The organism is Enterococcus sp. AZ084 (genome assembly GCF_051714905.1).
Classification (GTDB): Bacteria; Bacillota; Bacilli; order Lactobacillales; family Enterococcaceae; genus Enterococcus_B; species Enterococcus_B pernyi.
This window is the reverse complement of sequence record NZ_JBIOSS010000001.1, coordinates 345,562-403,232: the sequence shown is the minus strand read 5'-3', so window position 1 is coordinate 403,232 and position 57,671 is coordinate 345,562. Positions and strand designations below refer to the sequence as shown.

Below are 57,671 nucleotides of genomic sequence, written 5' to 3'. Positions count from 1 at the left end.
ATTTCATCCGTATCTTTCCAATAACCAACTGCTAATCCTGCAAGAAAGGCAGCACCTAATGCAGTGGTCTCCAAGTTACCGGCACGTTGGATCGGTACATTCAAGATATCTGTTTGGAACTGCATCAAGTATTCATTATTGGCTGCACCTCCATCAACTTTTAACACAGGAATCTGGATGCCTGTATCATCTTGCATCGTATCGATGATATCTCGAACTTGGTAGGCAATGGATTGTAATGTCGCCTTGATGATATCCTCTTTCGTTGTTCCTCGAGTAAGACCAAACATAGAACCACGTGCTGCTTGATCCCAGTAAGGAGCGCCAAGTCCAACAAAAGCAGGTACAACGTAAACTTCGTCATCACTAGTTGAACGCTTCGCTGCATCTTCTGAATCACTCGCTTTTTGTAGCATTTGCAGACCGTCACGCAACCATTGGATGGAAGAACCGGCAACGAAGATACTCCCTTCTAGCGCATAGTAAACCTTTCCATTTATTCCGTAACCAATCGTCGTCAACAAATTGTTTTTAGATAATTGTGGTTTTTCACCCGTGTTCATCACAATAAATGAACCTGTACCATACGTATTTTTGACCATTCCTGGCTCAAAAGCCATTTGACCGAATAATGCTGCTTGTTGGTCTCCTGCCATACCAGAAATCGGCGCTTCACTACCATAGAAGTGATACCCTTGTGTATAACCGTAAACCTCTGAATTTGAGGTTACTTTCGGTAACATCACTCGTGGAATATTCAGTAGATCTAAGATTTCTTGATCCCAATCCAATTCATGGATATTGAACAACATTGTACGACTCGCATTCGAGTAATCGGTTACATGTGCTTGCCCATCTGTCAATTTCCAAACAAGCCAAGAATCGATCGTTCCAAACATCAATTCGCCTTTTTCTGCTCGCTCTTGTGCACCTTCTACATGGTCTAAGATCCAGCGAATCTTAGTAGCAGAGAAATACGCATCAATGACTAAACCAGTTTTTTCATGGAAAAACTCTTGGTGTCCGTCTTCTTTTAATTTGTTAGCAATACCAGCTGATTGACGCGATTGCCAAACTACAGCATGATAAATCGGACGTCCTGTATCTTTTTCCCAAATCACTGTTGTTTCACGTTGATTCGTGATACCAATACCGGCGATTTGTGTTGGCTTGATACCAGATTCAATGAATGCACCTGCGATAACTGATTGTACGGAGTTCCAGATTTCATTCGCATCATGTTCTACCCAGCTTTCCCGGGGAAAATATTGTGTGAATTCCTTTTGCGAACTACCGATGTGTCTTCCTTTTTTATCAAAGATAATCGCTCGTGAGCTTGTTGTCCCTTGGTCAATCGCCATGATATACGTAGATTCTGTCATTATGATCTCCTCCATTTTTCTGCAAACGCTTTCTTTAACTACTTTTATGGTACACCCATTTATGGAATAGAAACTGCCAAAAAAATAGCAATTCACTTTTTTTTTGACAGTTTTTTAATTTTTGGCTTTTTTTTCTTGCTCGATTTTTTGCTTTAACCTTAAAATATCATAACTTGAAGCAAACTCCGATAGATAATAGTACTCTTGACCTTTTTTATCCTGATTGAAGGTGATCACAAAATCATAACTTTTTTCTGGTTGGACTTCTTCGATCACGATCCCGCTGATCCCCTTTAACTCTCGAATCAAGAACTGTTGGAAAGCAACCCGATAGATCGGTAAGGATTGTAGATCGATGCCAATAACCACAGATTTTTCAATATAGAAATCGATCATCATCAAAATATTCGCGTATTGACTCATCAGATTATCCAAAACTTGATTGGTCAGTTTTTTCATAGGAAGCTGTTCGACTGTCGTTTTTTTCAATCGTTCAAGTAATTGCGTCAACGAATCACCCAACATGCGTTGTTGTTGGATGAGTAAGTGTGGCGGATCATAGATGGTTAAATAGCCAGAAAAAAAGTATAACTCATTATTGATTTGTGCCAAGTGATACCCAATTGTTTTCTCTTCCTTGATTTTTAGACGCCTTGGTCGATAATGCCACAGCATCGTTTCTCGAATATACGTATCCAACACCGCTGTAGGTAACTTTTTGCTACGAGTCAACTCGTATTGATAAAATGTCTCTTCCTCCAGTACCGAGAAAGTAACGAGAAAACTATAAAACATCATCGACTCATACGCCGTCACATCAGCTGCTGTTCGACTAAGATATAAGGAAATCACCGGATGGATGGTCTGGTACAGTTGATCTTCTTGATATATTTCTTTTTTCTCTTTTGTACCAGAAAACTTCATCTTATCTGACAGTAACCTTTTCCGTGTAATACCGATCCATGTCGCAATTTTTGTCGATGATTGTGGGGAAAAAGTTGTATTCAACACATGCGCCAATCCTACTATCAACGGACGTTTATCTGGAGTATCTTGTAAATACTGTGGTCTTTGTGACTCTGGGAAAAATTGAAATAAGGAATAATAAAAATAACGGATCTGGAGCTCTTCTCCTTGGATTTGTCCATTCTTTATCTGTAGAGAGAACTCTTTCAATAGCTGATTCAATTCTTTGGTTTTTCTAAAGACAGAGGATTCACTGATCGTAAAAGCTGTTGCCAAACGAACACTTGAAGCTTGTTGGTGTTCAAGAAGATACGTCAAGATCTGATATTTCACGCTTTGTTGTACCAAAAAAAGCATGATTTTTTCTAAACTCGTATGCTCATCTAATTCAAGGACGACTTGAAATTCATTTTTTCGGACAGAAATCTTTGTTTTCATCATACGACCGATCAATCCAAGGTCTTCGATATATTGGTCGAAGGCAGATTTTGATAATTTCACAGAGGAGCGCAACTCATTGATTGAAGCGGAACCACCTTCTAATACAAGCATTCGTAAAATCTCAATTTGGATTTGCTCTTTTTTTTCTAAAAATTCTTCAATCTTCATCGAAAGAATCAACCACCTTTACAAGAGCTGTTGGCGCTCGATACTCTGGTTGAAAGAAGAATTCGCGCGCTTCCAGATCTGCGAGTGTCCATCCTTCCTCAACTGCTAAAGTCAGTCGGTCTAAAAGATAGAAAATCACTGCTTGGCTATGACATTGCGCGCCAATCAGTTTTCCTTCTTCCGTCAATAGCACTTTTATTTGGATCAACTCCTGATTCGCAGCAGAAGCTCTGGTGGTTAAATATTGTGTGTTGATTTCTCCAGCATAAAAGATACTTTCGCTTTCTGTCAAACCGACACTCCCAAAATAATGTCCAAACCAGTGATTACCAATTGGACGATACGTACCTAAATCCTTCTTTTGTTGCCCACTGATATTTTTACTGGCGATCTTCGCCGTTCGAATCGCATTATTGACTAAAGACACGTACATCTTTTCTTGCGTTGGTCGATAGGTTACTTGGATGGCATCGCCGATCGCATAAATATTTTCCTGGGATGTTTGCAGGTAGTCATTTACCCAGATCGTCCCATCATCATTCAGTCGCAAGGATTCTTCCCATAATTGATTATCTGGTCGGGTGTAATTTGCTAACAAGACTAAATCATACGTCTCACTTCTTTTTTCCGTGAAGATCTTTGTTTGTTCTGCTTCAATGATTTCTTGTACTTGTTCATTCAAGAAATATCGAATACCTCGATTGTTCAGCTCGCGATACAACGGCTTGATCATCTCTGGATCAAAATATCGGAATAAAACTGTCGATTGGCTTTCGTACAGATGAAGTTCTTTTCCTAGGTTCGCTAATCCTTCGATGAGTTCCAAGCCAACTTGCCCTGCACCGACCACTGCGATTTTTTTTGCATTTCCAATACGTTGTTGGAATTGTTGCGAAGTTTTAGGATCTTTGATTGTCCAAATCGTGTCGTTTTCTTGTGTACTAAAACGGAAGCGTTGTTGTGAGCCTGTCGCAATCACAAGATAATCGAAAGACAATATTTCCCCATCATTTAATTGGATTTGGTTTTTATCGCTGTTTAGCGCAGTCACTTCTGTTTCTACCCATACTTCTATCTGATGTTCTTGAGTCAATTGCTCTTTAGTGATCCAATAATGATGGGCTTCTTCATGAAATTCCCCTTTTAAGATCAAATTGACACTATTCGGAATAAAGCCTATCCGCGCTTGCTTCTCAATAATGATTATCTCACTTTCTGGACAGTCGTTGCGCAAAGAAATAGCTGTCTGAATGCCCGCAAATGAGCCACCGACGATTACGATCCTCATATGTTATTCTCCTCTTTTTCATCTGTTATCCTTAGAGTATCATTTCTTAGAAAACGTTTCAATCAGTAAAGGAAACAGCGAGTATAAACAGCGTGTCAATTGCTTTATTCATATTCTGCTGATTGCTTCTACCTACTATAGATTTTATTCTTTCTTTAATTGCGTATAAAGTCTGTGGCTCTTCCTAAATTCGATATCTGCTAGTTTCATCACCTTTTTTATTACTTCATCTGAAGAGTCAAACTGATACTGTCTCCTTTCAAACCCATCTTCGACAATACTATATCGTGCTTGATCATACGTGATGCGTATCGAGCGATCTTTTTTGAAGGTAAGGATTTTTAAAGTGACACAGTCCTCTGACTTAACGTTTCTTTTCAAAAATTGTTTTAATTGCTTTTTATAGATCATGTTCATTTTACTATTTCTCTACCTTTATCATAGATTTAGTCACTCAGTGTTTTTTGTTTGATCGAACAACTATTTTATTCACTTCTTGATCAAATCGTTCTTTTTTCAACGTTTGACTAATATAAAAAACCTGAACCTTCTTCTCATTTACCCTAAAAGCAATACGGAAATTTTCCTTTCCTAAATGGATTTTCATTTCATAAATCGATTCTTTTACAGACATCTCAACGGGTTTGATTCGATAAAAATCGTGCGTCAAATACTCATGTACTTTATAGATAATTATTTCTTGATACTTTTTTGATTGATTCGCCGTAAATACATTTCGAATTGCCTGGCTGACTTCAACCTCATATTCCATAGCTATTCCTTCTTTATTTGATTATTTATGTAGATAGAGACCTCTCTAAAAAGTAAATATGTAAGCATATATATAATACGCTTGCATTATAAACGATATTCATCCTATTTTTTATTCGTTTATTTTATATCAATTATTTTTATTTATTTTCGTTAATTCTACTAGAAGAATAGCCATCTGAAGGCGCTGGGTCAATCGTGTTTCCTCTCACTTATTATTATACTTTCTTTTGTGATATTCCCTAGCTCAGCTGCTTTAGTAGAAAAAATTCTGGGACATTAGTCACCTTGTATACCTTAAAACCGAATAAATGATGTTCCAAAAGTAGCTCCTACAGAAATAAACGTGAAACCCCAAAATTTGAAGAACAATTTTCGGGTTTCACGCTTATTTCTCGGAGTTGAGCACTTCTGTTACAACTTCTCGTTTTGTTGTAAGTTTTTGATGAATTCCATCAATCGAGCGCCATCTTCTTTCGTTAGCATACCTACCTTAGCGTATTTTATTTTTTCATTTCCTTTAGGTATTGCTCTTAATATACCAACGTCTATCCATGAAGCTTTATGTAGAACTGACTTTTTCCAATCTTTGATAGGAAAATATACTTGTTTTATCTTTTTTGACTTATGTTCATATTGACTAGTGATACTAAAAAATTCAATACAATCATTTTTATCTTATATAACCAATATAGGTCTTTTCTTTCCACCTTATTTGTCAGTGTAAGTCACATAAACTGTTACTATTTCATTCGTATTCATTTAGCCACTCATTTAGCTTTTCATCTGTATCAAGCAATTGAACAGGCATACTTTGTGTTAATTGGCGCAGCTTGATTGCTTGTCTTTCTTCTTCATTCAATTTTATTTCTATTGGAAACTCACCTCTTGATACAACTTGCTTATATAAAATGGTAATTGCTGTTGTCGCATTCAAACCAAGTTCTTCTAATATTTGTTCTGCGTTTTCTTTTAGCTCTTTATCAATTCCGACTTGTATTCTTCCTTTTTTTGCCTTCTCTTTTGTTTTCATATTATCTCCTCCTATTGAGTGAAACAAACTCAAAATATTTCAATATCATCATATATTTGATTATATAAAACTCATAAAAGAGAAATGATGCAAAAATCAGTAGTTGATTTTCTTAACTACCTCTTTGCTGTCTATCTTACTTTTTCAGATATAATTTGTTGAGTTTTTCTAATTTCAGTTTAGGTGACATGTTTATTTCTAAATTCAATAGTTTTTGGTGATTAATTTTTAGCAACTTTTTTGATCTATCCACTATTTAACTAAAATTACTTCTTGGAGTTGGAGATTTTAGAAAAGAGCTTAGACTTGCAAAAATCCGCTCCAGTAATTTCTAATATTCCGACTTATTTCCCTCAGAAGTTACTTTTATAATAGCGTTTTTCTCACTTGTAAAAATAGTACTTTTACTTGAGCAATAAGGTGAAAAATTGATTTTAGTTTGTTTTGCGTATATATATAATATACAAAAAGAAGACATTTTTTGACGAAGCAAAATAGAAAAAACGATTGCATGTTTACCATGTTTACATAGAAATAAATTTCATCTGTTGAGGAGCTATGGCATTAGTTTGTTCTCTCCGCCTTAAGTATTCCATAAGTACCTCCTATTACAGATCACTACTTTTAGCAGAGAAATCCACAAATATATGTATAAGAAAGAGTTGATTGCTTATGAATGAACTAGTGTATATCAAAGAAAATTTCAACATCGTAACCGTTGCTTTTTTAAAAAACGGGAAAGTCATGAAAAAAATTTATGATTGGTACCTCCCTTATTATTATCAGGATAGGCTCCATATCCATACGAATTCCTCTATTCATATCAATGGTCAAAAGAAAAAAGTTTTTATTGTGGGTACGTCTTATCATCCTGATGCACAAAAAATGTATAAACAATTTCCACTATTACACTCACAACCTAGCTGGCAGATACAACTTATTGCTCAAATACTTAACTCTAAGAATATTCAGTATTATCGAGAGCGAACGTTCAAAAATCTTACTACAGTCGAGAATCGTCCTTTAAGAATTGATCTTTCATTTCAACAAAATAATCAATGGTACTTTATTGAATATCATGGTGTTCATCACTACTTCAAGAAAAGAGCTACTACTAAACGTTTTCAAAATATACTAAGAAATATGGAAATAAAGAGACAGTGGTGTTTAGATAATAGGGTGCTGTACTTAGAAATTCCTTTTTTCAGACAAAGAGAAATTCAAAAGTTGGTGGAAACTTTTCTAAAATCTACGTTACTAGATCCACACTGATGAAAATCTTTTTAATCGTGCAAGGTAATCTATCCTCCTATTCTATGGATATCACACTTATACAAATCAAAGTTGGCTCCTCTATTTATTGTGAATAAACAAAGACCTGTAGTAAGGCCAAAAACTCTTTTGGATTACTACAAGTCTCTATTCACATCTTTATTCTCTTTCTATATCTGGCTTGCTCAATTGCTCTTTGATGCGATACGTACTCGCATCAAAATTTTTATTTTCTTGAATAGGTGCATGTAATGCCAGTTCTCTTTCTTTAGGTAATGGTAGTGTGTCTAACATACGTTCAAACGCTTTTTCTTCCTCTGTTGGTGTCTTTGCTTGGTAATAACGCATCAAATTCAATGTAAATTCCACTCGATCTAAATCATTGAAAGGAAGAGTGAGGTAATTTTCATTTTCAAATGTTCCATAGGCCGAGTTAGCTGCAATTAACGCAGTTCGCTTGTTACCATCTTGGAATGCTTGAAGTTTTGATAATCGTGCAAACACACGCCAAGCATCTATTTCTTCCTTTTTCGACTTCTTGAATGTTTCTACGATTTGATCAATATCGACTCGCGTAACGATCTCCGGTGGCAAATATGCTTCCTGACTTTGTTGATCGATAATAATAGCGATGCGATCTTCTTCATTATAATAAGCATTTCTCAAATGTCCGGGCAAACCCGGTTGTTCATTTGATGGTGAATCAAACTGTGTATTTACTGCAATGATCCCATCCGTAGAGAATCCTATTTTTTTTATTACATCGATTCCTTTTAACGCATCTGTAAAAATTGCGATATCGTCTTTGTTTTGTCGCAAAGGTTTCGTCGATTTTTGATCAAGTGCTTTTTTCGTTTGTAAAACCGTACTACCGTAATTATTTAGACTACCTAGTGAGGTAATAAACCTTGCAAGAGCTGTATTATCCATCGGTTCTCTCTCCTTGTTCTACCAATGTTTCTGTCTCTTAGTATACTATGAAAATCAAATCCATAGTAGAGAAAATCAACTTCACTCCATTTATCAAACTCACTTGGCAAACTACGAATTTTTTCACCTATTTCTTATGAGAAGTACCATCGTATCTATATGACTTATTGTCAATGGGTCCACGTATCCCTTATTGATCCGCTTGATCAATGGAGATATTATGCAGATTTTCAACTAAGGTTCGATGTTCACGAGGTCCGGTTGACTCTGGTGCTTGATCGAGCTGTTCAATCAAATTTAATTCTTCTTCTGTTAATCGGAAATCAAAAATGGCGATATTTTGCTTCATACGATCCACATGGACAGACTTAGGGATCGTGATGATCCCTAGTTGTGTTTGCCAACGTAGGATGATTTGTGGGACAGTTTTATGGTATTTTTCAGCTAATTCTTTTAAAACTGGTTCATCAAAGATCCCATCTTTTCCTTGGTTAAAGGGACTCCATGCTTCAGTCACGACATCAAAATGCGTGGCTGTTTCTCTTTGTTGTTTTTGTTGACGGTATGGATGTTGTTCGATTTGGTTAATCACTGGTTTGATCCGATGATTCAAAATCAAATCAGTCAAACGACCTGTTGAAAAATTGGAGACTCCGATCGCCTTTACTTTGCCTGCATCATAGAGTTCTTCCATGGCACGCCATGCACCATAATAATCATTGTAAGGTTGATGGATCAAGAAAATATCAATATAGTCTACCCCTAATTTTTGTAAAGAACGTTCATACGCTTTGTATGCGCCCTCGTAAGAAGCATCAGTGACCCATAACTTGGTTGTAATAGTGATCTCTTCTCTTGGAATCCCACTTTTTTTGATTGCTCGACCAACGGCTTCTTCATTGTAATAAACAGCCGCAGTATCAATCAGACGATAGCCAGCATTCAGCGCTTCTAAAACGACTTGCTCACATTCTTCTTGATCCCAGATTTGAAAGACACCAAATCCAAGTACAGGAATTGTCAATCCGTTGTTCAAGGTCCGTGTTTCCATCATTGATTTCCTCTCCAAACTCCACGTTATTTCGTCAATTCAGCAACGACTTTTTCTCCTAATAAATGTGCAGACTGTGGGTTTTGTCCTGTTAATAAACGCCCATCTGCATGAACAACTTCAGTAAAAGCTTTCCCTGCCTGATAATCGGCCCCTTTTTCCTTCAATGAATCTTCGGTCAGGAATGGTACGTTATTCGTTGTTCCGTTTAATTCCTCTTCTTCATTACTAAAGCCAGTCACTTTACGTCCAGCTAAAATGGACTGTCCATTTTCATCAACGACAGGTAATAAGCCTACGACACCATGACAAACCGCTGATACGATCCCATTATTTTTGTAGATCGCAGAACCAATCTCTGCTAATTTTTCTGATCCGGGGAAATCCCACATCGTTCCATGACCACCGGCATAATAAATCGCCGTATACTCTTTCGGTTCCACCTCATCAGGACGTAACGTTTGTCCTAATGCACGGTTACGAAAATCTTCATCTTGGTAATAGGTCCAATCCACTTGGTCCATATCTAATATACTTTTTGGTTCCAATGGTACGTATCCGCCATTCGGGCTAACAAAATCAGCTTCGATCTTGTTTTTGACTAATACATCATAAAAATGAGTCAATTCACTTAACCATAACCCTGTTGGACGCTCGATATTGTCGTATTTTTCTACATTTGTCAAAACAATCAAAACTTTCATTTTTTCAGCTTCTTTCTTAGATATTGATGGTTGATCCATAGCGTTGATCAAGAAAATTATACAACGGACTTGGTAAATACAAGTCTTTGTATGCTTCAGAAAAAGGTTTCGTCACAAATTCAGCATCTCGACCTTCTATTAATTTGACCGCCCATTCAGGATCTACCAACATTTGTTGACCTACTGCTACGAGTTCCGCATGAGCTAACACAGACTCGACATCTTTACGGTTACGGACATTCCCGACACCGACTAGCGGGATTTTTCCTTGAATCGCTTCATGGACGTATGCAAGAATTGATTTTTCATTATACATTTCAGAACGAGCCACACGATCATAGGTATTCAATGAAACATGCAGATAGTCTAATTTCGTTTCACGTAATTGTTCCATCAACCAAATCGTTTCTTCAAAACGGATACCTGGTGTTTCAAATTCTTCTGGTGAAAAACGATAGCCAACAATAAATGGTTTGGTTGCGTGTGTTTCAACTGCTTGGAAGACAGATTTCAATAATTCTTCAATAAAATGATAACGTTTCTCTAAAGAACCACCCCATTGATCTTCTCTACGGTTCGAATGAGGAGAAAAAAATTGTTGGATCAAGTAAGTATTCGCACCATGTAATTCTACTCCGTCAAATCCTGCTTCAATGGCTCTGCGTGTTGCTTCGCCAAATGCTTGGATCGTTTCACTAACTTCTTCATCACTTAATGCCCGAGGTGTTTCGGCATCTGGACGTTCTGCCGGAATCGCACTAGCAGATACTGTTTGTTCTCCTGATAATGTCGCACGGCTTGTCATACGACCGCCATGGAAGATCTGCACGATTGCCTTGGCGCCTTCGCCTTGAATGGCTTGTGCTAACTCGCTTAGACGAGGAAGCATTTCATCATGGGCGATACTCAATTCCCCTGGCCAACCTTTACCGATGTCTTGCACATTTGCTGCACCAGTGATCACTGCTCCTAATCCTTTTGAGCGTTGTGCATAATATTCGATCTCGTCTTTTGTGATTACCCCATTAAAAAAGCTAAGTTCTGTAGTCATTGGTGATAGCATCAACCGATTTTTCAGCTCACTACCTGATGGAAATGTGATTGATTCATTGAATTTTGCCATTCTTCTTCCTCCAATATGACGAATGTCACTTATTTTTTCTCGTATTTATTTAACCATACGATTAGTTGTACATGCAACTGTTATGTTTAAAAAATTTTATTTTTTTTGTAATTTATTGGTCGCTTCATTCAGCTCTTGAGAAAGCCGCTCGCTCTCGGCAGCACCTAAAACAACTTTATATGCGTGGTGCAACTCATCCCAACTACTGTCGATCTCTTTGACAAATTCACGACCTTCATCAGTTAAAAATACCAAAGATAACCGTCCTTCTGTAACCGTTTTGACATAGCCTTTATATTCTAATTTTTCTACGAAACGTGCAATCGTTGAAGGCGCTGAATACAACATCTGCGCGATATCTTTTTGAGGAATACCGTTTTTTTCTTTCAAAATCAGTAAGATAAATCCATAAGTAGGTGCAAGTCCCGTTTTCTTGAAAGCTTCATCAGCTAATTTGTTCAATACTCGATCGAGCTTCTTCACACTAAAAAAAAGACATTCTTCTAACGAACGTTCAATTGATTTCCCCATTTTTACACCTCCTGTTAGCGTACATATCATAGTATGATTTAGTTGATTTGTCAAAGAGGAGGATAGCATTCATATGTAGTTCAAATGATCACCTATAAAAATACAATGATATGTAGAAGCATCTATTCAGTTTTAGAATGTGTAAAATAACTAAGGGCAAATTTCCACTGTAGTGTCTAAACAGTCATATATCATGAAATGAGCAATTCAGTTTACGCACTTTAAAACAACCCACGCTCATAATGAGACCAGACGGAAAGAATTGTTACTATTTCCCTCTCAATGTCCACACTATAAACTAGTCTATGCTGAATGTTGATTCTTCTTGAGTAATACGGAATTCCTACTAGTTTTTCATACGGTGGCGGTGACTGAAAAGGATTCTTTCGAATGACCTTGAGTAATTCATCAAACTTTTTATGTAACCCTGCACTTTTAAGTTTAGTAAAATCTTTTTTTGCATTTTTTTTAATGTCTATAAGGTATCCCAATCAATCTCACCTAACTCTTCCGTTTCTTCCTCTTCGTAGTGCTTAATCTGATTAAGTACCCCTGTATTTTGTAAATACAGCGTTTCCTGAATTGCATTCCAATCTGCCTTACTAATAATTACTACACTTTCATCTTCACTTTTAGTATTGATAATTTCAACCGGTTGATTGTCCGCCACAACATGCTTAATCAAGCTATACAAATTATTTCGAGCCTTCGTTGGTGTAATTACTTCCATCTCTATTCACATCCTTCTTTATTATTATTAAGTATAACGTACATAAAAGCGTACGTCAACAAGCGTGAATTTATTGAATTTTGTCTTATACTTCTTGTTAATGTAGGCTTTATCCTTTGATTTAATTGACTGATCAAAAAGAAAGAAACATAGCTTTTTATACAATATTTTCCAGCCTATCTTAAAGAATGCAACAATAGGCTGGAAGATATTAGGAATCTTGCACACTTAAACCGAATGAACGATGTTCCAGAAATAACTACTAGTGAAATAAGCGTAAATCTCAAAAATTCCAAGAACAATTTCTGGTATTTCACGCTTATTTGTCGGAGCTAAGCACTTCTATCACTCATTATCTAATTTTCACCACAAACGCTTCATAAGGACGTAATTCAACTTCTCCCATAGGTACTTCTCGGTCATAGTTGGCAATGATCAGTTCCGTTGCTTCTTGTGGAATAGTCAATCCATGTGTTTGCTCGGATAGGTTACACACAACTAGCCAACGTTCTTCATTGAGTGTACGATAATAAGCAAAAACCTCAGCTGACGTTTCTGCCAACAATTCATATTCTCCCCAAACGATGATCTCATTGTGTTTGCGTAACTCAATCAAACGTTTGTACGTATGGAAAATCGAAGAGGGATCTGCGACTGCTTGTTTTGCATTGATCGTTTTGTAGTTTGGATTGACGGATAGCCAAGGCGTTCCTGTCGTAAATCCGCCCTGTGCTGTGTTATCCCATTGCATTGGTGTACGCGCATTGTCACGCCCTTTGGCATTGATAGACTGCAAGATCTCTTCTTTACGATAGCCAGATGCGAAACGCTCATGATACATATTGATTGTTTCGATGTCTTGGGCTTCTGAAATGTCCTGGATCGGAGCATTCGTCATACCTAGTTCTTCTCCTTGATAAATGTAAGGAGTCCCCTTCATCATGTGGAGTAAAATAGCAAACATCTTTGCACTTTCCACGCGGTATTCTTGATCATTCCCCCAACGTGAAACGATTCTCGGCAAATCATGATTATTCCAAAACAAGCTGTTCCATCCTTCATCACCTAACGCTGTCTGCCATTTTGACAAAACTTGTTTCAGTTCAGAAACATCTAAAGCTTTTAGATCCCATTTATCCTTGCCTGCTTGCTGGTCCAAAGTCATATGTTCAAATTGGAAGATCATGGATAGCTCATTTCGTTTGGGGTCAGAATAAAGCTTCGCGATTTCTGTCGTTGCGCCCCAAGTTTCTCCTACCGTCATCAAATCTTTATCTCCAAAAGTTGCTTGATTCATTTCTTGTAAATATTCATGGAGTCGAGGACCATTATTGGTAATTTCTTGATCCGGAAGTTTGCCGATCGTATCAATGACGTCCATACGGAATCCACCAATTCCTTTGTCGATCCAAAAATTCATCATATCATAAACTTCTTGTCTGACCAGCTCGTTCTCCCAATTCAAATCAGGTTGTTTCTTGCTGTATAGATGCAAATAATATTGACCTGTCGTTTCATCAAATTCCCAAGCCGGTCCACTAAAGATCGAACGTAGTGAATTAGGCACGTCACCATTTACTGGATCACGCCAGATATAATAATCTCGATATGGATTGTCTTTGCTTTTTCGTGATTCGATAAACCATGGATGTTCATCAGAAGTGTGATTGACGACTAGATCCAAAATGATTTTGATGCCTGATTTCTTCGCTTCCTCAATCAGTTCGTCCATTTCAGCCATCGTCCCAAATTCAGCCATGATTGCTTCATAATCGCTGATGTCATAGCCATTGTCATCATTTGGTGATTCATAGACTGGGGAAAGCCAAATCGTATCGATCCCTAAATAGGTTAAATAATCTAATCTTGAAATAATCCCTCTTAAATCACCGATTCCATCTCCATTCGTATCTTGAAAACTACGTGGATACACTTGATATACAACTGATTGATGCCACCATTTTTTCTCCATATGATCCTCCATTTGTTTTGTCCTATTCTTAAAGAATTGTAACGCTTACAAAAACAAGAGTAAACAGGTACAAACATGTTACCGATAACATTAAAATCTGGGGTTTAGAAATAAAAAAGAGCGTGGAGAAAGTTTCAATCAATGGATTAGCGCCTTAAAACAGAAACTATTGATTGAAATAAGTATAGATTGCTATCAACATGTCTGTTTAGGGTGTACCCTAGATAGACACTAGTATATCATTTGTAATTTTTATGGTTAATTGGCACAATTTTTTCTAATTATTTGTCACTTATCGCTGAAAATTCATTCTATTTATCTAGAAAAATGACACATAAGACCGGTGCAGGATTTGAAATGGAATCAATTATTATAACCACAAAACCCAACGAATCGGCTTCACCTGTCCATGATCGTATGCCGCTTATCATTTAGAAGCAGAACTCCATGAAACTAATAAACAATTAGCCCAGGAACAATCCAAAGAAAAGCAAAGTCAATTAGGGAAATATGGAATTTTATTTAGAGCATTGTAAATCAAATTCAGGTTTACAGAGTGAATATTTTTCTGATATAGATAAAAAGGATATTTATATCTTATAGTAAATAGATGAGAACATAGGCGTTCAAAGAAAGGAACTTTGAAATTTTTAATAGACAGTTATATCAGCCTCAATAGGGTAGTTGAGACAGTTCCCTGTTACTTGTTAGCCCCCTGTTAGAATATGGGGCTATATGTCATCAAAAAAAGGAATCCGTTTCTGTTTGGCTTCGCCACCGAAACGGATTCCTTTTTTTATGTCTTAGTTTAATTTCTGAATTTAGTTTTTTACCAATTTTTGTTATTCAGCGGTTTTATTTTTTCTTATTACTTTCATCACATCGCTAGGGACTGAATCATCTGTTATAAACGTTATTTTGTATACATAGCTTCCTTTATAACGAACTTTAACATAATTATGATTTTCTGGAGCTTGCCCACCTTTAAATGTTAATTTTTCAATTTTCATAGTAGTTGAATTTATTACTTCAATATTCTCATAATCATCTGGTATTTGACGCTTTCCATCATCAGCATATTCTTTTCCACCATTGTATGTCACTTTTTCAGGTACAATTGCGTATCCAACTTGCATTTTTACTAGAGGATTAAATTTATTTAGCGAATCAAATCGTGATGTTACATATAAAAAGGAAGAAATAACACCAACTACCAAAAGAATCAAAATCGATAGTTTCTTAAGTGTTCTATTTTGTAATTTCATTTGTAGCTCCTTCTTTTTTATACACCGAGTCCAATAGTATGATGACAACTCTCTGCTACTTTGTTATCATGTGTTACTATGATAATAGTTTTCCCACTTGCATTTAACTGGTTCAAGATTGCTAAAATTTCATCTCTATTTTTTGTATCCAGTGATCCAGTTGGTTCATCTGCGAGAATAACTTTACTTGGTTTTAAGAGGCAACGAGCAATAGCAACTCGCTGTTGTTCTCCACCTGAAATTTCAAATACTTTTAATTTTTGATAATTTTCTAATCCGACCATTCTTAGTGCATTATCTATTGACTCTTCTTTTTCTTTTTTTGTTTGTTTCACATACCTTAACGCCATCAGTAAATTTTCTTTTATAGTAAAATTGTCGACTAATGCGAAATTTTGGAACAAATATGAAATGTTTTCTCTAATCATTTTATTGGCTTGCTTCGAATTTATTTTTGGTGCTGCTTTCTGAAAAATATGGTATTCACCTTGTTCCACTGGCTCAATCAAGCCAATAGTATTAAGCAAAGTTGTTTTTCCACACCCACTAGGACCGGTTATTGCAACCATATCGCCATCATTGATTTCTAAATTAAAATCTTCAAAAACGACTTTATCACCGAAACTTTTATTGAAGTTTTTGATATTAATAATACTCATCATACGTCCCCCTTCAAACCTGCACTAAGTGTTCCTTTTTCATATCGAGTAACCATTAAGAAAATAATAAAAATATCTATTGATACTAGTAACAAGTAAGCAAGAATTGACAGTAGTTGCCTATTCAAAATGACTATTTCTATGAGTCCAAAAATATAGATGGAAAAGAAATAGAAAATTTCATTGCGATACCTAGCATAGAAAGTATAGCCTAAAAGTCTTGATACAATCATTTCTTTTCTCTTGGAAGCCAAAATAATCAATATAATGTAATAAGAAGCTAATACACTAACTGAAATCGTTAGACATAGGATAGTAATCCAAATCCCTACACTAGATTGTGAAATAAGCAATTCTTGTGCAAAGCCTGTGGAAAGAATATTTTCAAATTGTATAGAATTATTCTCAAGGCTGTTATTTATTATCGCCTCACTTATTGCAAGTTTATTTTCTTTAGTATTCTCAATTCTAAGTGGATTACTTAAAGGACTATTTTTCAAGAACATACTACTTGTGTTTATTGTATTGTTATTTATGCAAAAAATAATCGGATTTTTTATAAACGTCTTATTATTCCCTATCATTTCTATATTTTCAGAGATTATTTCGTTTTCATTGTTTGGATAAAAGATAAACCTAATTGGGATATCTTCAATATTTTCAAACGAGTTATCCGATAGAAGAGATGCGAGTTGAATTCTTATAAAAAATTCTGTTTTTTCAAAATCTTTTTTCAAATATTCAGGAACTAGGTAAGTCATTTCTGTTTCAGAAAATATTTTTGATGAAGGTGTTGGTAACTTGAATTGAATTCTTTTCAGATAGTTCTCATTAGCACTCATAATTAGGTAATCGTCCGAATCATCAAATTCTATATTTTTAAATTTGCTTGTATTTATTTTAGCTCCGTTAAATACGGTAGCATTTATATTACTTACTGAAACATATTGAATATCAGCTGAAGTATCTAACTCTTTATACAGATTAATTAATTTAGAATCTAATTTTCCTTTCCCTTGGAGAGACTCTTGGAATTCATCATCAACGTAGTTAAACTTTGATAGTGTAAGATAATGTTTCTGCTGTTCATACAAATCTTTTGCTTTTAAGTCCTTATGTAGAGTATTTAATTCTGTTACTAACAAAGGAATAACGGCAACAACGGCAACGAAAACGAAAAACTTCAATAGATAACTGAAATAAAGTGAAAATTTTAAATTAAAGAAATTTTTTAAAATATCCGAGAGATTATAGCGTCTAATAATGATTAACATTACTAAAGAAAATACCCAAGCTAATACAAAAACAACTAATTCAACTAACGTTAATTCCAAGAAATAAGATAGATTGCTATCTGGAATAATAAAGAATTGAATAGGCAGTGTACATATATAGAAAAGCGCAGGGATTAATAATATAATTTTATTAAGCTTTATCCAAATATCTATATCTTTAAAGCCAAGCAATTTCATCACACCGATTTCTTTTAACTTAGCAATTGGATAAAATGCACTCATCAGACAGAATATTGCCATGATAATGATTGATAACACTAACACTAACAAGTATATCGTTCCTTGGCCATATGCTTGCTCATAAGTAGCTTTTAACAGTTCATCTTTAGGTATTTTAAAAACTGTAGAAATCTGATTTAAAATATCAGCTGAATCTTTTGATTCTGATATAAGTGTATAGCTGCCATTTACACTCATTTTATTTTTAGTATAAAAATCCTGCAATGTTCCAAAAATCAACTTCTTATCAGAAAACATATTCGAAATACGGCCACTTTGATTGTTATCTTCAGTATTATAATTTGCAAGAAACTCATTATTAGAAGCAGGAATTTTTCCACTTGCTAGCTTGATACCCAATTGATCAAAATAATTAGTAGAATATATACCTGACTTATAAATATATGTTTTTCCATTTTCTGTTAAAATATCAGAACGAATAAATGTAGCGTTGTATTTTTTTGATAAAGAAGCAAACTCTGATAACTGATCATCAATTGATATATCCGAATCTTTTATGAAAAAATGAGTGGAATTACTAGTTAACTCAATATTATCATAATATTTATCTTCTTCTGATTTTTTATTTAGTGCAAATGCAACACTTATTAGAATTGTTATTATAGATAGGAATAAGATCATTGTTTTTTTCAAAGTAGTTCCCCCAAATTTTAAAGAAAAACGGAACGTAAAATACATACGCTCCGTTCCTATTATAGTTGAGAAAATATGTATACTCTCTCAAAGCCATTCTACCAATAATTATAATAGAAATTACATCCTGAATATGCGCCAAGACGAGCCTTAGCCCACACGCCAGCCCCTTGAGCTTGATAAGATTCGTCTGAACCTTTTTTTACAGTAGCGCTGTGGCGTTTAGTACCATGGAAATAATCAGAATATGAACCTGTGATACCGACACCATAATTCCATGTACCACCAGTAGCCAAGACAATTAAAGATAATGTACAAACAACTATTATTTCATAAATATCCTCCTTCTGATTTTAAAATTAAACGATGGCGTTTTTTATGCCTTAGGTGTCTAAGTTCATTATAAAATTCGCCATAATTAAATAGTTGAAAAAATAATAAATATAATCAAAAGTATAATTCCAATAAGTGGTTCAGTCCAAATTTTATCTGAATGTATAAATACATTCTTTTTATTTTTGAATATTCCCCCACCATACTCTTTTGGAAGGATTAGTTCCAAGAGAAAACCAAATAATAGTGGTATTAAAAATACATACTTAGGTCCTTTTATTAGTAAGTAGACAGACGAGAAACTAAGTAAGGACTGTATTATTTTTACTACTCTAATAGAACGAATCGTTTTTAATTTCAATATACTGTCACCTTTCGTTTATCCAAGGATCATAACTTTATCTTTCCTATAAAAATTATGCTCTAGTTAACACGCCAGTGTATTGATAATATGCACCAATTTGCGTACCATTTTTATACTTACCTGTCCAATTCACATAACCTTGGTATTTTTTCCGTCTTTATATTTAACCTGCCAAATTTTTGTCAAGGTTGGAAGCCAACGACTTGATCCATGTGGTTTATTTTGCATATAAACATACTCAGAAAAATTGAGGGTATCAACGCTCCTATGTATCACTAATCCTGACATATCCACCTGCATATTATTGCTAGATTCATCTATAACTTCTTCACTGCCAGAAATAGTTTCTTCACTGGCAAAAGCAACTTCATCTGGGATAATCATTGAACACGCCATTAACATAAACGTAGTTAAAATTAAGCCTTTTAGTATCACTTTTTTTCATTATTTCATCTCCTTAAATTAATTGAACATCATACTCCCTACTTCAATATATCATGCTATTTTTAAATGATGCCAATTTTTCATAAATTATTGTTTTAACATCATAACTGTTCAATAACCTTTGATCGTTGGTTATAACATTATGCAAAAATTATCAAAACCATAAAAAATACTCGACACGTTTTTAGGCATTGAGTCCTTTTCATTATGTACTTTCTAAATTTAACGATCTTGTCTCTTCATATATCTGATGAACTAGATAAATCTCGTATCTTTGTATCTATTAAATATCGTCACTTTATTTACTACCTCTTCTTGCATTTATTTAGCAATCAAGCTAGGACAAATTTTTTCTAACTAATTTTGGTCAGGTACATAGTCAAGAAAATTTCCAATCGTCGTTAGAACTACCTCATCGCTAGATAATTCCACTAATCGTATAAACTTGGACTGTGGGATTGCTGCTACGTAATTAACAAAGTTTTTATCCGTGTATTCAAAAGACCACATATATTTTAAACGATTATTATCGTATAGATCGATTAATTTCATGTCGTCATATTCTAGTCCTTATTTTTCAGCGGTTCGATTTGTGGAATGTTCTCAAGAATAAGTAATTTTTAATAATATTTACATTAAGCGTACTTAAATTTTTATTTGAAGTTCAGTAACAAAATCCCCATCATAAGAAAAAAATCCAAGAACTCGTAAACGAATGTTCTTGGATTTTTTTCAATCGTAATAGATGATTAACTGATAGTTAATCACCACCAGCAAAAATTTCTTCTTTATTATAAATCGGCGTATGATTTTTCAAATCTTCAAGGGTTCCTACCTGTCTACCTTTAGAATAAAAACCATCTAATAAACCTAAGGATTGGAATATTGTTTGCTTATATGCAATTTCGGCATTCCATTCCGTAGTATCTAGAATCTGTAAAGCTTTATGGATCGCTTCAATGCCAGATGCTCCTGGCGCACTGATCAACACTCCGTGACTGTTGAGTAGCAACATATTCGGTAAGGCTACTTGTTCTTTTTTCATGTAATCAGAGACTAATTCTGCTAATTCTGGCGAGCAATTAGGTTCAAAGTCTAACACAGGAATATAGCCGATTTTTTGGGTCGCTTCCGTTAAATTAGGCATATCCAAGCCAGCGGTTGCCCAAAACATTGAATGTGGCGAATGAGCATGTAAAACCGCTTTTATCGCTGGATTCGTTTCATAAACCGCTTCGTGTAAGTTGATTTCTCGTGTAAGTTGACCTACCCCATCAATCACTTTTCTTGTGTGAGGCTCAACGACTAAGATTTGTGCTGGTGAGACTTCCCCTAAATAAGCTTCTGACATCATAGTCGGTGTCATAATAATGTATTCTTTCCCTACTTCATCAGTTGTTTTAAAAGAGAAATTACCGCCTGCCACATTCGTATTCTTCCTTGTAAAAATCAATTTTACGATTCGCGCTAAATCTTCCCGCTCTCTTTCAAAAATCATCCGTCCATCTGACATATTCAAGACCACCTTTTTTATTTTTAAAGCGTTTTGTTACGTATGATTGTTTGTACAGCTGCTCTTATTTTGGATGCTTCTTCATCCTGTTTCTTTTTCCGTTCATCGTATTCTTTGAAAAGTACTGGATTGCCATATTTATATACACAGACTGCTAGACCAATAGCTACGACATTAAATAGGTACTGTTGTGTCACCAAAGCTAAGAGATAGCAGCCAATTGCTAGTAAAAGAAGCAGTTGCCATTTTATTTTTTCGCTCTTTCCCATTTTTGCCGCCCCTTTACTTTTTGAAAATTTTAGCCATTCGTCGCACGTACTTGCGTAGATTGTGTACCTTGTTCTTCGTATCTTTGACTTGGCACCTTTACCTTGCTCATATATTTATACAACCAAACAAACATTGCGATAAACAGAACTGACCCGATGATACCCAAGATATTTCCTTTAAACGCTTCTGCAAACAAGATTCGAAATTCCGGTCCTTCGATCGAAGACCAGGTAATTTGTTGGCCTTTTTGTATTCCTTCAACTGCACCGGTTCGATCTGCTAAGCCCGTTAAGATTGGAGTTAAATAAGTGGCTGCATACAGATAAATTGGCATCGAAATGACCCCCATGATCAGCATACGAACCAAATTTCCGCCTGTGAGTAATAAACCACCTACTGCGATCGAATAGTTGATAATTCCCGCTAAAGGTAAAACAGCATTTCCCGGTAGAACGATTGCATAACCAATAAAGACTGGTACTAATAAGATCGCGGCGACCCAAATCTCAGTGCGACCAGCTAAGATAGGCCAATCTAACCCAATGTAAATTTCCCGGTCTTTAAACCGTTTTTTCATCATTTCCGACATTGCATCGGCAAGTGGTGAAAGAGACTGCATAAACATTTTTGAGATCATTGGGAATAAGGCCATTGCTGTAGCGATTTGAATAGCTAAATTTAATGAACCCGAAACCCCATAAGCTGCGGCCAACCCTAAACCCAAGCCGATGAGAAATCCCATCACCGAGTTTTCAGAGAAGATACCGATTTTCTTTTTTAATGCTTTTGTATCGGCGCGCCGGTTAAAGAAAGGAATTTTATCCATGATCACATTGATTGGTAATAAGAGTACTGCTGAAATATTCATTAAGTGTGTTACGGTTACTAAAGGGATACCTGTCAAATCCTCAATATGGCGTTGGAACATATCTCCCATCTTAAGTTCCAATATGACCTGGATGATGGCAGTAACAAACCCAGCCAGTAAACTACCACTGACAAAGTAGACAAGATAGGCCGTTAGTGCTTTGCCCCACACATTCCACATATCGACATTGAGCGTCTTTGTCCAGTTAAAAATCAACATAATAAAATTCACACCGAGAACAACTGCGAAGAAAATAAATGCATAGGACCATGACCAGGTGATACTCGCCGCTCCAGTCCATCCTAGATCTAGCGCCGGCAAATTCAAGCCCGTATTTTTTGCCAATGCTTCAGATGCTGGACTAACTGCGTTTGACATAAAACCAATGACCATCGACATCCCTGTAAAAGCAATGCCTAACGTAATCGCGGACATAAATGCTTTTTTGAATTTCATACCCGCAATCAAACCTAGGAGCAAAATGATTAGTGGTACAAAAATGGCGGAACCCAAATCTAGAATATAATTGATAACATCTTGAAATAGTTGCATTTTTTTCACTTCTTTCTTTTGATAAGATTTTTTGTGCTAGGCAATCAATTCCTTGATCTCATCATAAATAGCATCCATACCCATGCCCGTCAGAAACGGAATTCCGGCAAAAACATGTACTCCTAACTCTTCTGCTTTTTCCAATACTTCATCATCTGGCTGTGCAACGTAAACATAAATCCCTGTCAATGGCAATTCATTTTGGATAGACTTATAATCCACTGCTTCAACGGGGAAATCGATCCCATCGTCTTCAAGCATCCCAGCGATTTTACTTGCGATCGTTTGACTTGTTGCTACACCACTCCCACATGCTACGATTAATCTTTTTTTCATCTTAAAATCCTCCCCAAAATTCATTTTATATTCTGCGTTACCAATTGATAGATTACTTGTGCCTCTCGCGCTTCAATGAATGCCTTTACAAATTTTCCATCCATAAACAATGCCATTAACGATTGTAATAAGCCGACTTGTTCTTTTGGTTCTTTGATTCCTAAAAAAAAGAGATTCCTTACCAGCATTTCTTGACTATCTCCCATTTGCTTTATCTTCACCTCAGTACTTAGACGTACAATAGCAATAAAAGGCTTTTCGACATACGCTGGTTCTGAATGAGGTAAGCCAATGTTTAAATACTGCGTAATCAGCCCAGTTGGAAAAACTTGTTCTCTTGCTATTAATCCCTTTAAATAATTTTTATTAACAAAAGCTTCTTTCTGTAGTCGTTTCGCTACTTCTCCAAATAGATCTTCCAAATTGTCTCCTTCCAAATCGAGAAAAATGAGCCTTTCATCAAACATACTCGTGTAGTCCACCTATTCTTCCTCCTCGTTCAACTTACATGATAAAAAATGTTAATGTTTGTTAAGATGTGTTTCATAATGTAAATATACAATAGTATTTATCCGTTGTCAACGCTTTCTTTTTGTCATTTTTTCTAAATGCCGGCTCTTTTCTGCAATAAAAATTAACAAACTTTAACACATCAAAACATTTATCCTTGCTTTTTCTGAGTGTAAATGCTATTAATTAATGTATAAAGAAAGTTGAAAAAATTAACTTGAAAGATCGTTAATCCAACCAGAGGTGAAACTATGTTAAAGAAAGAACGACAAGAAAAAATTTTAGCGTTAGTGAATCAGCATGACTACTTATCCATTGCAGAAATAGCTAAAACATTAGACGTTTCCGGTATGACTATTCGTAGAGATATTACAGAGTTAGCAGATCAATCTTTATTGGTAAAAATTTATGGCGGCGCGCAAAAACTAGAAAAAATCGAGCATGAGCTTTCTACCCAAGAAAAAATCGATACAAATGTTCTTCAAAAAAAATTCATCGGAAAAGTCATGAACAGTATCATTTCAGATAACGACACTATTTATATTGGTGCCGGAACAACGACGCTCCATGCTTTACCTGAACTAAAAAAAGCAAACTTATTCGTGATCACAAATAGTTTGCTCGCCTTTAATTACTTAATTTACAATACAAATTATCGTGTACTGTTGACAGGTGGGGAATTTTCCCGCACAACGGAAGAATTTTATGGAGAAACCGCAGAAAAAAGTTTTGAAAATTTAAATATCGATTTCGCTTTTGCTGCTACAAATGGGATCTTCGAAAACAATATCACCACTGCGAATCTTGTTGAAGGTTCGATCCAACAAGTTGCTTTCGAACATTCCCGCAAAAAATGCATCGTTGCAGATAGCTCTAAATTTAATCGTTCCGACGTTTACACCTTTTACTCCCTATCTGATGTCGACTATTTAATTACTGATAATAAACTTTCTGAGACTACTTATGAGCATTATCGTTCCTTTACGGAAATCCTTAAGGAGGAAAAATAATGATTTTAACGATTACAATGAACCCTTCGATGGACTACACCTATCTTTTGCCCTCACTACAATTGGATCAAGTGAATCGGGTGGATAACCCGCATATATCAATTGGGGGAAAAGGCATCAACGCTGGCAGAGTCATCGCACAGTCGGGAGAAGAAGTTTTATTAACCGGTATTTTGGGAGGAAATGTTGGCAAATCGATTCTTGATTCTTTACTAGCTGAAGAACATTATTTATTAGATTTTCTCACTATCAATGGAAATTCTCGCAATGCGATTACGATCATGCATGACGGAAACACCCATACAGAGCTGGTAGAAAAAGGGCTTTACTTATCTGATGAAGATGAGCAACTTTTTTATCATCATCTCTCCATGTTAATTGAGCAACATCCGATTACCGTCGTCTGTATTTCTGGCTCAGTAAACTCTGCGAATGGTCACTTTCACGCTCAATTGCTTCAATTTATCCGTAAAGCATTAGGTAAACAGATACCGATTCTAATGGATATATCTGGCGAACAACTAAAAAATTGTTTAGCCCAAACCAATGCTCGTCCGAATTTTGTTAAACCAAATCAGCATGAATTAGAAGAGCTGATTGGACGAAAATTATGTTCATCTCAAGAAATTTTTACTGTGCTAGAGAGCACTCTTTTCGAGGGGATCGACACCGTTATGGTTTCCCAAGGTGGCGATGGGGCAATCGTTAAGTACCACTCCACTTTTTTTAAGATTGAGATTCCTAAAATTGCTATTGTAAATACAACAGGTTGTGGCGATTCAACAGTTGGTGGAATGGCCGTAGCATTGAATAAACAGTATCCAATTGAACAAGCATTGTCCTATTCGATGGCATGTGGCATGTCTAATGCGCTCTCGAAAACAAACGGTACGATCGACGCCGCGCAAGTCGCTGAATTCATCAAAAAGATCCACCTTTTCAAGATCAAAGAATAAATCGCTACATATTCTCTGTTCCCTTGACTGTTCAAAAAATTCTTTGATACAAATAAAAAAAGCCCTGGATAAGTACAACTGATTTCTCCAGTTTTTCGGCTCTATAATTTATGGAACAGAATAATCAATTCTGATTCATAAATTATAGAGCCGAAAAAAGCCAGACAATTGTCTGACTATAACAAACCTACTTATTTTTTTCGTTTAGCAATTGGAAGTCTTGATCAATGAATTGATAACAATTTTCACAATGATATTTTTTCGTTTAAATATTGAGCTGAATCAGTTCACCACAAGCATAATCGAACGATACAGCCGTTCTTCGTTCTAATACTTATAATGGACGTCCCCAAAAAGTATAGCTTAATTGTTGTTCTTTCATTTAATTCTTTCCTCCTTAAAAATATATTTATTCGTAGCTGGTATGATGACTCATTTAGCCAATGATACCTCTTAACGTGTGAATCTGACCTTAGAATACTCGTATGAACACGTTTTTTATATAATAGTTCTCTCTTTTGCTAAATAAATATCACTATCAATTTTATAACATAAAACAAAATACTGAAGGAGTGTACAAGAGACGTACATAACTAAAATCCCTCTATATTTTCTCACGAGTTTAAAGAAACCTTCTTTCAAAATAAAAATTGTCTACCGAAACTCTTACGGTAGACAAAATTAGTAATTTATTCTTCGACTCGCTTATATCCGTATCCCTCATACAGTTGGATAACAGATTCTACGGAATAAGTCGAATCGTTAGTATCTGTGATAGATACTAGGTCAGCAACGTTAACTTTATTTTCTTCATCAAGAAATAAGTCTGAGTAGCCAATTATAGCAGTAAATTCAGAATTCAACTTGTTCTCAGTTCCACCGTAATACCTCTTTACGCTGACAATCTTTATCAGATTTCCATTGTTTGTTGCAGAATGAAAACTAAACTGTGAGTCAGTGCTATTTCTAGCAAATTGTCGATAAGATAGGCCCTCCTCTTTTATCTCAAATCGAGATCCGTAAGATTTTTCCGGGCTCCAATCTTTATATGATCTATTCACTTCTTCATCGATCATACGTTAATATCGTATAAATTAACAATATCAGTAGCTTTTTCGGCAACTTCATCTAATCCTTTAACTTCAAAACTAGGATCAAAAGTATCATCTAAAAGATAACTTCTATCTGCCAAACGATTCTCTAAATCTTCTGATATATCAATTTTTGCTAGATCCCATTCTTAAATTTCCCATCATCAACTAAAGTAAATTGAATATAACGTAAATCGTCCGGAAGAGTATTATCAATTGTTGCAGTGCCAAGTCCACTAACACCGTTAAAGTTAACAACTAAATATTTTTCAACCTCTCCTGTTATTAACTTCTTTGGTTCATCAAGACCTTTAATAACTATTTCTTTATCCCTACCGACTAAATTTTTAACTTTTGAAGAATCAACTTCAAGTGTTAATTTAGCACTATCTCCATTGGATAACTCTGAATTTTTATCTAAATTTATACCTAACATTTCTTCAAGTTGTTTATCATCATAATAGGCGTTGTTACTTTCAAAGGTTAACTCCTTATCATTCTCAACCAAATAATTACGAAGACGTTCATGATCAACAAAATAACTAGCAGTTCCTCTGGTATCTAACCCCTTAAAATTGACATCAACAAAGTCTATCATCTCGATATTCCCTTGCCCACAACCCGACAATAGAACCACACTAATAACACTACCTAAAAACAAAAAATTTTTTCATCACTAACTCCTCACAATTTTCGTAAAAATAACAATATTTGAAAATATTACTTATTTTATGAGATTTTACTATAATTATATCATAAGGATTTAACACTATAGGAAAGATATTAAAGCTGTTGCTGTTGCTTTTTAGGATCAATACTTGGAGGATCTAGAATATAGAAACAAAAATAAACGGTAAGGGTAAACAATAAACATTATAAACTTTTTAACTTTCAGTTTTGAGTAAACTCAATTATACTCACACAATATCTTCCTGCGATTTACACAAATTTACACCTTATTCATTCACTAATTCTTGATTGAATAACTAGATTTCAGACCATCTAAACTCTTTTCCAAATAGAAAAAGCCATTCTTATTGCTGAAAATATCGATCGAATTGATTATCTGGAATGTTTTCTTGATCCAGATATTACTTCTCTTTTAAGTGGAGGATACAAAGCAACGGGCAAAAAAATATATGAGAATTCTTTAATGGACTTGTAGAGACATAAAAAAATTTTGGTATATTTTTGATTTCTCAATAGAGTACAACAAATTTAAAGGTGACTTATTTCAACCTCTTGATATATTATTCTCGTACATTATGATTTTTTACCGAAGAATTTCTAACTGATCCTCTGGAGACGTTTGGCTCTATAAACATTGACATAGTTAAAGCTTTCTCTTTAATGTTATTAAAATTCCTACTTATTTTTTCTTTATCTTTTTCTACATTTTTTCTAATATCGTTAACGTTTAATCGTATCACCGATATTTCTTCCTTAGTCAAATGATTGACTCGAACTTTCTTTCCTTCTAATTTTATAAACTTTTTAAATCTACTAAAAAGACTCTTTTTTTTTATTGTTATCATTGAGTGATACTTCAATCTTATAAGAAGCTACTCTTTTAAATTCTGGAATGCTATTAGTGAAATGTTTATTTAATATTTTACCATTTTCTATCTTCCTCATAACTTTAATGTCTTCTGGATAGTTTTTCCTATCATCTTTTAAATAACAATACATTTTATATTGATCTCTTAAATAGTTGCTGATATCAGTTCCATACCCCATTTTTTCTAACCGGAAACAAGCAACTTCTGTAAGAATACCGTTTAAAGAATCCGTTCTACCTTGTTTATCAGTCGCAAAGATCAGCTGCCCTGGAGAACTTTTTTCTGAGAGTACTCTTTTTAGTGAAGCTACTACCTCTTTCATTAAACAGTTCCCTTGTATATATTGGCTTGATGTAACATTGCGTCCATAATGCTCGCTCTTTGCTATTTTACTAAGAAAGTGTAACGGTTGATATTTTATATCAGAAGGTTTAAATCCTCTATCTGTAAACCCACTTGCAATAGCTTTAGCCATTGAATTAATTCCATCAGGAGTATTATCTATTTTATAGAAATAATTGCTTACAATATAATTTCTTCCATAATTATCGAGAATTTCATTTGCTTTTTCAAGACGTTCAGGAGGAGAAACACCCGCTTTGTCAAATATTTCCACTTGAATTTTTTCATCTTTTTTTTTTATGATGCATGACACTTCATGCGCTCCAGTTCCAGTTCTAAAACCAGTTGGCACTACTAAGAAACTATCATCATTATGATTGATAAGTTGTTCAGTATAATGAGATAAAAGAGTAGCATTTTGGGAAGCATAATAGCTTCGATCTAAAGAAGACTTTATTAAATCAATATTACGATGTTGAAGTTCTTCTGGGTAAGATTCAATAACCTGTTTTACGAGTGGAAATATTTCTTTTTGAACATCTAATTTATCTAACGTATTTCCTTTAAAATTAAAATTTTGAAGGAATAATTCACATATATCTTTACCATACCTTTTACTCTTCATGTACTCAGTTCTTTTTTTATCGATTTCTGCGATTAATTTTTTTTCTTCTTTCTTACTAATCATTATGTTTCCCCCTGGCGAATCTTCTTAAGCATGGAAGATTTTATACTAACACTTCACTAACTTATCTAAAATTAATACAACGATTTTAACCATAGGTACACAGCAAATTATTTAATTTATAAAATGAGATAATACATTATTGATTTTGTTTCTAAATTGACCATATCTTCTACTTAAGTTTCATTATCAATATGTTTAAACTTTCTCTCTGTTTTCATTCAACTAAATTATTTGGTAGTTAACTTAGTCCTTTAATATAATAATCAGCTAATCTGTGATTTTTTTGTTTAATACCTTGGGTGCCAATTACTATATTCTCGTTCTTTCAATAAAGTATAGTATATCTAACACAGAAAAATGTAATCCTTCTTTTTCATAGACACATGAAAAAACTTTCATTGGTGTAGATGATGAATTATTAGGGTGTATTTTAAATAGTTCGGGAAAGTAGGTGAAAAATTGAAAGTTGCATACATTCGTGTCTCTTCCCTTGATCAAAATGAACAACGCCAAATTGAAGAAATGAAACAATTTGGAGCAGAAAAAATTTTTATTGAGAAACAATCAGGAGCCACAATTTCAGAAAGACCAGCTTTTCAAAAAGCTTTAGATTTTGTACGTGAACAAGATACTTTTATTGAGAGGCTATTGATCGATTAGGAAGAGATTATAATGAAATTATTGCTTCAGTTAATTACCTAAAAAATAATAACATCCGACTGATCATTACTAGTCTACCTATCATGGCTGAATCAATTGGTAATCCTCTCCTAGATAAGTTCATTAAGGATTTAATCATTCAGATTCTTGCCATGATTGCCGAGCAGGAACGTACAGAATCTAAATGACGTCAGGCACAAGGAATTAAGATTGCTAAAGCGAATGGTGTTTATAAAGGACGCCCTAAGCTATACAGCGCAGACACAAAAGATCCTCAACGTCGCCTTGTTTATAAAAGCATCGTTGAGGATCTGAATAAGGGTGTTGCTATTTCAACAATTTCAAAAAACTACAATATTACTAGACAAACAGTTTATAGAATTAAACATGAAATCAACAATAAGAATGACTATATAAAAACAAATAATCATTAACCAATGAAAAAATTCTTACCAAAATAAGAGTCTACGCATTTAAGTTACTCCAATCAGGCCATCGATCTATTATACTACATTGAAAATCATGGAGTGATTCGGTTCCTTACTGCGATCGTACCCACATAATTCTTTGAAGTAGGTGAGATAGTCACTTTCAACGATTCTAAGTATTTCTTTCACATCTAGAAAATTATCAAAGTTGAGCAAATCTGCTAATAGCCTCATCTTGGCATCGATTCCTAAGATCTCCGGAAATATTTCCCAAAAATTTTCCTGACAGATCTGACTCACTAAGGTCTCCAATTGTTGGATCTGGGTGTTTAAATAGACCTTTAGGTCTTCACTTGCTCGCTTTTCAGCCTCTTCAAAGATACTTTTAAAGCCCTCCAGATACGCTTTTTTTGTAAAAAATGTCGTCATTTTTTTCATTCCTTCTTTTAAAATGTTTCCTGATCGATCAGTGGATTCAACTGATGCTTGACTCTTGCCCAATCTTGCGCCGTAGGAATACTGCTCATAAGAATATGATCCGTGTCAAGAGCGAAATCCAAAAGATACGGTCGATAGTTCGTTACAATCAAATCAACATGCACATCATTTAAACGTTCCGGCGTCAATTCTTGAAGCTGCATAAACAACAGCTTATGATATTCTCCTAATAGTACACGTGCCTGCATTCGAATCGATTGAACTATTAAGTAGTCACCTTCTAATAAAAATAAAACTTTTTTGACCGGTTGGTAATAGTGGAACAATAAGTTCATATATGTCGTAAAACTCACCACGATATCTTCAAAATATTGGGCAGAAAAACTGAGTACTTGGGCGTGTTTTAAGAGGAATTGTTTATGGGCCTCATAAATCTGTTTATCGCTTTTCTTCACCATCCAATGGATTTCTTCTAGCTCTTTGTTCAACACCGGACCCACTGCTTCATTCATCAAACGCGAAATGAAAAAAGAGGTCATAAACTGTCCTAGAGTATTCGTATCCCACTGTTCAAAGAAAGGGTCAGAAAGGTAATCTGACACGATAAACTGAAGATCCTTCCAGTGGCTGAATCGTTGGTTAAAAGTTTGTTCTTGGTCCACACGATGAATCGTCCGTTTGGAAATAATCAATAAATGGATCCAAGCAAATTCTTCTTTTGGTAGATAAATCTCATATTCCTCTTTGATCCTTTCTTGTAAAGAATAAAGCAACTGAAAATCTTTTTCTTGATAAATGCTTGCTTTTAGCCATTCAGGTAAGGACACAAAATGGTTTTGATGGACTCGGACCATTGCGATATAAAGATGGTAATAAAAGGCTGAAATCGTGATTCCTGTACCCAATTCATACTTCCCCAATTTACCAGACAGTTCATTCAAGACCAACGTATGTAAGCTTTCTGGCGGACGGATTGTATACGGAGTCTGTTCACTGCTATAATAAAAATCAAAAAAGAACTTTCGGATATTGACTTCTTCCCCTAAAAAATTGACTGGATTAAAAGCCAATGTTAACTCATACTCAGCTAATACCGGTCGGATTCTTAAAAAAAACCTTCGTAAAGTACTCTCTGCGTAACTGTATTGGTGAGCTAAGTCAGCTATTGTAAAATCTTTTCCACAAAAAACATTTCCCACGATTTCAAATAGCACTTCGTTTTCCAACAGTTGTTCTTTTTTCTCTTGGTAGTCACTACGATTTCGTTCTTCAAAATGATACCCACTGTAATTCGAACGTAATTCGATGCTTGTACCAAAATATTTTTTGAATGTTTGAATATCTTTTATTAAGGTACGTTGTGAAATAGCTAGTTGTTCACTCAGCTCTCCAATCGTAAAACGCCGTTCTTGTTCCATCACACTTAACACCTGCATCCATCGCTTGACCTCTGCGCTGGTAATAAAAGCCATCTGAAACTCACGCAACTTTTTTCCTCCTCACTTTTTCAAATATTTATCTTTCCTGACCGTTAAATCATCTTGACTCAGAAAATACAGAGAGCACTTCAGCGATTTTCTCCTTGCTAGGTACGTAGGGAAGTTCAATCGTTGCACGAGCGTTTCTAGCTTGTGGTTGATTCACGATTTGTACATAGCGTACTAGTCCGAGCGGATTCATTTGGGCAGCTTCAACCGCCTGTAAGCCAGATTTTTTTAAAATCGTTTCAACTTCCTGTTTGATCCATCGTGTCAAAGCACGTGGGCCTACTAGCTGATAGGAAACATAAATCGTCTGGCTATATTTTTTCTTCTCGGCTAAAAAACGTTTCATGAGTACGTCTAAAGGAGACGGTTTCTCACGGCTTGCATACGGCACTTGTGCTGGTGCTTCAAGTGTAGGCAACTGGAAAAAGGCCTCCATTAAAAAGAGGAGTGTTTCGAAAAAACCATAAGTCAGACCTTCGGTCTCACGCATTGGTAACTCATACTCACTCACAGGTGAAAATGTGTGGATAAATACTTGTTGTGTCATAGGGTTCAGAAACTGGCGTTCATCTAATGAGAGGAGGAACAACGCGGCTTTTTCTGATCCTGGAAGAGCCACACTGACCTGTTGATCCAAAGCCTGGGTTAGAGTCGTCTGAACTTGTTTATATGCCACTTTTTCATGTAAGCAATGTCCCTGGTCAACCCGTTGCTTGGCTATTCGCAGCCATTGATTAAACAAAGTTTGGTCTAGGTGCCAAGGTCCTTCTCGAATCACCACTTTCTCCTGATATAGGTCCTGAATATGTTCTGAAAGAAACCTGGGATACAATGGTAAGGTGAAATAAAAATCATAAAGAAATTGGCGAATCCCCGCTTCTTCCCCCCATAGTTGATTGGTTTTAGATTCAATTTTTATCCCATAATAGTTCGTTAATAACGTTTGAAGCTGTCGTTTCATCCGTTGAAAGCTTGTACTCGAAACATCAAGATGTGCCACCCACTGTTGATTGTCTAAACACTTTCCCGCAGCCAACTGATCCACCAAGAGAAAAAGTTTCTCTTTATCCAGTAACGCTTGTTTCTCCTTATAATACCCTTTAGGGTTAAGAAAGGAAAAGTGATAGCCCTTCTCATCACCGATCAAATGGATCCTCTCACCAAAGTAGTCCTTGATCTCCTTTATGTCCTCAATAATCGTCCGTCGCCCAAAACCAGTTTGCTCAACTAAGGTGTGGGCGATAACGTGTTCCTCTTCTTCTAACGTTGCCAATAAGACCAACCAGCGTTTAGTCTTATCCGCCATGACTAAATGATCAAATAAAATGTGCATATTTTATCTCTCCTTTCTAAGAAGAAAAAGAAAAGAGCCGCAGCCCTTCTCTTTCTTGTGACTAATTGTCGGGAACTACACTTAGTTCCCAAGTGAGTGTTGTTTCATATGTGCTTGCTCTTGGATTCGCGGTTGGAGGGACTTCAAGTGCCACGCTTTCGCTTGCACTTTCACCGTCACCAAACCGATAGATCCAGGTACCTAACCCTTGGCCGTCAAGCGCGGTCAAAAGTTCAGTCTTTTCTCCTGGAATTAAGTTGACACCGCCTTGATTATACAACATCGGCTCTTCACTTCCGTGCATAGACTCCAATTGTTGGTTAGTTAAAAACAAACGTGCCCCTCTTAGTTCATTTTCCTGTAGATCCGTAAATTGACTGTTTTGCGTAACTGCTAATTGCCAGCCGTGACGTTCCTCTTCTGGCCGTCGATCACTGATCTGGATATAATTTGGTCGCTCTTCAGCCTCATTAACGGTTCCATCAGGATTTAACAAGCGTTGCGGTTGCGCATAATACCGCTTCGTTCTCGTAGAGATCGCTTGTTGACCAAATGTGAATTGAGAAGCAAAATCAATGCTTAATAAACCTTGTTCTTCTTCGAGCTCAGGTTTATTTTCTGGATCGACTTCAATTTCGGGATTCATCGGATCCTTAGGATTAGGTGGTCTTCTCGATTTTTCAACAATCGTACTTGCATTAGCAGATTTTCCATTTAGGTAGGCATAAGCCGTCACTTCGTTTCCTTCAGTGAATAGTGAATCTTTAGGTAACTCATATAAATAGTCTCCATTTTCATCAGTAGTCACATGATATTTATCGGTTTCCGAAAAATTTGGTGATGGAATTTCACCATCTGGTATTGCTGGATCACCAGAGAACCGTATTACACTGTGCGGAGAAGCCTTGCCGGTAATAGTATAAGAATTTACTTCCAATGCGTCTTCTGTTAGAGGGTCAATAGTTATCTCCACATCTGGTATTTTTTCAAAGAGTATTCTCTGAACGTTACGTGTAGTGAAAGCTTCATTGAAGCTAGTCATCGTCTCTTGAAAGATAGAAGAAACATTCGTGATTGTTGGATTTATCGTATTGTAACGAAGAATTAAATTAAAAATAGGGGTCCAAAAATAATCGGGTTCTTCTGTAAAATTATCTCTATTCCATTGCTTAACAGATTGGACATCGATATCTAGAAGACCTGTAGTTCCAGCGATACTAATCAGTCCATTAGAGGTAGATCCAGAAATAGGTGTCGTACGTTCTAAGTTCACTTTTTTGGCATCAGAGAATTCGAATGTTGAACCTGCTGAGGCAAAATTAAGTAAACTTTGACTGATTGACGTGCTATCACTTTTTATATCTAGAGACCCATCCTTGGCAATTTGGAAGTTTGCATTTCCAGCTACATGGACAATGTTTGATGTTGCACTGCCTCTTCCTGTGGCATTGATATTAAATTCCGCATTCTCGCCTACTAGTAAAGAACTCCCAGCAGCCATATAAACTAAATTTCTATCTATCGCATTTGAGTTATTGGTATGACCTGTTGACTCGATGTTTATTTTAGCACTATCTTCCAATTTTAACGTAGAGTTACTGCTACGCAAGGTTATCGCTGAATAACTTCTCTTATTGTCAATGTTAATAGTTGACCCTTCTTTCATGATCAGATCTCCATTGGCGATATCTATACTAGAACCTCTGCCATTCGCATTATCCCCAGTCCCCGTTCCATTAGATTCCATGTTGATTGTAGCATTTTGTTCTAATGTCAAATTAGCATTTAACCCGCCTAATCCTATAATAATATTCCCGCTATTGACAGTTGACAAATTAAGTTCTCCATCTTCCTTAATAGTTAAACTTCTAGTTTCTAAATTTACAGAATTTACCGTATTCACTCTCCAATCCGTACGGAATTTAGAGCTATAAGTTGCAGTAATATGATTGTTAACTGTTCCAGAAATATTAACATTCGTATAATAAGGAGCAATTAATTCGTTACCATACCCATTGATATTATTTAGAGTGATATTAGAAAGTGCATGTTGTGCTGAAGTGAGGTTTACTGTTTGAAAAAACCCCCACCAATTCCCTGAGTAGATATCCAAATCATTAAATGTAATATCCCATGGGGAATTGGCATTATGTGTTGCTGACCTTAAGCCCAATGAAACAGCCCCAAAATCGATTTGATGTCCATTGCCATTAATAGCTAATTTTCTAGAGATACTACTCCTCGTCAAATAAACGAACGTGGCTCCTCCAGTCACATTAGAATTGTTTCCAGTTACCATACCTGTTAAGCCAGTTAATGGCGTTGTAGGAACTTCAAAATCATCAGTAATTTCTATTGTAGATATAGATGGATTTGAAAAGGCTTCGATAAAATCAACCCATGAGCCTACGTTAATTAGATCATCACTATTCACTTCAACATCATTTGCTTCCTGATTTACCTCTTGGTTTGGTTCATTCAGTGTGGCGGCATCAGGTAGTTCTTCTTCTGAAGAAGAGGACTCTATTGTTTCCTCCTTTTTATCTTCACTCGATGAATCAGTTACTTTGTTTCCTTTATGTTCTTGGGATGATTCTTCACCAACTATCTCAAGCGTCATCGTTGCTTCTCCTAAAGTAATTGTATACATGCCTGTCTGCTCAAAAACCAAAGGAATACTAAATACTTTTTGTGGAACAGCCATTTTTATTTCTATTTGATTTTTTTCTAGGTCTTGTTTTACAGTGATTCCATGCGCTAACTCGTCATCTAGAACTGCTGTTTCTTCCGGTAAAGTTATTGCTGCTTCAGTAACTTTTTGATCTGCAATCATTACTAAAGTAAACACTTCTCCAATAGAGCAGGTTGCTTGAGTCTCTTGAAATGAGAAGATCGGTTTATCTTTAAGTTGTTCATGCTCATTAAAGGTCGTCGAAGAATCAATTGTAGTCGTATTTTCGATTGCCTGAACAGAGGTAGATAAACCAATTGTCAGTGGAAGTGTAACTAGCTGAGAACAAAGAAAAATGACACAAAATAAAGCGAGTTTATTTTTCCTTTTCATTGTCTTTCACCCTTTCACTCTTATTCTCTTTTCTTTTTTTTATTAACCACCAACCAGTAATAAGTAAAAGTACCGCAAACAAAACAAGTGTGGCTACTAGCCACCAATTGATACTTGAATCAATCATCACGTCTTCTCGATTTAACTTGCGAGCTTCATCGACTTCAATCGTAAATTCACGCGTCCATGACCATTCATTTTCCCCAGAAGTCGCTGTCAATTCTAGGACATAGTTCCCACTTCGAAAACGGTCGCCTTCTAAAGAAATCGGGAAGTTGAAATTAGAATTTGGGGCCATCTGCATCATTTCTTTCTCAGCCTTATAGAGCACCTCGTTCTCCCCTGCTCGTTTCACGGTAGCTTCCACCGCCAATTGATTGACAAAAGTGGGCGTAAAGTTTTGTAGCGTGGCACTGATCACATTGCGATAGTTCAATTGATCCGCAAACACATCTAATAGTTCCAACTCCGGTTGCACCGAGTCTCGGGTATTACTGACGACCACACCTACCACATGGGCAAATTCATTCTTGATTGCGACCCCTTCTCCTTCTGGAGCATCTCTATCTCCCTCTTCTTTTACTTCGGTGATCCTTAAACCGCCCGCTAAATACCCTTCAAAGGCGTCTTTAGGCATTTGAAGAGGAATTTCTATGACCTTTGTTTCATTTCCCGCTACAGTAATGACCTCCGAAGGAGTCATCAACTCATCCAAAGAGTAGGGTAAGGTTGGATCCACTTCTTTGGCGTCTTTTCCATACTCGACATTCCCCAAAGTATTCGTATAAGCCGTATGCGGTGTCACCTGAACGTTGATTGGTTCTGAACTGGAATTGCCGACTTCTAGTCGCAAAGTCTCTTTTTGCCCAGGTGAGAGCAATAACTCATAGTATCCTTTACTTTCATCCACTTGGCTCTCTGGAAAAAGAGGGGTAACGTACGTATTTAAACCAGCTTCTTCGGCCTGGACCGTCGGATGCGGCAAGAAAAAGAAGAGCACTATAAGCAACCACAGACTTTTTTGTATCGTTTGTTTGTGTATCATTTGTCATAATCCTTTCTAAAAAAGCAGCGTCACAGAAATCTGTAACGCTGCCAGTGACTAATAGAACATAGAAATAAGAATGGTTACTTCTTAAACCTCATCAGGTGCCTCATTATCTGGTGTTAGTTCTAATTCCCATGTCAATGTAGAGGTATACGTTACTGCATCTTTGGCAGTCGAGCCAGGAACAAACAATTGGATCGCCTTATTTTCGACGACATCTACCCCATCTTCCACTTGTTTTGCGAGCGCATCATGATCTCCCCAAACAATGGAAGAAGTTCCGCCACCCTTTCGGTTAGCAGCCGTCATGATCGGCACGGCATCTTCATTTGGAATCAACTCTAAACCACTTGCGTGAATCGTCGGTTCCTGATCTGCATCATTCACACTGTAACGAAGAGAAGGATCGAATAACGTGATTTGGGCGCCTTTTAACACACGATTTAGAGTATCAGTTTCTGTTTGAAATTCACTTAAACTCACGCTCAGTTCCCATCCTTCATTGGTGCCGCGGGTGTCTTGGACTTGCGCCATACTGACATAAGGAATCATGTTTTCTTCGCCTGTTGTTCCGGCTTTCTGTTGCATTTCCGCAATCATGTTGTAATGTTCATCAGCAGTTGAGATAACTTTAGTCCCAAAGTTCATTGTTGGAACTGTGGCAATAGTTAGTGGTCCTGTACCAGGAATTGGTGGAATCGTCACCTCTGGACCTTCAGGATCAGGTTCTACTACTGTGTCTTCAATATTTGGAGTGAAGGTGACTTGACCGGTCGTTGTTGTTTTACGTACTTCTTTTGATTCTGGGTCTGTCTCTTCAGCAAAGACTTGTACTCCTCCTGCGAAAATTGTTGTTGATAATGCGGCTACAGTTGCTAAACGAATAAATTTCATGCTTAAATTCCTGCTCTCTTTTAATTAATTTTTTTGTGTTGCTTTTCTTTTTTTATTCCCTACGACTAATAAAACGCCTGCCACTAAGAAACTTCCAATCCATAATCCGAGTGAACTACCGGTCATATTGGTTTTCGGCAAAGTTCCTCCTGGCTTTTGTGGGCTGGTGCTGGGAGGTGGATCTGGTGGTCCGATCGGTTCATAGGTACCTGTAAATCCAATAGATCCTTCTGACTCGACGGATCGGACCTGTGTACCATACACCTGCAGCGGAAATTGTATCGCTATTATTAGGGACATTAGACCAATCATAAGACCAATAGTTTTTCGCATCTTTCCTCCTCCTCTAAGATTTATCTCAAAAACGACTGTTTTTAATAATTTTTAGTGAAAAAAAAGTCTTATCTTCCAACCTTCTTTACAATCATTATCTTATAACAATTTATTTAATATTAAAAATCACAATTTTCACCTCATTATGCATATTTAGAAAATAAATCCTGAAAAGAAATAAGATCACGAATTCATCAGAATGAATGCGAGAGAATAATTAGCGTGCAAGAAAAATAACAGGTAAGGATCAACCACTTAAAGATTTTCGACCCTTACCTTTTATTTTTCTTGCTCAACTTCGATGTCATTTTCTAATTTAAGTGTTCAATAGCTAAATAGAAAGTCCAACAGGGCACACCCCAATGTCATTAAGTTAAGGCAAAAAAGTAAATAATAGTCTCAAGTATATCGCTTTTTTCTTATTAACTTGACCAATTTTATATTTTTAAGCAACACAAAAAAACGTCCTATATGGTATAGTCCGATTTATAATATTAGGCAATACGATATAAAAAACCAACAAATTTCTTTTTTGTTATATTTCTCTGGTCACTCCGATTCTGTCGTATGGGGAGGAGATATCTTCTTATCAAAATTTCTACATTGACGGTTTGATCAAGAAAAAATCTTTTACAAATGCCTATAGCTTGTGTGAAATTAAGCTGATAGAACTGCTTTAAAGGAGCTGATAACGCCACTACCTGAGCAATTTCCATTGAAAAGTTGTATATAATGAGACGAGCGTAAATTTCTTGAATAATAAACTCTAGTTTCTTTGAGTGGAATTGGTTTAAACCTAAGGCATATTTTAATTCTCTAAAGGAAGTTTCAATTCCCCAGCGTAAGTGATAAAGTACTTTTAAATCTTCGCTTTTAAAAGTGAAGGAATCAAGATTCGTGACTAAAGATTCATAACTATCCTCACTCAACTTAATCCGAACGACTCTGAGACTAACGGGATAGCTTTCTTTTGAATCGGATGGGAGATAATCAAAGCTGGCTTTTTTACGCACAAATTGATAGCTTTTGTCAGCTTTGATTTTATTGGTCTGTCTTCTTGTTAACCAAAGGTTAACCTCTTTATCAAATGTTCCTTTTTGAGGTAATCCAAGTCCTTTAAGAAAGCCATTACTTTTGGTATCTTTTACTCGAATTACGAATTTTTGACCACTTTTTCTAATATGTTCGTACACGTTAAATGACTCATGACCACGATCTGCAATAATAATTGTCGGCTTTTCAAAAGTAAACTCATCAACCATTTGACACAAACTGCTCCGTTCGTCTAGCTGTCTAATTTTTTGGAAGTTTACCGATGCATAGTATTTATTTAATGGGTCATATAAAGCATTGAGATGAAAAGATCCTACAGATTTATCAAACTTTCCGATGGTGTAATGGGATTCAGGATCGTTTTCATCATAAGGAATATTAATATCGGAGCCATCATGAGCCAATAGTTGGTACCCTTTATATTGCTTGTTTTGGTTACTTGAAGGAATGGTTCGGTAGAAGAGTTGTTTGAAAGCTTCAATCTTTATTTTACTTCGAGCCTGTACAAATGCGGAAGCAGTTGGCGTTTGAAGTGTAAAATCAAAGTAAGAGAGTAATTCACTAGAAAGACTTTGTCCACCGAAAGAGAGAATAATTTTGAGAGTGGTCTCAAAAGATAATTTTCTATTTCGTGAAAAATCAAGCGGAGATTGAGCAAAAATTTCAGGTTGATTTGTAATACAGCGAATTTGATCTTCTAAATTTTGTTTGATTTTATGAGCTGCTTGAAGTGTGGATGAAATGTTGATGGTATTAGACATAAGGGCACCTCCAGAATAAGTAGCGCTATGACGTTTTATTATTGTTAAAATAATTGTATCAAGAGAGTGTCCTTTTACATAGAAAAAATAAAGCAGGGAAACTTAAATGTTTTCCTGCTTTTTTCCTTAACTTAATGACATTGGGGCACACCCTGTTGGACTTTTTTGAACATCAAGAAACATACAATTTTTAATCTTTAGATACATTGAACATTTTATTTCCATATAAAGTAACCACAGCTAGTTTTTAATTGTCTGCATCATAAGTACAAAACAAACTTGATTGCCCGCATCTAAATATCCCCCCCACGTTACATTCCAAATATATTTCTTGATTAACCAATCACTTTGTCAGTCATCTCAGATGTAAATGTTAATATAGTAGAATAAGTACCAGCTTTAAATGTATTTGGCGAACCAAGGATACCTAGTTCTAACCTTGCTAGTTCTTCTGTTTGTCCAGCTGTATAGTCATAAGTTCTGAGAGTATTATTAACTGGTAGTGCATTTCCATCTAAAGTAACATAAGCATTTATAGTTGTTGTAGGATCAATGAATCTTTTAAGTTCAATTTCTCCTGCATCAATTAAACCATCAGTTAACGAAATTGAAACTAATTTCATTGGACTCAAATTGTGAGAAACAGAGTTGATTGTTAATGGCACAGATCCAAAATTATCTAAAACAACCTTAGAAGGTATTGAAATAACATACTCACTTCCAACCTCGTATTCCACTTCAGTTTGGTCATCTGCTTGTACGATGCCACTAAATAGACTTAAAGACGCTAGCACTGTAAATCCTGTAATAATTTTTTTAATCATAAATATTCTCCTTTTTTTCTGATTTGATTTTCGTTCTATTATAGTTTTTTACCTCTATTACAATTCTATAACCCCACTTTCCTTATCTGAATCCCTATAATTAATGCAATCAGATTACAAATAACAACCAAACAAAATGTATAAAGTATTTTTTTAGTTTCATTCATGTACTTACTCCTAATAAAAATCTATGGTGAAATTTAAAATCACTTCGTAGGTTCCTGCTAATTCTTTTTCTTCAGCTTGCTGAATGTATAAAGTATTTTCTTCCTTTTTTATACCTGCTACTTCTAATACATTAGTTGATTCAGGATATTCTTTTTCTTTAGTAATCTTCTTCTCAAGTATCCGTGTACTATCGTGTATATTTCTTAATGACACTTTTTCATCTGTTGAAATGATCAAAGTCTTTGCTTCCACATAATTTTCCGCAACTACCTTTAATTGATTAGTTTCGTTTAGATTTATAGTTGCTGGTATGCTCACGGTATAGGCTGGAGTATATTGTGCATACAATATGAGTGAGCTGGAGATAGGAGTTTTGAAATCATATGGATTTTCTCCATCTTTGTCTGTCGACCAATAGTCAAATATATATCCCTTCTTTTCTGGTACATCAGGAACAATCCAATTTTTACCGATAATACTTCTTTGACTATCAACTTCTGACCCTCCTATCGTATCAAATGTCAAGGTATGCAACTCTTCGATTCGATAGGTGTTGCTTACTCCATTTTTATTATGAAAAGCAACTAATTGATCACTATCTATTATTTCATCATTTGTGTCTGCCCATACGTATCCTCTACTAAGATCGGGCATATACATAAGGGTATTTAATGTTACTCTAGAACCAATCGTAATTTTGGTAGATAAGGTACCTTCAAAGAATTTATAAACTGAAACATTAGACGGTATAATCCAATTATCAATATTTAATTCTTTTAAATTCGTCATATTTCTAAATACATACTCTGCTTCTCGCAAATTGTTTGTCACAAAATGAGATAGATCTAATCTTTCAATGCTAGCTAATCCAGAAAAGCACGCAGAAATTTTTTCTACATTTGAAACATCAAATCCTTGTAAGTTCAAGTTTGTTAAACTAGTCATTGCTGAAAACATATACTCCATATTTTTAACGTTTTTCATTTGAAAGTTTGAAACATCTAATTCAGCAATATTAGACACATTTTGAAACATAAAACTCATATCAGTTGCTTTTTCAGTATTAAAGTTTGAAACATCCAGTTGAGTTCCTTTATAACCTATAAACATTGAACTAAAATTAGTAGTATTTTCAGTGTTGAATTTGCTTACATCTATTGAACTTATAGAATTACAGCCTTGAAACATTCCTGATAAATTTATTGCCTTACTCACATCGAAATTAGCTACGTCCAACTCTTTAACATTTCTACAAAATGCAAACATTTTACTAAAATTAATTGAATTAGTGGTTTTAAATTTAGAACAATCAATTTTTTCTAATTTCACACAATTTTCAAACATAGAAGCAAAACTTGTTGAACTACTAGTATCGAAACTAGATAAATCTATCGTTTCTAATCTTTCACAGTTATAAAACATCAAAGCAAAAGACTTTGCATTCCCTGTTTTTAATTTTTCCAATCCTTCGTCTGCTATTAAATTGCTACAGTTATAAAACATCGTACTAAATCTGTCACTATTGTTGGGCGGATCTATTTCGTCAGTAATAATGACTTTAGTTATTTGACTTCGCCAAGAGTACCATGCAGAAAAAGATCCTGACCATGTTCCTCCCCCACAGACAAGTACCCCATCTTCGTACAGAGTCCAAGTAAATCCAGTTCCATTTTGACCTGAAGCAATTACCTCTGCTTCTTTATTTTGTGTCTTTGTAACTTCTATTGAACTTTCTTTTACTTCTTCTTGATCTACTGATTCAGAAACTGTCGGATCATCAGACTCTTTTACTTCCTCCGAAGCTTCCTCTAACCCTGATTCAGCGTCTATCTCCACAGATGATTCAATATCCTCTAATTGATCATCTTGTATTTCATCAAGTACTTCACTATCAATTGTATCTTCAAATAAAACTTCATTTTCAACCGCATAACTTATATTGGCTGGAATACTTAATACCGCCAGAATCACTACTATTAATGTTTTCCTTTTCATCGTTCGCCTCCGTTTCAAATAAACCAACGCCTCAGAACAATTAATAATTTAACAAAATTAGATTCCCTTGAGGTTTACAAAAACGAAGCGAGTGTACATTTATTTCATTTTTTGTATGGCAAATCAAAGAAGCCCAACAAAGGTATACTTCGTTGGACTCACATTTACTAACTAAGAAACTATACTTGAATAATTTTCTAACAATGCAATAAAAGGGACATAAAATGATAATTATTTACCTATTATCAAAGCATGGTTATTATTATGATGAAATGTTAAAATGAGTAGTCGCCTATCCTACAGTCTTGCGACTGGGAGGAGGTGTTCACATGTTCTTAGCATTTTTCTGCCCCCTTCTTGTCGGCTTACTAGTAGCCACATACGAGTACTGGCTGAATACTCGTAACAAGAAGTAAAACAAATACGGCGACATTAGCCAAAAAGAAAAGCCCTAGAGTATCCTACTACTCTAGGGCTTCAGTGTTCACATGTTCTTTTTCTGCAAAACAATCATATCATGATTTGTTGTTTTATTCAAATGGTACCTCATTTATCTTTTTCCTTTGTATGTTCAATTTTTTTAGAACTATCTCTTCAACTAATCGTATAAACTTAAAATGTGGAATTGCTGCTACGTAATTAACAACGTTTTTATCAGTGTATTCAAAAGACCACATATATTTTAAACGATTGTTATCGTAAAGATCGATTAATTTCATGTCGTCATATTCTAGTCCTTATTTTTCAGCGGTTCGATTTGTTGGTGGGACAAAAATAAAATTCATTTTTTGTTTCATACCTTAAAACCAAATAAACAGTGTTTGCAAACTCGTCGAACCAGTGACCGGTCATCTAAAGGCTTACTTGGTGTGCCAATGTTTTCACTAACGTGGGCGAGTGATATCAAACTGGCGCTCATGGCACTAGATCTAAGGAAATTAGGGGAACACATGGATAAAAAGTGTGTATATGACTAAAAACGAGTCCAATTTTGACAAAAAAACATCAAAATCAGACTCGTTTTTTATTTTTGAGAAAGGACGACTGGACTGCCCCTCACTCTTTTAAAAGCGAATGAACACTCAAGTTCTACCTAAATCAATCAAACATTCAAGATCCACATGAATCCTATAAAGACAAAGAATAGCGCGTACATGATCGGTGAGACTTCTTTGCCACGTTTTGCTGCTAGCATGGTGATTGGATAAAAGATGAATCCTAATGCAATCCCATCTGAGATACTATAAGTCAACGGCATACCGATCAAGATCAAGAAAGCGGGAATCGCAATCTCCATTTTCCCCCATTCGATCTGACGTAACGATTGGGCCATCAACACACCAACTAAAATCAGCGCAGGTGCAGTTACTTGAGAAGTCACGACTGATAATAATGGTGAGAAAAACAACCCGAACAAGAATAAAATCCCTGTTGTGATTGCAGTTAATCCAGATCGTCCACCAACGGCGATCCCTGCGGATGACTCAACAAAAGCCCCAACGGGCGATGTACCTAACAATGAACCAGCTAACATCGCAGTAGAATCCGAAGCTAATGCTTTCCCAACACGTGGCATTTTGTTATCTTGCATGAAACCAGCTTGGTTTGCTAGACCAACCAATGTTCCAGCTGTATCAAAGAATGTCACTAACAAGAACGTCAAAACGACTACCCACATTTGTAAGCTATTGATATCACCAACGTGTTTCAATGCAACTAAGAAAGTGGGTTTCAAGCTAGGTGCTGCCGCAACAAGTTGTGAAGGCATAGGAATCAGTCCAGTGACTAGTCCTAGAAGTGTGGTAGCTACCATTCCGATAAAAATCCCTCCTGGTACACGACGAACTAACAATACCGCAGTAACGATCAAACCAAAAATCGTCAACCAAGTGGAACCGACACTCAATGAACCTAAGCCAACAAGCGTTGATTCATTTGCCACGATCAAGCCACCTTCACTCAAGCCTAGAAAGGCAATAAACAAACCAATCCCACCAGAAATCGCAAACTTCAAGTCTGTTGGAATGGCATCAATGATCATCTCACGTAATTTAAAAATGGTGATCAAAATAAAAATCAACGAAGCGACAAACACTCCTGCCAATGCTGTTTCCCATGGAATTCCCATACCTAAACAGACCGAGTAAGCAAAAAAGGCATTGATTCCTAGCGCAGGTGCTGTTCCAATCGGGTAGCGTGCAACGACCCCCATCAAAATACAGCCAATGGCACTGGCTAATGCTGTCGCAGTAAACACTGCCCCTTCATCCATCCCCGAAGCACCAAGCACTGTTGGATTGACAAATAAGATATATACCATAGAGATAAATGTCGTAAACCCAGCCAGTATCTCACGTTTCACCGTCGTATTCAGTGCGTCAATCTCGAAGTAGGAAAGTATCTTTTCCTTCATCGTTCATCCCCCTAAAACCGAACATTTATAAAAAAGTTCTTACTATATTAGATTTATTAATAAAACAACGTGTTTAATATTATCCCAAATATAGAAATAAGTAAACAAAAAATTCGGATTTAATCAAAAATCCGAACATTACTATTTACCTATTCCGCTTTCATTTAGAGAAGAGTATGTCGATTACTAATAAATAAAACTAAGTACACAATAGTTGAAGAAGCTTCTATCTATGGGTTTCTTTACCGATTCGCTTTTGTTCTTCCGCACGAAATTGCTGATTGTCGATTTGGCTGATCGGTAAATTACTCCCTTTTCCACGATAATCTAAAGAATTTAAACCACCGAAGCCTGTATCGACCATTTTATTCCATCCTTTGGCAGGATTTTTCCCAGATTTCAAATTCTTCATTCTCAATTTATCACTCTTTTTCATCCGTTGCTTTTTGAAATAATCTTCAAGTGTTTCAGTGATCGAGATTTTCATCTTCTGTCTCCCTTTCATCTACTTTTTCTGTCGATTCTAATTTTGCAATCACAAAAAAATTTCCTTCAGGATCGGAAAAGTTAAACGTCAACAAGCCATTATTCTCCAAAATTTCACCAGCTGTTTCGATTTGTTCGTAAAGTTCATCAAACTTATCTGTAAAGAAAATCATAGACGGTGGTGGACCTAACACTTCTGGTGAAAATCGTTCAACGAATGTCCGAGGAAAAATAGCCAACTCCAATTCTTGCGACATACGCAAGACAATGCTTTGATATTCCTCTGGCAATTCCAACGTTTCTACTATTTCTGCCTTCAATTGCTCAACGAAAAACCGACTGACTAACGCGACATCTTCGACATATAGCATGACACGAGATTTATGGATCATTTGACAACGCCTCCTCTAAATAAAAGCTTGTTTTCATTATAGCACGAAAGCGGAAACACACTTAGTGGAAGTCACTGCTATTAAGCACAAGATGATCGAGCGAACGTTGCTTATTTTCGTGTTAAGCGATCAAAAGACAAATCACCCGCAATCTTCAAGTTTGCTTTGTTTGAAGATTACGAGTGACTCCATCGTTTTGGTTATTTCCTACGTGTCTGGTCACAAAGTGATTTCTGGTTGTTCTTTCGTCACTGTTTGTCTAGTACTCGTTACACCAAATGTTCGTTCAATGTCTTCTTGTAAAGCAGTCATTGCTTTTCCGGCAACTTCTGCTTGTTGTGCGTTGACTGCCTCGATCACCAACACAGCGTTCGTCGTTTTTTCTGTTAACATAGTCCGTTGCGCTTCACGCCAGTTAAAGCAGCGACAAACTGCGCCTTCTTTATCATAATAAATGATTTCTTCTGGTAATGCGGGCGCATCTGCTTCTGCGCCTAATGGCAAGAAATTTTCTCCACCTTGGGCTTTACCCAAATGAAGATCCCCAACGATTGTGTCAAGATCTTCTCCGCCACAGGCTACGCCAAAGCGCAAAGAGATACTATTATAGATATCCACTAACGGACTGATTGGGAAAAATTCGCGACCTTGACTGGCTCTTTTTAGCAGTGCCTCGATCGATGAACGTGCGCCTTTTTTGGTCTTGAACTGGGTAAATGCTTGACGCCATTGTGCAATCACTTCATTTTGACTAAAAGGTTCTTCTGTTAAATAATTTCTTGCTTCTTTAGCAGCACGATTCAATTTGTCATAGTAATCGGCTTTGTTTTCATCAACGACTTCGTTATTGATCCCTTCTACCGTTAGGATCTCGATTTTTGCTTCTGGGAACACTTCCCAAAATGATGGATCTGCTACAAATTTTTTCATTCGTTACACCTCATTGATTTTTTTGACTAAGATATGATCGATCTGTGCATCGTCTCCCATATAAAACACATGTTGTCCTTGGCGTATGAACCCATGCTTACGGTAAAAAGCTTGGGCTGGATCATTATGTTCCCACACACCTAACCACACAGCTGTTTTTCCCTGTGCTTTCGCTTGAGCCAACGCCCAGTTCATCAAGTGAGTGCCGATCCCTTTTTTCTTATAGGGTGGTCGAATATAGATCCGTTCGATTTCTAGATGATCCTCAGGCATTTCCTCGGATTGTGCTTTTCCTATGTTCAGTTTTAGATAACCTGCAATTTCGCCATGATCTAGCGCCCAGAAAAAAGCTGATTCTGGCTGGATCAGTTCTTTTGTCAATCGCTGCAAATCATACGCTTGCGAAAGATACGCATCCATATCTGCCTGCGTGTTATATTCGCCAAAAGTATCTGTGTACGTTTCAATGCTGATTGCTTGAAGGCGTTCCACTTCACTTCCCACAATCGGTCTGATTTCTACCTTTCCCACTCCAACATCCCTTTCAATACAGGCGTTTATTGCCCTTTTTTACAAAATTCCAGTCTTCGCTGATATTTTTCCTTACGTGTGTCAATAATCTTTCCAACTGTTGGATTTCTTCTTCAGACAAGCCAGCTAAAGCGACTTTCGTAGAATGATGGTGTTCTCGGATGATCATCGGATAAAGTGCTTCTCCTTGGGCTGTTGGATAACACCTTTTATTTTTCTTGTTCTGTTCGTCCGTTACACGTCGAATCAAGCCATTACTTTCCAGCTTTTTCAGCGCACGGGCAGTTGTCGTTCGATCGACTTTAAGCATTTCGGCTATTTTTTCTTGAATGATACCTGGATTTTCACAAATCCGAACGAGATACAGGTATTGCCCCCTCGTCAAAGCGACTTCTTTAAACTCAATATTACTGATCGAATCTAACGCTCGTGCTATCGCGCCGATTTCTCTTATGATCTCAGCCATCTCTTCTCTCCTTTAGTTGTACTTTTATTGTACTGATTTTTGTTGCAAATGCAACAAAAATATATTGATCAGTCAAAATAAGGCAAATGACCTTTCGCTAAGATCGCAAGCTGTTCTTCTGTCGTCCGTTTTTGGGAAAGAGTAGGTAAATCATCCAATGCAAAAAAGGCGCTGTTTGAAGTTTCATTATTCGTGATAAAAGAACCTCCGATGATTGAACATCCAAAAATGACTTTATAGTATTGAAAGGCTTGTGGAATATCTTTTCGGGTATTGGTATCAAAAATCGCCAGTAGTTGATCCACCGTCACTGTTAGCCCAGTTTCTTCTTTCACCTCTTTTTCGATATTTTCTTTTGGTGAATAGCCGATTTCCGCAAAACCACCCGGTAATGCCCACTCTTTTGTATTGCTGTCTTCCACTAACAGTACTTTATCCTCTTGTTTGATAAAAGCACGTACATCGACTTTTGGTGTGGGATACCCTTCATTTTGTTCTAAAATAAACTCAAGACGCTCTTCGATTTCCTTGTCGCCATTACTTAATAATGATAAAGCAATCGATTTCAATTCTTGGTAACGTTCTTCGTCAAACGGATCTTTGCCATAGAAGAGACCGGCTTCTGCGATCGCTAATAAACGTTTGTATTTTTCGTTTTTTGTTGTCATTACAATTCATTCCTTTCGATAAATCCACGCTGTTATCTCTTACTCCAAAACTACAAGAAACCGCTTATGTAAGTCAAGGATTGTGTTATAATTTGTTTTAAAAGGAGGGATGTTGGATGTATTCGCTCATGCACCAAATCATCACTGAAAAGGATTTACAACGACAAGTCACGTTGATTGAACTACTTTTAAACCATCCCAAAATCACTGTCAATGAGCTTGCTGAAGAAACCAATACAACAGAGCGTACGATTTTTTCCGATTTACAAGTGATCCGTTCACAGTTACCTGATGGCTGGTTGATCGATAGTGATCAGTCAGGGATTCGTTTGCTCAATCAAAAAAATCTACTTGCCAATGATCTGTGGGAATTGTTTCTAAAGCAATCCGTCAGTGTACAATTGATCAAAGAACTATTGTTTACAAAGGAATGTTCCACAACCAATTTCTTAGCAGCCAATGGACTTTCTTACGAAACGTTGAAACGCCATACAAGAAAAGTCAATCGCCAACTCCTTCGTTATGGGTTACAGATCAAGCTGACAAAATATACAAGCACGATGACCGGTTCTGAAAATGCGATCCGTTTGTTTTATCATCGTCTTTTGATGCCATTTACTCATAATAATTATTTTTTTGAAGATTATTCCATCCATGAATCCCATTACTTTCGTTTTTTGAAACGCTTGAAGCAAACCCCTTTTTCTGTTGAAACAGAAGAGATTTTTGGCATTTGCTGGTTTTTCATCAACACGATACGTGTTAAGGCAAACTGCCGTATCGAGGACTCTTTCTTTGAACCTGAAGATACTCTTTTCTCCACGTATGCTACGGAATTGACCGAACTTTACGAATTAGAAGGCGTTTATTTACAAAAAGATGAATTGATTTTTGCTTTCTTTTGCTTTTTAGAAAGTTGGAATTACAACAATCAATACCAAGAACCCGTGGCAGATATCTTGCAAAGTTATCCTTTTTCGGGCAAGATCAAACAATTCGTTCAAGATTTAGCTGATACCTTGCACTTAGAAGAATTAAACGAGACAAAACTTGCTGATAACCTGATCTTGTTATTGTTGAAATATCATGAATCACCTATCTTGATCGAGCAGTTGAATTTGCAGTATCACTATTTCTTGGAAGAATATGAGCAGCAATATCCACAGTTGTACCCATTCAAACAAGAATTACTTGAGCAACTGAAACAAGAGTTACCTGTTCAAGAAGACGAATACTTTTTGCGCCTCTTATCATTTTTGATCCAGCAAGCGATCTTATCCGTTCGTCCAAATAAATTGAACCTGTATTTCTTCTTTCAAGGCGAACCCTCTTGGAAAGCCTTTTTGCAACAAGAATTAAATGATTACTTTGGGAAACGAGTTCAATTGATTCCAGTAGAATTATCTCAACTTTCTGACATCACGTTCCATAAAAACGACTTGTTCGTCTCAAACACCCCCCTCGACCAAGTCCCGATACCAATCATCTACATCTCTACCATACCAACCAAAAACGAGCTCGACCAATTGACCGAACTCACATTTAGAAGTTATTTGTAAGGTTGTGAAAGAAGCGTTCAGCACTGAGTAATAAGACAGAAAAAGCGAAAATGGCTTTTTCATTTTTGATTTTTTTGGCTTATTATTGAAGTGTTGCTTCTTGAACACCGTTTATCATAGGTTGTGAAAAAGCCGTTCAGCTCCAAGTATTAAGGCAGAAATTGAGAAAATAGCTTCTCATATTTTTCAATTTTTGACTTAATATTGAAGGAGCTGGCTTTTGAACACCGTTTATCTAGGTTGTGAGAAAAGCGCTCTGACCTGAGCAGTAAGATGGGAAATCAGAAAATAGCTTTCCATATTTTTTGATTTTTCAGCTTAATGTTGAAGGTCAGCTTCTTGAACACCATTTATCAGGTTGTGCAAGAAGCGTTCAGCTCCAAGTATTAAAACATAAAAAAGCGGCAGTCTTCCTCTAAAGTAACCTAGGGGAAGACTGCCGCTTTGACTTTATTCATTGGATTCTCAGTTACCGGCAAAAGCTTCTCTTTCTTTTCTTTTGATCCATGTTTTACTGATTCGTTTCTCGACTTCTACGATTGTAAATAATAGAAGTACATTTGCAAGGATTGGCAAATGTTGAGCAAAGCTCAAACTTGTTGTTTCAATGACTTGTTGCGCAAAGGGTAGATAAATGACTCCAGTTTGGAGGACAAATAAAATACCTAATGAAATAAATAAGAATTTATTTTGGAAGAAGCCTTTGTTCAATGAAGCATCGACTTGCTCACGGCAATTGATCATATAGACGGCTTGGGCAGCAACAATGTTTTGTAAAAGAACAGTTTGTTGTAAGGCTTGACCTTCAAACTGCATTGCCAACCAATAAGCTGGGATAATGATCAAAAGGGACACATAGAAAATCCGGAAAACATTGTACTTAGTCAAAATCCCTTGGTTAGGATCTCTTGGTGGCCGACTCATCGTGTCTTTACTTGCTTGTTCAAAGCCTAACGCATAGGATAACGTGATTGTTGTCACCATATTGACCCATAAGATTTGGATCGGTGTCAAAGGCAATGGCTGATTCGCAAGTAATGCCCAGATGATCACCAAACCTTGTGCTAAAGATGTAGGTAAGAAGAAGCTGATCGTTTTTTGTAAATTATCTAAAATCCGACGTCCTTCTTTGACTGCTTTAGCGATCGTATGGAAGTTGTCATCGCCTAAGACCATATCTGCGGCTTGTTTACTGACTTCACTTCCTTTGATCCCCATAGCGATTCCCACATCTGCTCGCTTCAATGCGGGCGCGTCATTGACACCATCACCGGTCATCCCAACGATTTCGCCATTTTTCTGCAAAGCTTCTACGATCCTTAATTTATGCTCCGGAGTCGTTCGAGCAAAGACATCGACTTTGCTCACTTTCTTCGCTAAATCTTGATCAGAGAGTCGATCGATATCGATCCCTTCAAGGACATTACTCGTATGCTTCAACCCGATTTGATCAGCAATTGCTTGGGCTGTGTCTTTATGGTCACCAGTAATCATTTTCACCGAGATCCCTGCTTGCTGACACTCTCTTACCGCTTGGATCGCACTCTCTTTTGGTGGATCAATGATTCCTGCAATCCCAACAAATGTCAGTTGTTGCAACTGTGCATGGTCTAATTCTTGCTCAATAGGCAATTGCTTGTAGGCGAACCCTAATACACGTTGGCCTTTTTTTGCTAGTTGTGATGCTTGGTTGATCCATTGTTGCTGTTCTGATTGTGACAAAGAAGATTTCGATAATAAAACTTCTGGCGCTCCTTTGACAAATACTACTGCATGGTCCTGTTCTTCATGCAATGTTGCCATATATTTATAACTTGAGCTAAATGGCAGTTTAGCAAGCGCCGTTTTTAGGGGAAGATTCTGTTCAGCTGTGTATCGTAATAAAGCCAGCTCAGTTGGATTGCCACTCAACGTTTCCACTACTTGATCATCTTTCGTTTGCACTTCTTGACAATTTTTCATGATTTCAAGTAAGCGTGTCTCATCTTCTGTCATTGTTTCCACAACAGTCATTTCATTTTTGGTCAACGTACCCGTTTTATCTGAACAGATCACCGTCATTGAACCAAGTGTTTCAACGGAAGGTAGTCCTTTGATAATCGCTTGTTCTTGTGCCATTTCATTGACCCCCAGTGAGAGGATCATCGTCAATACCGCTGGCAAGCCTTCGGGGATCATAGAAACGATCAACGCAATGATCGTTGAGAATAAAAAGTTCCATTCTAAGCCATACCTAAATGAGGTAAAGAAAATCAAGAATAAACTTAGAAAAACGATTCCTCTGAAGATTTGCTTGTTCAACTGATGGATCTTGCGAACCAAAGGGGTCGTTTGTTGTTGAACTGATTGTAATGCCTGATTGATTTTACCAATCTCTGTCGTATTCCCTGTTTCAACGACGACACCAAGCGCCGATCCAGCTTGGACAAGTGTACCTGAAAAAGCCATATTGAGTTGATCTCCTGCGCCTAATTCATCGACTAACGACTCACTCATTTTCTCTACCGCATCGGATTCACCGGTCAACGCAGCTTCTTCGATCATCAAACCATATGTTTCGACTAAACGAATATCGGCAGGCACGACATCTCCAGCTGTTAAACTAACTATATCCCCTTGCACGATCTCAGTGGCAGGGATACTTTTCTTGACGCCTTCAGAAAGAACCACTGCGTCTTGACTCATTAAACTTTTTAACCCATTGAGTGACTCTTCTGCTTTTCTTTCTTGCCAATAACCAACAAAACTATTGATGATCACTACAAGTAAAATAATACTACCTTCAATATAATCACCCGTTAAAAACTTCAAGACAGAAGCCACCATCAGGATGATCATCAACAAATCCGTAAAATGCTTCAAAAATTTCCGAAGCGGACTGACTTTCTTTTTCACTTCTATTTCATTTCGTCCTTGTATTTCTAAACGACTGGTACGTTCTTGATTTGAAAGACCATCTTTGGTCGTCTTTAATTTATTCATTGTTTGTTCAGCAGTTTCTTTGTACCATGTCATCGGCAATCCCTCCTGTATTTCATTTGATAATACTTATTATACGTAAGAAGGAGGGTTTCTTATGTCGATTATTTCAGGCAAACATGAAATAATTAGTGTGATTTAATATGAGCCAGGTTTATAGGTTTGCTTTTCAAACGAAATTTTTTCCCTTTACTCCGATTGCTTCGTTGATTTTTGTTCACTCAATTTGTTTTTTATTTCTTGTTCCCAAGAAGGTTTTCTAATTTTTTCGATACATAATGGGGCAACAAAAAGAATGCCGCTGATCAATGCGACAGCCACAAAGTTGATCCATGTACCAGCTTTTAATGTAAGTCCGACAGAAAAAACGATTGCTGCAAATAAGACTAACACAACAAGCCATGCACCGAGATTCCCATTTCCCTCTTTTTTACCGATGCGAAATGGACGAGGGATAGTTGGATTTGTTTTTCTAAAACGTAAGAATGCGACACCCATGATGAGATAGACGATACAATAAATCACTGTCGTTGCATTTACTAACATCAAAAATGCTTGATTGACTCCTGGAATCAATAAATAAAATAGTGCAAACACAGAAATGATAATGGATTGTGTCAAGATCACCGCTTTTGACACATCAAATTCATTGGTTTTCCAAAAATTGAAACGAGGAGGATACGCGCCTTTTCTTGCACTTTCTGTAACAGTTTTGGCTGGACCAGAAGCCCAAGCAGACAATTGTACAGCGACACCGACAAATACAAGTAAGCTGAATAGGTTCACAATCATATGTGGCAAGCCAAGAATTTGGCAATCGATCGAAATGGATTGGGCAATATTATTCAACTCCATTTGACCCTTTGGTACTACATTGGCAACGACTAACGCATTCAGCGTGTTTACCACAAATAAAAAGACTAACGCAGCGAAAATACCGCGTATATAAGTTTTAACTGGATGTGCCAATCGAGTGATATAAACAGAAGACATTTCGATGCCAGTAAAAATGAACATGATCGGTGCAAAATAAACGAATGATTTTGCAGTACTTGGATCGGGAACTAAAAGATCCCAAGAAAATTTCCCTAATGTTCCATTTGGCATGATACCGACCTTGATCCATGCTGCAACACCTAATAGGAGCATCAATGCCAACGGGATATACAACCCCAACCAGACACCGATTTTCCCGCCAATTTTTGCCATGTCGAATTTTAAGTTCAATAGTGTGATGATCCAATAAACGACTAAAATCACGAGTAATGTGAATTTACTATTCAAGCCTAGTGGGACGTTATTGACCATGTTGCCAAACAATGGGGCGAGTGCTGAGGCAACCATGACCATCCCTGGAAACATTTGAACCCATAAAAGCCAAGAGACGACAAATCCCCATTTTCTACCGAGGGATTGAGAGACCCATAGTTCTGGCCCTCCCTTTTGAGGAAACATCCCTGCAAACTCTCCTGAGATCAGAGAGATCGGAAACGCATAAAAGAGTACAGCAACTAACATATAAAACAACATCGTCCAACCAGTGGCAGCGACATCAGGAATATTGCGGACGCTTGCGACTAAAGCGCAAGTCATCCCAATAAACGTTAACGTTGACAGTTGTTTGGTAGATTTTGAGTCTGTCATGATTGATCCTTCTTTCTATCACTAAAACTACGCAAGAACTTCTCTTAGTTTTTCTTCCATTGCGTGTTTGATGGCTTCGGTGTAATAAGCAAAGATGTTGTCATCGGTTAAATACGGGGTCATGATCGCAGCTCGCAACAAAGTAACTTGTTGTTCTTTTTGCCATTCTTCTTGTGGAACACCCATGCTTTCAACAAATGCTACTGGAGAATCGCCATAATCCGCTTGCGTGAAGGTCGTATGAGAAGTAATAAAGCGTTCTGCGTACACATCACCTTCCATATAAGAGGAGACATCAAACATTTCTTCATTCAAACGGTTGATTTCTTTTAAATCTGTACAACCTTGAACTTTGAATGCCCAATCGACCATATTGAAATCTGGATGATTCAATGGATAGACTTCGATTGTTTTCCCATTGACAGTAAAGCTTAATTGATCAAGAAATTCTCGGAAACGTTGAGCGGCTTCGATCGATGCACCAATCAATTGACCATAGCCAGTGACATTCAAAGGCAGAACTCGGTGTGCCGTCCAAACTGCCGCAGCCGTTGCCCCAGCTTTTGAACCTTCTAAAATATAGGCACCTAACATATCCGGTGCTTTAACGGATTTTTCAAACACATAAGGTGCAAAATAAGAGATGATATTCCGCATACTTTTATGTTTGATCGTGATTCCTCCTGCCGCATAAGGTACATAGCCCATCTTATGGGGATCAACAGTCACTGATTCGGCTTCACTGATTGCCTTGAATCCTTCATAAACACTTCGTTCGATTTTCACTTCATGATGGAAAACATGATGTTCTTCATAAAATTTTGCTAATGATGCGTAAGGTACAAATTCATACGCTTCATTCATGAACAAACAACGAGCATAGCCACCATAAGCTGCATCCACGTGAAGGTAGAAATAAATGCCTTCATCTTTCAATTTTTCTCTAAGTTCAACGATTTGATCGACACGATCGACTTGTCCTTCTTCTGTTGTACCTACAACAGCGACCACACCTAGGATGGGGATATGTTGGATAGCTAGTTCACGAATCGTCTTTTCCAATACTTGGACATCCATTCGGTAGCAGTCATCAACGGGGATCGCGATCATTTGATCCAACCCGACACCACAAATATCTAATGCTTTCATCCATGAATAGTGTTTGGTTTGAGGAACAAGCCATTTGCCCAATTCTTGGATGTGTTTCCCACTTCGTGAAGATGCAGCTTTGACATTGTCTAATTCTTCATCAGTAAATGTTTCGATCATTTCTAATATTTCTTCTACAGATAGATTAAGTAATTCCCAGTCCGATAGGTCTTTCACTTTTTCAGGATAAGTTTCTTTGACCGCTAAAGGAATCGATTTGATACAACGGGCATACCATAGACCTTCTAAATTCGCAATTGAACCATCCGCTGTCAGATGTCCCCAACCATTCGGCATACTAAACAGCTTCGCAAAGTCTTCTCCGATTTCTGCTTCCATTTGTGATGTGGCCATTGAGGATTCCAATGCCACGTTATTAGGATTCCAAAGCATCGCAAAGTGATAAGCCAACAAAGCTGGCATCAATGTTTCTGCATTCATTTGTCCCCAATAACGTCCGGCTGAATGCCAAGGAATTGAACCGGCACGCATTCGTTCACTGACTTCATCTAAGACCTCCATCATATGTTGTCGAGTCGTAAGATAAGACGTTGTTGATTTGTCTGCTTCACTGATTGCGGGAAGGTCAGCTGGTAAATAATTTTCACGCCAACCTAAATGTTCATCCAACATCTTATTCAATAACATTTTATACACTTGGCCATTTTCTGCTTTGTC

The 57,671-nt window shown here is 36.5% G+C and carries 50 protein-coding genes and 2 pseudogenes (2 of these 52 only partly in view); 6 read left to right on the top strand and 46 right to left on the bottom strand.

Annotation, left to right across the window (positions count from 1 at the left end):
* The 6 genes from glpK to IGI79_RS01905 form a co-directional block, all read right to left on the bottom strand.
* On the bottom strand, positions 1–1,382 hold the 5' portion of the coding sequence (glpK, locus tag IGI79_RS01930) for a glycerol kinase GlpK (protein ID WP_034690589.1). The gene continues 115 nt to the left of window position 1, outside the view; the window shows 1,382 of its 1,497 coding nt (coding positions 1–1,382); the start codon lies at positions 1,380–1,382; its stop codon lies beyond the left edge, outside the window.
* A gap of 114 nt (positions 1,383–1,496) precedes the next feature.
* Positions 1,497–2,957, bottom strand: coding sequence for a helix-turn-helix domain-containing protein (locus IGI79_RS01925; RefSeq protein ID WP_438845649.1), 1,461 nt, complete (start codon positions 2,955–2,957; stop codon positions 1,497–1,499).
* Positions 2,947–4,245, bottom strand: a complete 1,299-nt coding sequence (locus IGI79_RS01920) for an NAD(P)/FAD-dependent oxidoreductase (protein WP_438845648.1) — start codon at positions 4,243–4,245, stop codon at positions 2,947–2,949. Before IGI79_RS01920 ends, IGI79_RS01925 begins: the two co-directional genes overlap by 11 nt.
* 144 nt (positions 4,246–4,389) lie before the next feature.
* The gene (locus IGI79_RS01915; RefSeq protein WP_438845647.1) at positions 4,390–4,662 is read right to left on the bottom strand and encodes a hypothetical protein; all 273 of its coding nucleotides are present in this window, start codon (positions 4,660–4,662) and stop codon (positions 4,390–4,392) included.
* A 37-nt stretch (positions 4,663–4,699) separates the two neighbouring features.
* The gene (locus IGI79_RS01910) at positions 4,700–5,017 is read right to left on the bottom strand and encodes a hypothetical protein (RefSeq protein WP_438845646.1); all 318 of its coding nucleotides are present in this window, start codon (positions 5,015–5,017) and stop codon (positions 4,700–4,702) included.
* A gap of 747 nt (positions 5,018–5,764) precedes the next feature.
* Positions 5,765–6,049 (bottom strand): type II toxin-antitoxin system RelB/DinJ family antitoxin, encoded by a 285-nt coding sequence (locus IGI79_RS01905; RefSeq protein ID WP_019722538.1) that lies wholly within the window; start codon positions 6,047–6,049, stop codon positions 5,765–5,767.
* A 672-nt stretch (positions 6,050–6,721) separates the two neighbouring features.
* Here IGI79_RS01905 and IGI79_RS01900 point away from each other — a divergent pair.
* Positions 6,722–7,321, top strand: coding sequence for a hypothetical protein (locus IGI79_RS01900; protein ID WP_438845645.1), 600 nt, complete (start codon positions 6,722–6,724; stop codon positions 7,319–7,321).
* Between the two features lie 159 nt (positions 7,322–7,480).
* Here IGI79_RS01900 and IGI79_RS01895 read toward each other — a convergent pair whose 3' ends face one another.
* The 8 genes from IGI79_RS01895 to IGI79_RS01860 all read right to left on the bottom strand — a co-directional run bounded on the left by IGI79_RS01895 (position 7,481) and on the right by IGI79_RS01860 (position 14,362).
* Positions 7,481–8,251 (bottom strand): Fic family protein, encoded by a 771-nt coding sequence (locus IGI79_RS01895; protein ID WP_438845644.1) that lies wholly within the window; start codon positions 8,249–8,251, stop codon positions 7,481–7,483.
* A gap of 190 nt (positions 8,252–8,441) precedes the next feature.
* The gene (locus IGI79_RS01890) at positions 8,442–9,302 is read right to left on the bottom strand and encodes an aldo/keto reductase (protein WP_108145528.1); all 861 of its coding nucleotides are present in this window, start codon (positions 9,300–9,302) and stop codon (positions 8,442–8,444) included.
* A 26-nt stretch (positions 9,303–9,328) separates the two neighbouring features.
* Positions 9,329–10,006: a type 1 glutamine amidotransferase domain-containing protein gene (locus IGI79_RS01885; RefSeq protein WP_438845643.1), complete on the bottom strand. Its 678-nt coding sequence runs from the start codon at positions 10,004–10,006 to the stop codon at positions 9,329–9,331.
* 16 nt (positions 10,007–10,022) lie between these two features.
* On the bottom strand, positions 10,023–11,129 hold the full coding sequence (locus tag IGI79_RS01880) for an NADH-dependent flavin oxidoreductase (protein WP_438845642.1): 1,107 nt from the start codon (positions 11,127–11,129) through the stop codon (positions 10,023–10,025).
* A 96-nt stretch (positions 11,130–11,225) separates the two neighbouring features.
* Positions 11,226–11,660 carry a MarR family winged helix-turn-helix transcriptional regulator gene (locus IGI79_RS01875; RefSeq protein WP_010736432.1) on the bottom strand — a complete coding sequence of 145 codons (435 nt, stop codon included), beginning with the start codon at positions 11,658–11,660 and terminating at the stop codon, positions 11,226–11,228.
* A gap of 221 nt (positions 11,661–11,881) precedes the next feature.
* A complete protein-coding gene (locus IGI79_RS01870; protein ID WP_430604338.1) occupies positions 11,882–12,151 on the bottom strand; it encodes a Txe/YoeB family addiction module toxin in 270 nt (89 codons plus the stop codon).
* The gene (locus tag IGI79_RS01865; protein WP_071866575.1) at positions 12,136–12,390 is read right to left on the bottom strand and encodes a type II toxin-antitoxin system Phd/YefM family antitoxin; all 255 of its coding nucleotides are present in this window, start codon (positions 12,388–12,390) and stop codon (positions 12,136–12,138) included. The genes IGI79_RS01870 and IGI79_RS01865 overlap by 16 nt, the downstream gene beginning before the upstream one ends.
* A 352-nt stretch (positions 12,391–12,742) precedes the next feature.
* A complete protein-coding gene (locus IGI79_RS01860; protein WP_438845641.1) occupies positions 12,743–14,362 on the bottom strand; it encodes a glycoside hydrolase family 13 protein in 1,620 nt (539 codons plus the stop codon).
* 333 nt (positions 14,363–14,695) lie between these two features.
* Between IGI79_RS01860 and IGI79_RS01855 the strand changes: the two are divergent.
* Positions 14,696–14,794 (top strand): annotated as a pseudogene (locus IGI79_RS01855) (SOS response-associated peptidase); the annotation flags it as partial.
* A gap of 410 nt (positions 14,795–15,204) precedes the next feature.
* On the opposite strand, the gene IGI79_RS01850 reads toward IGI79_RS01855, so the two are convergent.
* The 10 genes from IGI79_RS01850 to IGI79_RS01805 all read right to left on the bottom strand — a co-directional run bounded on the left by IGI79_RS01850 (position 15,205) and on the right by IGI79_RS01805 (position 23,616).
* Positions 15,205–15,627: a hypothetical protein gene (locus IGI79_RS01850; protein ID WP_065096980.1), complete on the bottom strand. Its 423-nt coding sequence runs from the start codon at positions 15,625–15,627 to the stop codon at positions 15,205–15,207.
* Positions 15,628–15,644: 17 nt separating this feature from the next.
* Complete coding sequence (locus IGI79_RS01845) at positions 15,645–16,280, bottom strand: ABC transporter ATP-binding protein (RefSeq protein WP_217809051.1); 636 nt, start codon at positions 16,278–16,280, stop codon at positions 15,645–15,647.
* Positions 16,281–16,285: 5 nt separating this feature from the next.
* The gene (locus IGI79_RS01840; RefSeq protein WP_438845640.1) at positions 16,286–18,454 is read right to left on the bottom strand and encodes a hypothetical protein; all 2,169 of its coding nucleotides are present in this window, start codon (positions 18,452–18,454) and stop codon (positions 16,286–16,288) included.
* Between the two features lie 98 nt (positions 18,455–18,552).
* Positions 18,553–18,750: a lactococcin 972 family bacteriocin gene (locus IGI79_RS01835; protein ID WP_438845639.1), complete on the bottom strand. Its 198-nt coding sequence runs from the start codon at positions 18,748–18,750 to the stop codon at positions 18,553–18,555.
* A 530-nt stretch (positions 18,751–19,280) separates the two neighbouring features.
* A complete protein-coding gene (locus tag IGI79_RS01830; protein WP_438845638.1) occupies positions 19,281–19,535 on the bottom strand; it encodes a hypothetical protein in 255 nt (84 codons plus the stop codon).
* Positions 19,536–20,355: 820 nt separating this feature from the next.
* The gene (locus tag IGI79_RS01825; protein ID WP_438845637.1) at positions 20,356–21,108 is read right to left on the bottom strand and encodes a class II aldolase/adducin family protein; all 753 of its coding nucleotides are present in this window, start codon (positions 21,106–21,108) and stop codon (positions 20,356–20,358) included.
* 23 nt (positions 21,109–21,131) lie between these two features.
* Positions 21,132–21,377, bottom strand: coding sequence for a hypothetical protein (locus IGI79_RS01820; protein WP_074800527.1), 246 nt, complete (start codon positions 21,375–21,377; stop codon positions 21,132–21,134).
* A 29-nt stretch (positions 21,378–21,406) separates the two neighbouring features.
* A complete protein-coding gene (locus tag IGI79_RS01815) occupies positions 21,407–22,798 on the bottom strand; it encodes a PTS galactitol transporter subunit IIC (RefSeq protein ID WP_104776221.1) in 1,392 nt (463 codons plus the stop codon).
* Between the two features lie 36 nt (positions 22,799–22,834).
* Positions 22,835–23,134 (bottom strand): PTS sugar transporter subunit IIB, encoded by a 300-nt coding sequence (locus IGI79_RS01810; protein WP_071866568.1) that lies wholly within the window; start codon positions 23,132–23,134, stop codon positions 22,835–22,837.
* A 20-nt stretch (positions 23,135–23,154) separates the two neighbouring features.
* Positions 23,155–23,616 (bottom strand): PTS sugar transporter subunit IIA, encoded by a 462-nt coding sequence (locus tag IGI79_RS01805; RefSeq protein ID WP_438845636.1) that lies wholly within the window; start codon positions 23,614–23,616, stop codon positions 23,155–23,157.
* A gap of 279 nt (positions 23,617–23,895) precedes the next feature.
* Between IGI79_RS01805 and IGI79_RS01800 the strand changes: the two genes are divergently transcribed.
* Together IGI79_RS01800 and IGI79_RS01795 are read left to right on the top strand one after the other, a co-directional pair.
* A complete protein-coding gene (locus IGI79_RS01800) occupies positions 23,896–24,654 on the top strand; it encodes a DeoR/GlpR family DNA-binding transcription regulator (protein WP_071866566.1) in 759 nt (252 codons plus the stop codon).
* Positions 24,654–25,610: a 1-phosphofructokinase family hexose kinase gene (locus IGI79_RS01795; protein WP_438845635.1), complete on the top strand. Its 957-nt coding sequence runs from the start codon at positions 24,654–24,656 to the stop codon at positions 25,608–25,610. The genes IGI79_RS01800 and IGI79_RS01795 overlap by 1 nt, the downstream gene beginning before the upstream one ends.
* 1,227 nt (positions 25,611–26,837) lie before the next feature.
* On the opposite strand, the gene IGI79_RS01790 is transcribed toward IGI79_RS01795, so the two are convergent.
* Both IGI79_RS01790 and IGI79_RS01785 read right to left on the bottom strand, forming a co-directional pair.
* Positions 26,838–27,299, bottom strand: a complete 462-nt coding sequence (locus tag IGI79_RS01790) for a hypothetical protein (protein ID WP_146095556.1) — start codon at positions 27,297–27,299, stop codon at positions 26,838–26,840.
* Between the two features lie 905 nt (positions 27,300–28,204).
* Positions 28,205–29,290: a hypothetical protein gene (locus tag IGI79_RS01785; protein WP_438845634.1), complete on the bottom strand. Its 1,086-nt coding sequence runs from the start codon at positions 29,288–29,290 to the stop codon at positions 28,205–28,207.
* Positions 29,291–29,749: 459 nt separating this feature from the next.
* On the opposite strand from IGI79_RS01785, the pseudogene IGI79_RS01780 reads away from it, so the two are divergent.
* Positions 29,750–30,384 (top strand): annotated as a pseudogene (locus tag IGI79_RS01780) (recombinase family protein).
* A gap of 69 nt (positions 30,385–30,453) precedes the next feature.
* Here the strand turns inward: IGI79_RS01780 and IGI79_RS01775 are convergent.
* The 17 genes from IGI79_RS01775 to IGI79_RS01695 form a co-directional block, all read right to left on the bottom strand.
* Positions 30,454–30,807 (bottom strand): DUF7006 family protein, encoded by a 354-nt coding sequence (locus IGI79_RS01775; RefSeq protein ID WP_071866604.1) that lies wholly within the window; start codon positions 30,805–30,807, stop codon positions 30,454–30,456.
* 17 nt (positions 30,808–30,824) lie between these two features.
* Positions 30,825–32,303 carry a helix-turn-helix domain-containing protein gene (locus tag IGI79_RS01770; RefSeq protein WP_115357200.1) on the bottom strand — a complete coding sequence of 493 codons (1,479 nt, stop codon included), beginning with the start codon at positions 32,301–32,303 and terminating at the stop codon, positions 30,825–30,827.
* A 49-nt stretch (positions 32,304–32,352) separates the two neighbouring features.
* Positions 32,353–33,636, bottom strand: coding sequence for a helix-turn-helix domain-containing protein (locus IGI79_RS01765; RefSeq protein WP_108146381.1), 1,284 nt, complete (start codon positions 33,634–33,636; stop codon positions 32,353–32,355).
* 61 nt (positions 33,637–33,697) lie between these two features.
* Entirely contained in the window at positions 33,698–36,700 is a 3,003-nt protein-coding gene (locus IGI79_RS01760) for a WxL domain-containing protein (protein ID WP_438845633.1), read from the bottom strand.
* Entirely contained in the window at positions 36,684–37,745 is a 1,062-nt protein-coding gene (locus IGI79_RS01755; RefSeq protein ID WP_195273666.1) for a DUF916 and DUF3324 domain-containing protein, read from the bottom strand. The genes IGI79_RS01760 and IGI79_RS01755 overlap by 17 nt, the downstream gene beginning before the upstream one ends.
* A 90-nt stretch (positions 37,746–37,835) precedes the next feature.
* Entirely contained in the window at positions 37,836–38,642 is an 807-nt protein-coding gene (locus IGI79_RS01750) for a WxL domain-containing protein (protein ID WP_195273668.1), read from the bottom strand.
* Positions 38,643–38,666: 24 nt separating this feature from the next.
* Entirely contained in the window at positions 38,667–38,975 is a 309-nt protein-coding gene (locus IGI79_RS01745) for an LPXTG cell wall anchor domain-containing protein (protein ID WP_438845632.1), read from the bottom strand.
* Positions 38,976–39,469: 494 nt separating this feature from the next.
* Positions 39,470–40,789: an IS4 family transposase gene (locus IGI79_RS01740; RefSeq protein ID WP_347082699.1), complete on the bottom strand. Its 1,320-nt coding sequence runs from the start codon at positions 40,787–40,789 to the stop codon at positions 39,470–39,472.
* Positions 40,790–41,124: 335 nt separating this feature from the next.
* Positions 41,125–41,613, bottom strand: coding sequence for a hypothetical protein (locus IGI79_RS01735; RefSeq protein WP_074802098.1), 489 nt, complete (start codon positions 41,611–41,613; stop codon positions 41,125–41,127).
* Positions 41,614–41,790: 177 nt separating this feature from the next.
* Positions 41,791–43,776 (bottom strand): BspA family leucine-rich repeat surface protein, encoded by a 1,986-nt coding sequence (locus IGI79_RS01730; protein ID WP_438845631.1) that lies wholly within the window; start codon positions 43,774–43,776, stop codon positions 41,791–41,793.
* A gap of 1,102 nt (positions 43,777–44,878) precedes the next feature.
* Positions 44,879–46,189 carry an NCS2 family permease gene (locus IGI79_RS01725; protein WP_195273674.1) on the bottom strand — a complete coding sequence of 437 codons (1,311 nt, stop codon included), beginning with the start codon at positions 46,187–46,189 and terminating at the stop codon, positions 44,879–44,881.
* 226 nt (positions 46,190–46,415) lie between these two features.
* Entirely contained in the window at positions 46,416–46,676 is a 261-nt protein-coding gene (locus IGI79_RS01720) for a hypothetical protein (protein ID WP_019724093.1), read from the bottom strand.
* Positions 46,657–47,067 carry a glyoxalase/bleomycin resistance protein/dioxygenase gene (locus tag IGI79_RS01715; protein ID WP_023519027.1) on the bottom strand — a complete coding sequence of 137 codons (411 nt, stop codon included), beginning with the start codon at positions 47,065–47,067 and terminating at the stop codon, positions 46,657–46,659. Before IGI79_RS01715 ends, IGI79_RS01720 begins: the two co-directional genes overlap by 20 nt.
* Before the next feature lie 219 nt (positions 47,068–47,286).
* Positions 47,287–47,997, bottom strand: a complete 711-nt coding sequence (locus tag IGI79_RS01710; RefSeq protein ID WP_195273676.1) for a B3/B4 domain-containing protein — start codon at positions 47,995–47,997, stop codon at positions 47,287–47,289.
* A gap of 3 nt (positions 47,998–48,000) precedes the next feature.
* A complete protein-coding gene (locus IGI79_RS01705; RefSeq protein WP_071866215.1) occupies positions 48,001–48,528 on the bottom strand; it encodes a GNAT family N-acetyltransferase in 528 nt (175 codons plus the stop codon).
* 13 nt (positions 48,529–48,541) lie between these two features.
* Positions 48,542–48,994, bottom strand: coding sequence for a MarR family winged helix-turn-helix transcriptional regulator (locus IGI79_RS01700; protein WP_062805801.1), 453 nt, complete (start codon positions 48,992–48,994; stop codon positions 48,542–48,544).
* Positions 48,995–49,062: 68 nt separating this feature from the next.
* Positions 49,063–49,662 (bottom strand): NUDIX hydrolase N-terminal domain-containing protein, encoded by a 600-nt coding sequence (locus IGI79_RS01695; RefSeq protein WP_104776473.1) that lies wholly within the window; start codon positions 49,660–49,662, stop codon positions 49,063–49,065.
* A gap of 116 nt (positions 49,663–49,778) precedes the next feature.
* On the opposite strand from IGI79_RS01695, the gene IGI79_RS01690 reads away from it, so the two are divergent.
* Positions 49,779–51,221 (top strand): helix-turn-helix domain-containing protein, encoded by a 1,443-nt coding sequence (locus IGI79_RS01690; protein ID WP_195273677.1) that lies wholly within the window; start codon positions 49,779–49,781, stop codon positions 51,219–51,221.
* A 465-nt stretch (positions 51,222–51,686) separates the two neighbouring features.
* Here the strand turns inward: IGI79_RS01690 and IGI79_RS01685 are convergent, their stop codons facing one another.
* The 3 genes from IGI79_RS01685 to tdc form a co-directional block, all read right to left on the bottom strand.
* Entirely contained in the window at positions 51,687–54,236 is a 2,550-nt protein-coding gene (locus IGI79_RS01685; protein ID WP_065096874.1) for an HAD-IC family P-type ATPase, read from the bottom strand.
* Between the two features lie 153 nt (positions 54,237–54,389).
* Positions 54,390–55,844: an amino acid permease gene (locus IGI79_RS01680; protein ID WP_062805805.1), complete on the bottom strand. Its 1,455-nt coding sequence runs from the start codon at positions 55,842–55,844 to the stop codon at positions 54,390–54,392.
* Positions 55,845–55,871: 27 nt separating this feature from the next.
* Positions 55,872–57,671, bottom strand: the 3' portion of a protein-coding gene (gene tdc, locus IGI79_RS01675) for a tyrosine decarboxylase (protein ID WP_104776469.1). The gene runs 36 nt beyond the window's last position; 1,800 of the gene's 1,836 nt are visible here — the last part of the coding sequence; its start codon lies off the right edge, out of view; its stop codon occupies positions 55,872–55,874.

Excerpts from the sequence above, each read along its gene's own strand:
- IGI79_RS01925 (WP_438845649.1), bottom strand. The coding sequence starts at position 2,957 with ATGAAGATTGAAGAATTTTTAGAAAAAAAAGAGCAAATCCAAATTGAG.
- IGI79_RS01920 (WP_438845648.1), bottom strand. The coding sequence starts at position 4,245 with ATGAGGATCGTAATCGTCGGTGGCTCATTTGCGGGCATTCAGACAGCT.
- IGI79_RS01915 (WP_438845647.1), bottom strand. The coding sequence starts at position 4,662 with ATGAACATGATCTATAAAAAGCAATTAAAACAATTTTTGAAAAGAAAC.
- IGI79_RS01910 (WP_438845646.1), bottom strand. The coding sequence starts at position 5,017 with ATGGAATATGAGGTTGAAGTCAGCCAGGCAATTCGAAATGTATTTACG.
- IGI79_RS01905 (WP_019722538.1), bottom strand. The coding sequence starts at position 6,049 with ATGAAAACAAAAGAGAAGGCAAAAAAAGGAAGAATACAAGTCGGAATT.
- IGI79_RS01900 (WP_438845645.1), top strand. The coding sequence starts at position 6,722 with ATGAATGAACTAGTGTATATCAAAGAAAATTTCAACATCGTAACCGTT.
- IGI79_RS01895 (WP_438845644.1), bottom strand. The coding sequence starts at position 8,251 with ATGGATAATACAGCTCTTGCAAGGTTTATTACCTCACTAGGTAGTCTA.
- IGI79_RS01890 (WP_108145528.1), bottom strand. The coding sequence starts at position 9,302 with ATGGAAACACGGACCTTGAACAACGGATTGACAATTCCTGTACTTGGA.
- IGI79_RS01885 (WP_438845643.1), bottom strand. The coding sequence starts at position 10,006 with ATGAAAGTTTTGATTGTTTTGACAAATGTAGAAAAATACGACAATATC.
- IGI79_RS01880 (WP_438845642.1), bottom strand. The coding sequence starts at position 11,129 with ATGGCAAAATTCAATGAATCAATCACATTTCCATCAGGTAGTGAGCTG.
- IGI79_RS01875 (WP_010736432.1), bottom strand. The coding sequence starts at position 11,660 with ATGGGGAAATCAATTGAACGTTCGTTAGAAGAATGTCTTTTTTTTAGT.
- IGI79_RS01865 (WP_071866575.1), bottom strand. The coding sequence starts at position 12,390 with ATGGAAGTAATTACACCAACGAAGGCTCGAAATAATTTGTATAGCTTG.
- IGI79_RS01860 (WP_438845641.1), bottom strand. The coding sequence starts at position 14,362 with ATGGAGAAAAAATGGTGGCATCAATCAGTTGTATATCAAGTGTATCCA.
- IGI79_RS01850 (WP_065096980.1), bottom strand. The coding sequence starts at position 15,627 with ATGAAATTACAAAATAGAACACTTAAGAAACTATCGATTTTGATTCTT.
- IGI79_RS01830 (WP_438845638.1), bottom strand. The coding sequence starts at position 19,535 with ATGATTATCCCAGATGAAGTTGCTTTTGCCAGTGAAGAAACTATTTCT.
- IGI79_RS01825 (WP_438845637.1), bottom strand. The coding sequence starts at position 21,108 with ATGTCAGATGGACGGATGATTTTTGAAAGAGAGCGGGAAGATTTAGCG.
- IGI79_RS01820 (WP_074800527.1), bottom strand. The coding sequence starts at position 21,377 with ATGGGAAAGAGCGAAAAAATAAAATGGCAACTGCTTCTTTTACTAGCA.
- IGI79_RS01815 (WP_104776221.1), bottom strand. The coding sequence starts at position 22,798 with ATGCAACTATTTCAAGATGTTATCAATTATATTCTAGATTTGGGTTCC.
- IGI79_RS01810 (WP_071866568.1), bottom strand. The coding sequence starts at position 23,134 with ATGAAAAAAAGATTAATCGTAGCATGTGGGAGTGGTGTAGCAACAAGT.
- IGI79_RS01800 (WP_071866566.1), top strand. The coding sequence starts at position 23,896 with ATGTTAAAGAAAGAACGACAAGAAAAAATTTTAGCGTTAGTGAATCAG.
- IGI79_RS01795 (WP_438845635.1), top strand. The coding sequence starts at position 24,654 with ATGATTTTAACGATTACAATGAACCCTTCGATGGACTACACCTATCTT.
- IGI79_RS01790 (WP_146095556.1), bottom strand. The coding sequence starts at position 27,299 with ATGATAGACTTTGTTGATGTCAATTTTAAGGGGTTAGATACCAGAGGA.
- IGI79_RS01785 (WP_438845634.1), bottom strand. The coding sequence starts at position 29,290 with ATGATTAGTAAGAAAGAAGAAAAAAAATTAATCGCAGAAATCGATAAA.
- IGI79_RS01775 (WP_071866604.1), bottom strand. The coding sequence starts at position 30,807 with ATGACGACATTTTTTACAAAAAAAGCGTATCTGGAGGGCTTTAAAAGT.
- IGI79_RS01765 (WP_108146381.1), bottom strand. The coding sequence starts at position 33,636 with ATGCACATTTTATTTGATCATTTAGTCATGGCGGATAAGACTAAACGC.
- IGI79_RS01760 (WP_438845633.1), bottom strand. The coding sequence starts at position 36,700 with ATGAAAAGGAAAAATAAACTCGCTTTATTTTGTGTCATTTTTCTTTGT.
- IGI79_RS01755 (WP_195273666.1), bottom strand. The coding sequence starts at position 37,745 with ATGATACACAAACAAACGATACAAAAAAGTCTGTGGTTGCTTATAGTG.
- IGI79_RS01750 (WP_195273668.1), bottom strand. The coding sequence starts at position 38,642 with ATGAAATTTATTCGTTTAGCAACTGTAGCCGCATTATCAACAACAATT.
- IGI79_RS01745 (WP_438845632.1), bottom strand. The coding sequence starts at position 38,975 with ATGCGAAAAACTATTGGTCTTATGATTGGTCTAATGTCCCTAATAATA.
- IGI79_RS01740 (WP_347082699.1), bottom strand. The coding sequence starts at position 40,789 with ATGTCTAATACCATCAACATTTCATCCACACTTCAAGCAGCTCATAAA.
- IGI79_RS01735 (WP_074802098.1), bottom strand. The coding sequence starts at position 41,613 with ATGATTAAAAAAATTATTACAGGATTTACAGTGCTAGCGTCTTTAAGT.
- IGI79_RS01730 (WP_438845631.1), bottom strand. The coding sequence starts at position 43,776 with ATGAAAAGGAAAACATTAATAGTAGTGATTCTGGCGGTATTAAGTATT.
- IGI79_RS01725 (WP_195273674.1), bottom strand. The coding sequence starts at position 46,189 with ATGAAGGAAAAGATACTTTCCTACTTCGAGATTGACGCACTGAATACG.
- IGI79_RS01720 (WP_019724093.1), bottom strand. The coding sequence starts at position 46,676 with ATGAAAATCTCGATCACTGAAACACTTGAAGATTATTTCAAAAAGCAA.
- IGI79_RS01715 (WP_023519027.1), bottom strand. The coding sequence starts at position 47,067 with ATGATCCATAAATCTCGTGTCATGCTATATGTCGAAGATGTCGCGTTA.
- IGI79_RS01710 (WP_195273676.1), bottom strand. The coding sequence starts at position 47,997 with ATGAAAAAATTTGTAGCAGATCCATCATTTTGGGAAGTGTTCCCAGAA.
- IGI79_RS01700 (WP_062805801.1), bottom strand. The coding sequence starts at position 48,994 with ATGGCTGAGATCATAAGAGAAATCGGCGCGATAGCACGAGCGTTAGAT.
- IGI79_RS01695 (WP_104776473.1), bottom strand. The coding sequence starts at position 49,662 with ATGACAACAAAAAACGAAAAATACAAACGTTTATTAGCGATCGCAGAA.
- IGI79_RS01690 (WP_195273677.1), top strand. The coding sequence starts at position 49,779 with ATGTATTCGCTCATGCACCAAATCATCACTGAAAAGGATTTACAACGA.
- IGI79_RS01685 (WP_065096874.1), bottom strand. The coding sequence starts at position 54,236 with ATGACATGGTACAAAGAAACTGCTGAACAAACAATGAATAAATTAAAG.
- IGI79_RS01680 (WP_062805805.1), bottom strand. The coding sequence starts at position 55,844 with ATGACAGACTCAAAATCTACCAAACAACTGTCAACGTTAACGTTTATT.